The sequence below is a fragment of the Corynebacterium sp. HMSC074C11 genome, from assembly GCF_001809455.1.
GTDB lineage: Bacteria > Actinomycetota > Actinomycetes > Mycobacteriales > Mycobacteriaceae > Corynebacterium > Corynebacterium amycolatum.
This window is the reverse complement of record NZ_KV797740.1, coordinates 495338-546413: the sequence shown is the minus strand read 5'-3', so window position 1 is coordinate 546413 and position 51076 is coordinate 495338. Positions and strand designations below refer to the sequence as shown.

At 58.8% G+C, this 51076-nt stretch carries 43 protein-coding genes and 2 tRNA genes (1 of these 45 only partly in view); 10 read left to right on the top strand and 35 right to left on the bottom strand.

Translation table 11 applies throughout. The features are described from left to right. Nucleotides 1-318: 318 nt before the first annotated feature. Complete coding sequence (locus tag HMPREF2614_RS10755; protein WP_070560981.1) at nt 319-1704, bottom strand: phosphoribosyltransferase-like protein; 1386 nt, start codon at nt 1702-1704, stop codon at nt 319-321. Between the two features lie 13 nt (nt 1705-1717). Next, entirely contained in the window at nt 1718-3565 is a 1848-nt protein-coding gene (lepA, locus tag HMPREF2614_RS10750) for a translation elongation factor 4 (protein ID WP_070560979.1), read from the bottom strand. Nucleotides 3566-3727: 162 nt separating this feature from the next. Between lepA and HMPREF2614_RS10745 the strand changes: the two genes are divergently transcribed. The 3 genes from HMPREF2614_RS10745 (at nt 3728) to HMPREF2614_RS10735 (ending at nt 5730) form a co-directional block, all read left to right on the top strand. Next, on the top strand, nt 3728-4342 hold the full coding sequence (locus HMPREF2614_RS10745; RefSeq protein ID WP_070560977.1) for a type II toxin-antitoxin system PemK/MazF family toxin: 615 nt from the start codon (nt 3728-3730) through the stop codon (nt 4340-4342). A 256-nt stretch (nt 4343-4598) separates the two neighbouring features. Further along, nucleotides 4599-4865 carry a 30S ribosomal protein S20 gene (gene rpsT / locus HMPREF2614_RS10740; RefSeq protein ID WP_070560975.1) on the top strand — a complete coding sequence of 89 codons (267 nt, stop codon included), beginning with the start codon at nt 4599-4601 and terminating at the stop codon, nt 4863-4865. A 430-nt stretch (nt 4866-5295) separates the two neighbouring features. After that, a complete protein-coding gene (locus HMPREF2614_RS10735) occupies nt 5296-5730 on the top strand; it encodes an OsmC family protein (RefSeq protein ID WP_038628140.1) in 435 nt (144 codons plus the stop codon). Between the two features lie 80 nt (nt 5731-5810). On the opposite strand, the gene holA is transcribed toward HMPREF2614_RS10735, so the two are convergent. The 20 genes from holA to HMPREF2614_RS10640 all read right to left on the bottom strand — a co-directional run bounded on the left by holA (nt 5811) and on the right by HMPREF2614_RS10640 (nt 31074). Further along, complete coding sequence (holA, locus tag HMPREF2614_RS10730; RefSeq protein ID WP_224786602.1) at nt 5811-6800, bottom strand: DNA polymerase III subunit delta; 990 nt, start codon at nt 6798-6800, stop codon at nt 5811-5813. Between the two features lie 65 nt (nt 6801-6865). Continuing rightward, nucleotides 6866-8866, bottom strand: a complete 2001-nt coding sequence (locus HMPREF2614_RS10725) for a ComEC/Rec2 family competence protein (protein ID WP_070560972.1) — start codon at nt 8864-8866, stop codon at nt 6866-6868. Then, nucleotides 8850-9620 (bottom strand): ComEA family DNA-binding protein, encoded by a 771-nt coding sequence (locus tag HMPREF2614_RS10720; RefSeq protein ID WP_224792254.1) that lies wholly within the window; start codon nt 9618-9620, stop codon nt 8850-8852. The genes HMPREF2614_RS10725 and HMPREF2614_RS10720 overlap by 17 nt, the downstream gene beginning before the upstream one ends. A 126-nt stretch (nt 9621-9746) precedes the next feature. Further along, on the bottom strand, nt 9747-11108 hold the full coding sequence (locus HMPREF2614_RS10715) for a DegV family protein (RefSeq protein WP_070560968.1): 1362 nt from the start codon (nt 11106-11108) through the stop codon (nt 9747-9749). Then, nucleotides 11098-11805 (bottom strand): histidine phosphatase family protein, encoded by a 708-nt coding sequence (locus HMPREF2614_RS10710; protein WP_070560966.1) that lies wholly within the window; start codon nt 11803-11805, stop codon nt 11098-11100. The genes HMPREF2614_RS10715 and HMPREF2614_RS10710 overlap by 11 nt, the downstream gene beginning before the upstream one ends. Nucleotides 11806-11807: 2 nt before the next feature. Continuing rightward, nucleotides 11808-12266 (bottom strand): ribosome silencing factor, encoded by a 459-nt coding sequence (gene rsfS, locus HMPREF2614_RS10705; protein WP_070560964.1) that lies wholly within the window; start codon nt 12264-12266, stop codon nt 11808-11810. Between the two features lie 89 nt (nt 12267-12355). Next, entirely contained in the window at nt 12356-13126 is a 771-nt protein-coding gene (gene nadD, locus HMPREF2614_RS10700; RefSeq protein WP_070560962.1) for a nicotinate-nucleotide adenylyltransferase, read from the bottom strand. 21 nt (nt 13127-13147) lie between these two features. After that, nucleotides 13148-14491 carry a glutamate-5-semialdehyde dehydrogenase gene (locus tag HMPREF2614_RS10695; protein ID WP_224792255.1) on the bottom strand — a complete coding sequence of 448 codons (1344 nt, stop codon included), beginning with the start codon at nt 14489-14491 and terminating at the stop codon, nt 13148-13150. Between the two features lie 14 nt (nt 14492-14505). Then, complete coding sequence (locus tag HMPREF2614_RS11150) at nt 14506-14658, bottom strand: hypothetical protein (protein ID WP_038628121.1); 153 nt, start codon at nt 14656-14658, stop codon at nt 14506-14508. After that, nucleotides 14659-15372: a class E sortase gene (locus tag HMPREF2614_RS10690; protein ID WP_038628118.1), complete on the bottom strand. Its 714-nt coding sequence runs from the start codon at nt 15370-15372 to the stop codon at nt 14659-14661. 160 nt (nt 15373-15532) lie between these two features. Next, nucleotides 15533-16882 carry a glutamate 5-kinase gene (gene proB / locus HMPREF2614_RS10685; protein ID WP_070560958.1) on the bottom strand — a complete coding sequence of 450 codons (1350 nt, stop codon included), beginning with the start codon at nt 16880-16882 and terminating at the stop codon, nt 15533-15535. A 98-nt stretch (nt 16883-16980) separates the two neighbouring features. After that, nucleotides 16981-18495: a GTPase ObgE gene (obgE, locus tag HMPREF2614_RS10680; RefSeq protein ID WP_070560956.1), complete on the bottom strand. Its 1515-nt coding sequence runs from the start codon at nt 18493-18495 to the stop codon at nt 16981-16983. A 257-nt stretch (nt 18496-18752) separates the two neighbouring features. After that, complete coding sequence (gene rpmA / locus HMPREF2614_RS10675; protein ID WP_016422312.1) at nt 18753-19010, bottom strand: 50S ribosomal protein L27; 258 nt, start codon at nt 19008-19010, stop codon at nt 18753-18755. Between the two features lie 40 nt (nt 19011-19050). Further along, on the bottom strand, nt 19051-19359 hold the full coding sequence (rplU, locus tag HMPREF2614_RS10670; RefSeq protein WP_038628111.1) for a 50S ribosomal protein L21: 309 nt from the start codon (nt 19357-19359) through the stop codon (nt 19051-19053). A gap of 383 nt (nt 19360-19742) precedes the next feature. Beyond that, entirely contained in the window at nt 19743-23816 is a 4074-nt protein-coding gene (locus HMPREF2614_RS10665) for a translation initiation factor IF-2 N-terminal domain-containing protein (protein WP_070560954.1), read from the bottom strand. A 570-nt stretch (nt 23817-24386) separates the two neighbouring features. After that, entirely contained in the window at nt 24387-24797 is a 411-nt protein-coding gene (gene ndk / locus HMPREF2614_RS10660) for a nucleoside-diphosphate kinase (protein ID WP_038629458.1), read from the bottom strand. A 99-nt stretch (nt 24798-24896) separates the two neighbouring features. Next, complete coding sequence (locus HMPREF2614_RS10655; RefSeq protein ID WP_016422309.1) at nt 24897-25412, bottom strand: DUF4233 domain-containing protein; 516 nt, start codon at nt 25410-25412, stop codon at nt 24897-24899. After that, the gene (locus HMPREF2614_RS10650; RefSeq protein ID WP_187402728.1) at nt 25409-26914 is read right to left on the bottom strand and encodes a bifunctional tetrahydrofolate synthase/dihydrofolate synthase; all 1506 of its coding nucleotides are present in this window, start codon (nt 26912-26914) and stop codon (nt 25409-25411) included. The genes HMPREF2614_RS10655 and HMPREF2614_RS10650 overlap by 4 nt, the downstream gene beginning before the upstream one ends. 224 nt (nt 26915-27138) lie before the next feature. Further along, nucleotides 27139-29874 carry a valine--tRNA ligase gene (locus HMPREF2614_RS10645; RefSeq protein WP_070560950.1) on the bottom strand — a complete coding sequence of 912 codons (2736 nt, stop codon included), beginning with the start codon at nt 29872-29874 and terminating at the stop codon, nt 27139-27141. A gap of 216 nt (nt 29875-30090) precedes the next feature. Next, nucleotides 30091-31074 (bottom strand): malate dehydrogenase, encoded by a 984-nt coding sequence (locus HMPREF2614_RS10640; RefSeq protein WP_038628100.1) that lies wholly within the window; start codon nt 31072-31074, stop codon nt 30091-30093. 230 nt (nt 31075-31304) lie between these two features. Between HMPREF2614_RS10640 and HMPREF2614_RS10635 the strand changes: the two genes are divergently transcribed. After that, nucleotides 31305-32090: a TetR/AcrR family transcriptional regulator gene (locus HMPREF2614_RS10635; protein WP_038628098.1), complete on the top strand. Its 786-nt coding sequence runs from the start codon at nt 31305-31307 to the stop codon at nt 32088-32090. A gap of 62 nt (nt 32091-32152) precedes the next feature. On the opposite strand, the gene clpX is transcribed toward HMPREF2614_RS10635, so the two are convergent. The 5 genes from clpX to HMPREF2614_RS10610 all read right to left on the bottom strand — a co-directional run bounded on the left by clpX (nt 32153) and on the right by HMPREF2614_RS10610 (nt 36484). Then, the gene (gene clpX, locus HMPREF2614_RS10630) at nt 32153-33415 is read right to left on the bottom strand and encodes an ATP-dependent Clp protease ATP-binding subunit ClpX (RefSeq protein WP_038628096.1); all 1263 of its coding nucleotides are present in this window, start codon (nt 33413-33415) and stop codon (nt 32153-32155) included. A gap of 173 nt (nt 33416-33588) precedes the next feature. Beyond that, nucleotides 33589-34212, bottom strand: a complete 624-nt coding sequence (locus HMPREF2614_RS10625) for an ATP-dependent Clp protease proteolytic subunit (protein ID WP_369707172.1) — start codon at nt 34210-34212, stop codon at nt 33589-33591. A gap of 46 nt (nt 34213-34258) precedes the next feature. After that, a complete protein-coding gene (locus HMPREF2614_RS10620) occupies nt 34259-34831 on the bottom strand; it encodes an ATP-dependent Clp protease proteolytic subunit (protein WP_016422302.1) in 573 nt (190 codons plus the stop codon). A 140-nt stretch (nt 34832-34971) separates the two neighbouring features. Next, a complete protein-coding gene (gene tig, locus HMPREF2614_RS10615) occupies nt 34972-36435 on the bottom strand; it encodes a trigger factor (RefSeq protein ID WP_141737472.1) in 1464 nt (487 codons plus the stop codon). Then, nucleotides 36408-36484 (bottom strand) — tRNA-Pro (locus HMPREF2614_RS10610). Before HMPREF2614_RS10610 ends, tig begins: the two co-directional genes overlap by 28 nt. Before the next feature lie 562 nt (nt 36485-37046). Here HMPREF2614_RS10610 and HMPREF2614_RS10605 point away from each other — a divergent pair. From HMPREF2614_RS10605 to HMPREF2614_RS10595, 3 genes are all read left to right on the top strand, one after another. Further along, nucleotides 37047-37121, top strand: a tRNA-Gly gene (locus HMPREF2614_RS10605). A gap of 110 nt (nt 37122-37231) precedes the next feature. Then, nucleotides 37232-37465, top strand: a complete 234-nt coding sequence (locus tag HMPREF2614_RS10600; protein WP_038628093.1) for a hypothetical protein — start codon at nt 37232-37234, stop codon at nt 37463-37465. Nucleotides 37466-37612: 147 nt separating this feature from the next. Continuing rightward, on the top strand, nt 37613-38479 hold the full coding sequence (locus tag HMPREF2614_RS10595; RefSeq protein ID WP_038628090.1) for a hypothetical protein: 867 nt from the start codon (nt 37613-37615) through the stop codon (nt 38477-38479). A gap of 16 nt (nt 38480-38495) precedes the next feature. Here the strand turns inward: HMPREF2614_RS10595 and HMPREF2614_RS10590 are convergent, their stop codons facing one another. Both HMPREF2614_RS10590 and HMPREF2614_RS10585 read right to left on the bottom strand, forming a co-directional pair. Then, complete coding sequence (locus tag HMPREF2614_RS10590) at nt 38496-39113, bottom strand: DJ-1/PfpI family protein (protein ID WP_038628087.1); 618 nt, start codon at nt 39111-39113, stop codon at nt 38496-38498. 102 nt (nt 39114-39215) lie between these two features. Beyond that, nucleotides 39216-39689, bottom strand: coding sequence for a ribose-5-phosphate isomerase (locus HMPREF2614_RS10585; protein WP_005511109.1), 474 nt, complete (start codon nt 39687-39689; stop codon nt 39216-39218). Between the two features lie 228 nt (nt 39690-39917). Here HMPREF2614_RS10585 and HMPREF2614_RS10580 point away from each other — a divergent pair, with 228 nt between their 5' ends. After that, nucleotides 39918-41123 (top strand): TIGR04053 family radical SAM/SPASM domain-containing protein, encoded by a 1206-nt coding sequence (locus HMPREF2614_RS10580; RefSeq protein WP_038628085.1) that lies wholly within the window; start codon nt 39918-39920, stop codon nt 41121-41123. Nucleotides 41124-41150: 27 nt separating this feature from the next. On the opposite strand, the gene HMPREF2614_RS10575 is transcribed toward HMPREF2614_RS10580, so the two are convergent. Then, the gene (locus tag HMPREF2614_RS10575) at nt 41151-41795 is read right to left on the bottom strand and encodes a mycothiol-dependent nitroreductase Rv2466c family protein (RefSeq protein ID WP_038628082.1); all 645 of its coding nucleotides are present in this window, start codon (nt 41793-41795) and stop codon (nt 41151-41153) included. A gap of 129 nt (nt 41796-41924) precedes the next feature. Between HMPREF2614_RS10575 and pepN the strand changes: the two genes are divergently transcribed. Both pepN and HMPREF2614_RS10565 read left to right on the top strand, forming a co-directional pair. Then, a complete protein-coding gene (gene pepN, locus HMPREF2614_RS10570) occupies nt 41925-44627 on the top strand; it encodes an aminopeptidase N (RefSeq protein WP_038628079.1) in 2703 nt (900 codons plus the stop codon). A gap of 67 nt (nt 44628-44694) precedes the next feature. Beyond that, on the top strand, nt 44695-45093 hold the full coding sequence (locus HMPREF2614_RS10565) for a globin (protein ID WP_038628076.1): 399 nt from the start codon (nt 44695-44697) through the stop codon (nt 45091-45093). A gap of 19 nt (nt 45094-45112) precedes the next feature. On the opposite strand, the gene HMPREF2614_RS10560 is transcribed toward HMPREF2614_RS10565, so the two are convergent. The 5 genes from HMPREF2614_RS10560 to HMPREF2614_RS10540 form a co-directional block, all read right to left on the bottom strand. Continuing rightward, nucleotides 45113-45919, bottom strand: coding sequence for a DUF8185 domain-containing protein (locus HMPREF2614_RS10560; protein WP_038628073.1), 807 nt, complete (start codon nt 45917-45919; stop codon nt 45113-45115). Between the two features lie 6 nt (nt 45920-45925). Then, nucleotides 45926-46369, bottom strand: coding sequence for an acyl-CoA thioesterase (locus HMPREF2614_RS10555; protein WP_016422286.1), 444 nt, complete (start codon nt 46367-46369; stop codon nt 45926-45928). 136 nt (nt 46370-46505) lie between these two features. Beyond that, nucleotides 46506-48176, bottom strand: a complete 1671-nt coding sequence (gene ettA, locus HMPREF2614_RS10550; protein ID WP_070560948.1) for an energy-dependent translational throttle protein EttA — start codon at nt 48174-48176, stop codon at nt 46506-46508. 303 nt (nt 48177-48479) lie between these two features. Continuing rightward, nucleotides 48480-49019, bottom strand: coding sequence for a single-stranded DNA-binding protein (locus HMPREF2614_RS10545; protein WP_038628068.1), 540 nt, complete (start codon nt 49017-49019; stop codon nt 48480-48482). A gap of 233 nt (nt 49020-49252) precedes the next feature. Next, on the bottom strand, nt 49253-51076 hold the 3' portion of the coding sequence (locus HMPREF2614_RS10540; RefSeq protein WP_038628066.1) for a bifunctional copper resistance protein CopD/cytochrome c oxidase assembly protein. 324 nt of this gene lie beyond the right edge of the window; only the last 1824 of its 2148 coding nucleotides appear in the window; the start codon falls outside the window, past its right edge — the gene reads right to left on this strand; its stop codon occupies nt 49253-49255.

The window sequence follows — 51076 nt, the reverse complement described above, 5'->3', positions numbered from 1 at the left end:
AGATCAACGCACTCTAAAAACGGAAGAGCCCCTTATTCCAAATCGCAAGAATCCTGTCTACTTCAGACTTCATGTCATCAGGGAACGCCTTAACTCGCGGGGTTGCGTATACGCGTTTCCGTAATTCTTGAGCACTCCAGCCTAAGACTGCTGAAAGATTTTTCAAGTTAGCTAACAGGATAGAACCACCTCAAACAGGCTACTATTTGGCCGTTAAGGCCTTGCGAAGCGAGAGCCAATAAGTGTTTACGCATATTATACGGAAACTGGACCTAACCATTAGATTAGAATTGCGCTCAGCGCCCGATAGAGATTACTCTACCACTCTAACCCGCTTGAGGTGGGATGCCAGTTTAACACACGTTCAACATACTCACAAACCTGTTCTGAAACGTGGTCTTGATTGGGGATACCTTCCAGGAGAAAGCACACCCGATGAAAGAATATCTTCCCCTGCGCATTCAACGTAAATCTTCCATTTTTAACCGCAAGCACACCGCATTCTTGCAGGTTGCCTAACTGCCGTGCCAAGTAGGGAAAACCAAAACCCGTAACCCCCCACAGATAAGTAAATGAACGCCAATATCGCAAGAGAGCTAATAAATATAAAGTATTGCTTAAACCGCTAGTATTCAATATTTTTCGCGCATGCTTATCCGCATACATGCCAGCAAAGAACGGTCGATTATAAAAAACTTCTCCCTCACAGTCTTTCAGCCTAGAAATTAACGCCTCCGCCGACCGTGCGGAGGCGATATGTTTAGCAGAAGGAAGGCTAGGGTGTCGATACACTAACGGCAAATTATTCGGCACGGAAAATGTTGATAAATAAAAGACCCCCGATTTTTTCCAACCGAGCATATCCCTCTTTTTAATTTGCTTTACATCTTTAGATTCGGGAAATGGATTCTCCAAAACCTTACGAAATTTTGCTTGAATTTCCCGATTGAACCACGATGAATTATAGGACGAAACCATTCTGCGGAAATAAAACTCTACACCTAAACTATCGTCCGCCCCTCGCTTAACCCCTACTGCATCCTCATCGGCCGCACTATCAATCCCATACCTATCTCGCAGTATTTTGTTTAATTTAAATTTATATTTATTCCGCAGTGAAATAAACGCCATTTCGGAAATCGCATGGATGTATACTTTGATTTTAAGTTTTTTCTCTTGGAACCTTTTCTTTACTATTTTGTTTCTAAAGAAATTATCGATTAACTTAGATAACTGAGAACCCGTTGCGCTAAAATCACATACGATAACAATGATTTTAAGTTGCGGGGGCACCTCCTCCCTTTTTCCTAGCGATTGCCTCTTACTCGACGCATCGTATCCCCTCGACCAGTTCCTAATCATCGAGTAAATAGCGAGTTCACTTCCAGATTCCGGAGACATCACCCATGCCGGATCGTACGAAATAAAGGGGGTCGGCCCTTCAATCTCCCCCGCTTCTCCTGTACCCCCTATTCCGCTTTTCGATTTTTGTATATCACTCAAATCAAATACAGGATATATGCGGACTGAATCCTTTTTCCATTCATCATCCTGAATACTTTTTAAGAAATCAGTTGCACCTTTAGATAAGGTGTCTCGAGTCTCAATTGATAAAAAATCAATTAGATATTTCGCAACTTGCTTATGCTCGTCACTAAATTCGTCAACCCAATCTTGCCGTGTACCAGAATCAACAATCTTCAACTGCTTATTCCCCCTACTTACCGCCCTCGTCAGTGGACAGCGCAGCCACGAATGCCTCCTGTGGCACTGAGACCGAACCGATATTCTTCATACGCTTCTTACCGGCCTTCTGCTTCTCCAGCAGCTTGCGCTTACGGGAAATGTCACCGCCGTAGCACTTGGCAAGGACGTCCTTGCGCAGTGCACGAATGTTTTCACGGGCGATAATCTTCGAACCGATTGCAGCCTGAACCGGGACCTCGAACTGCTGGCGAGGAATCAGCTCGCGCAGCTTCTTGGTCATCTTGTTGCCGTACCACTGGGCGTTGTCGCGGTGGACGATAGCGGAGAAAGCATCGACGGCCTCTCCCTGCAGCAGGATGTCAACCTTGACCAGATCCGCAAGCTGCTCACCGGCATCTTCGTAGTTCAGCGAGGCATAACCCCTGGTACGGGACTTCAGCATGTCGAAGAAATCAAAGATAATCTCGCCCAGCGGCATCTTGTAACGCAGCTCCACGCGGTCTTCCGACAGGTAGTCCATACCGCCCATCTCGCCGCGCTTCTGCTGGCACAGCTCCATGGTGGGACCAACGAATTCACTCGGCACAACGATGGTGCACTTGACCATCGGCTCGTAAATCTCGCGGAGCTTGCCCTCCGGCCAGTCACTCGGATTGTGAACGGTGACCTCGGTGCCGTCCTCAGTGACAACGCGGTAGACAACGTTCGGGGCCGTCGAAATCAGATCCAGGTCAAACTCGCGCTCCAGTCGGGCGCGGGTGATCTCCATGTGCAGCAGCCCCAGGAAACCACCGCGGAAACCAAACCCGAGAGCCACCGAGGTCTCCGGTTCGAATGTCAACGAAGCGTCGTTAAGCTGGAGCTTTTCCAACGCATCGCGCAGGTCAGGATAGTCGGCCTGAGAAATTGGGAACAGCCCGGAGTAGACCATTGGCTTGGGCTCTTCGTAGCCTTCCAGCGGCTCCTCAGCCGGTGTGGCGTTCAGCGTGACGGTGTCACCGACCTTGGACTGACGGACATCCTTCACACCGGTGATGAGGTAACCGACCTCGCCGACGCCAAGACCCTTACACTTCTTCGGCTGCGGTGAGACGACGCCGATTTCCAACAGCTCGTGTTTGGTGCCGGTGGACATCATCTGAATGACTTCACGCGGCTTGAGCTGACCATCAACAACACGGATGTAGGTGACCACACCGCGGTAGGTGTCGTAGACGGAGTCAAAAATCAGCGCACGGGCAGGTGCCTCCGGGTCGCCGACCGGTGCCGGGACGAGCTCACAGACTCGGTCGAGCATCTCCTCAACGCCCTCACCAGTCTTACCCGAAACACGCATGACATCCTTCGGCTCACAGCCGATGATGTGCGCAATTTCCTCCGCGTATTTATCCGGATCCGCGGCTGGAAGGTCAATCTTGTTCAGTACCGGGATGATTTCCAGGTCATTTTCCATGGCCAGGTACAGGTTGGCCAGTGTCTGCGCTTCGATGCCCTGAGCAGCGTCGACAAGCAGAATCGCGCCTTCACACGCCTCTAGCGCACGCGAGACCTCGTAGGTGAAGTCAACGTGACCAGGCGTATCAATCAGGTGCAGGACGATTTCTTCGCCTGCGTGCTTACCTGTGCTCGGAACCCACGGCAGGCGCACGTTCTGAGCCTTAATGGTGATGCCTCGTTCGCGCTCAATATCCATGTTGTCGAGGTACTGATCGCGCATGTCGCGCGCCTCCACAACACCCGAGAGCTGCAGGATTCGGTCCGCCAGGGTGGACTTACCGTGGTCAATGTGCGCAATGATGCAGAAATTTCGAATCCGTGAAGGGTCCGTAAAAGTCTGCTCCGCAAAATTCTTGGTCACGTTGGGTCTACTCCGAAAAATAAAGACGTTATGGGCATTGGGGCGCGGCGTTGGCCGACCCATATGCGCCGGCCTCGAAAACCGACCAGCCGGGCTTAAATACAATCACGCACAATCTTACCTATCGATTCCCTCCGCACTAAACCTCTAGACTTAGATTCCATGAGCTCCACTTCGTCCACCGATCAAAATGAACGCGAAAGCTGGCCGCGGCGCCTGCGTAATCGCATCAGCGCGCGTCTTTTCGCCGGTACCGAGTGGTTCCGCGGCCCCGACACACTCGATGAGGCGCTGTTTAAGCTCAACACGCAACTTGGGCTCGCTCAGGACACCTCGCTTTCCGACGAGTCCAAGGAGGCCCTACTTCGCCTGCGAGACCCGGTGACCATCGCGCGTCCAACCGCGGAACTAGCCCGCACGATCGTGTACAGCCCCGACATGGATGGCCAAGCCGACCCCGGCGAAGTGGTGTGGATTCCATTGCAACTCGAAGGCGAAGACGCCGCCTTGCGGGAGCGCGCAGTTGTCGTGGTTGGCCGCCATGACCAGTACCTTCTGGGCATGCTGATTTCCACTCGCACCGAGCACAGCGAGCAACCGGAGTGGCTCTCTATCGGCAGTGGGTTCTGGAATGAGGACCCCAAGCCGTCGTGGGTGCGGATGGACCGTATCTTGCTCATTCCGGAATCCGGGATTCGCCGCGCAGGTGCGATGATGCCCCGCAGGCGCTTCGAGCTCATCGCCGCCCGACTGCGCGGGGACTACGGCTGGAATTAGGTAGTGGCTGGTATTAGGCAGCGCTGTTTGCTAAGATTCTGCAAGTTGTTTACCGTTGTGTTCCTTTACGGCGAGCGCGGGCAGGACCTTGGGTTCGCGTTTTCATCGTCGTACAAGCGCAGTGCGCGGTGTGATCTCGCTGGTTGATTAGTTTGACCGGCGATGATTGTACAGCACGATATGCACTGTGATCAGGACTTTTCTTGGTGGCGGGCGGTAACAATTCCAACTACTACGGATACAAGAGGTATTCACGATGGCAAATATCAAGTCCCAGATCAAGCGCAACAAGACCAACGAGAAGGCTCGCCTGCGTAACCAGGCAATCCGCTCTGCAGTCCGCACTGAGATCCGCAAGTTCAAGGCTGCTGTTGAGACTGGCGACAAGGCTGCTGCTGAGGCTCAGCTGCGCGTTGCATCCCGCAAGCTGGACAAGGCTGTCACCAAGGGCGTCTTCCACCGCAACACTGCGGCTAACAAGAAGTCCGGTATGGCTAAGGCTTTCAACAAGCTGGAGGGCTAATTCCCTTTTGGCGCTGTGAGCTGTGCTGTTGCAGCGGCTGTTTCAGCGCTGCGCTTGCGTCGTGCAAGCACTGCTTTTACGCCGCGCTTGCACCGTGAAAGTTAACCGCTTTCTGCTATTTTCCGATTTTCAATTCGGAATGTGGCGGGAGGCGGTTTTTCTTATTTAATCCCAATGCGAGTTACTGACTGCGTTTATGTTTGGCGACGGCGGGCCGATGCGAGTTACTGACTGCGTTTATGACAAAAATGGCCTGAAAAATGGCTTGAAAGTGCTATAAACTTACACAGTTTCACATTTGCAGCCCGTTGGGCTGGCCGTGGACCCCGCCTCCCACACTGTTGGTTGTTGATTTCCATCGCTTCGGTTCCAGCACACCAACCTGCGGCCAGCACATGCGGACAGCACAATTTCTACAGGAAGGAAACTCATGCCGAAGACAACTTTCACGACCGTTGCGCACGCCCCTACCAACCTCGAAACCACGGTGACCTCTCGCGACATGAGCTTCACCCTGGACGAGCCGACTGACCTCGGGGGAACCAACAAGGGCATGAACCCGGTCGAGGCGCTGCTCGGAGCCCTCGGCGCCTGCAAGTGCATCGTCGTCCGCTCATTCGCCGCTGCCCAGGGCATCAAGCTCAACGATGTCAAGGTTGAATGCTCTGGTGTGCTCGACCCAGACGGATTCATGGGGAAGACCCCGGAGGCAAAGATTGGTTTCTCCGAGATCCACACCCGCTTCCACATTGATGCCGACAACACGAGGGAAGAACTAGTTGCACTCCTCGACTTTGTCGAATCCCACTGCCCGGTTCAGGACACGCTATCTAACCCGGCTGCATCTTCCTTCGAGCTCGCATAGCGAAGAATCAACGTGACGTAAATGCGGCTAAGTATCGAGGCAAGTCACTGAACTGAAGCTCCCACGGGGACCCGAACTATTTAACGCCGATGGGACGAATACGCCAGCTCCGCGATACGAAGCACCGACTGTTCCAGCGACAGCTCCGGTGTCGACGAGGCTCCCTTCGTGTCCGCATCCAGCTGTGCCGCGACAACCACAGCGCGAGCAACCGCAGGGGTTGACCAGGCTGAAGCTAACCGCTGTGTTTTCTCCAACTTCCACGGCGGCATGCCATAGCGGTGGGCATCTCTACGCGCATTGACACCACGCGCGCCGTGGAGCCGAGCTACATCACCGACCATTCCCGTGATTGCAGCCGACAGCAGTGCCGGTGCCATGCCCAGCTGCAAGGCACGACGCATCTTGGCCAACGCTTCCCCACCGCGACCGCGCAGTGCTAGCTCGGCAATCTCAAAGCCCGAGACCTCCGCCGACGCGCCGTAGTAGGTGCGAACTGCTTCCGAGGTGACCTTGCCCGCAGTATCTGCACAGAGCTGGGAAATGGCAGTGGCCAACTCGCGGAGGTCCGAACCGACCGCATCCAGGACGGTATCAATGACGTCGCGACGCACCTTAACCCCGTGTGCAGCAAACTCTTCGCCGACGAAACCGGGCAAGTCGTTTCTCTTGAGCGGTTGTGCTTCGAAAAAGCGGATGCCTAGCTTACGCAGGTCAGCCACCATCTTCTTCTGACGTCCCTCACCGGTGTGAAGGAGAATCAACGTGATGCCCGGCGCGGGATCCTTTACAGAATCCATCAGCAGCGCCGCTGGTTCCTTGCCCGCATCCTGGCAGTCGGTGACAACCACAATGCGGTCATCCCCAAACAACGAAGGGCTGAAAAGCTCCACTGCGTCGACAGTGGTCATATCCCCTGCACGGATGGTGGTCACAGGCACCGAGCGTCCGCCTGGATCAGACTCCGTTGCCGCCTGCGCGCGGACGGCGGCGACAATGGCGAGGCGGGCGCGGTCTTTCAGGAGCTCTTCTTTGCCCACAATCAAATTCACGGGTGCGACGGCGCTCAATCCCGACCTCTTTTCCGCGTTGATTCCTGCGACTGTTGTTTCTAGCCTACGGGACAGCCCGGATTTCACCTCCCTCGCCAGACATCACCATTCGAATAGAGAGCTTGTGGCCCATCTCGCTGTGGGCAGACCACGGGAATGTGCTCGGGTGTCATTACTGTTTTTCGCACACGTGGCCCACACTCGCGGGCGATAAACCACTGGGGTGAGTGGTGTGCTGGGGGAGCTCTGCCGCTCACTGCTTCAGCAATATATGACGGGGATTCCACCACCACGGTTTCTATCGTGGGATTATCAGCGGCAGCATCAAACGCCTGGGAATACCACGTCTTTTCCTCGGTGAGCCCCAGGGCAATTCGGCACTGCCGGCTGAGCGGAGTCGGTGCAGAGTGGATCTCCGGATCTCGCGCAGAGCGGTCAGCAGAAGCAGCATTGTTACCAGTTTCTCCGACAACACCCGCGTGAATAAGAACGATCTGATTCTTCTCAGCGCAGGCCGCAAGATTCCACCCCTTTGGGGCACGCGCAATGTCGAGGCCGAACACCCAAATAACGGCATAGCTACCGACTGCCAGGACAACGGCACAGGCCCCAGCGCGGAGCGCAAAACGGGGCCAGCCCCAGAGCGTCGTAAAGCATGCAACTGTGAGCGTGCAGGAGACGAGCAACGTGACCGGCCCATCTGCGGGTGCGATGATGCCTGCAGTGAGGTGTGCGACCTGATGAATCCACCACGCGCACGGCGCGGCGCACCATAGCAGAGCGCTGACCAGCCAACTGAGATTCAGCGCGGCGGCAACGGCAGCGAGCGAACCGGCGATAGTAACGGGTGCGACGGCGGGCGCGGCGAGCAGATTCGCCAACAGTGAGATATGGCTGATTTCGCCGATGAGAAGCGCCAATACGGGCATGGTGACCACGTGTGCGGCAATCGATACGGCGATGGCGCGGACTACTGGGGCAGGCCAAGTCCCCATAACGGTGGTGGCGGACAGACGTCTGGCAAGGGGCTCGGCAAGAAGGACTAGCCCGGCGGTGGCCGCGACCGAGAGGGCGAAACCCACTGATACCGATAGGTCTGGTGCCAGGAGAATCAACCCAATAATGCCAGCCGATAGCGCCGCGATCGCTTGGCCAGCTCGTCCTACGAGAATAGCCAACAGCCCAATGCAGCCGGTGACCACTGCGCGTAGCACTGAGGGTTCTGTGCCCACGATTGCTACAAACCCATACAGGGCAACCGCGGCGACTGCGACTCGCACTCGCGGCCCAGCCCAGGAGAAGACCGCCACGACAGCCCCGACAACAAGTGCAACGTTGGCTCCAGAGACGGCCGACAGATGCGAAAGTCCGGAGGCGGTCATCATGTCGCCGTCGGTGAGGCTAAAGCCACGCTCATCGCCGATGGCCATGGCGGGAATGAGGCGGTCGGGGCCAAAGGGGAGATTCTGCGCCGAGTCAAAGAGCTGCTGCCTCACGTCAGCGGCAAGCCCCTGTGGTGGCGCAATGACCTCAACATCTCCGCGTAGGTTCAGCTGGATTCCGCTGATGCAGGGTTTGCTGGCCGCACGTATACCGGCTGTGGATTCAACTACGGTGTCTCTCGTGACCGACAACAGGGACTCGTCGCCAAAAACCGTCACCTGCCCAGGAAGGCCCTCGATGCGCGCCTTCGCACTGGCCCCGAATTCGGTTGCTTTCGGCTCCGTGACCAGGCGCAACTGCACTTTCGCCATCCTGCCAATGTCGTGATGGAGCTCGTGGGCTCGGGCTCGCGCTATGCGGATTCGCGTGGCTACCGCAACGCTGGCCACCGACACAGCTGGCACCAGGATAGTGGCGATCGCTCGCCAGCCGGATGTCACCGCGCCTCTTCCCCATCGCCACGACCAACGCTGCCACGCCCACGGCAACACCACCGCAGTCACGATTGCGCACGGTGCCACAACTATCGCCCATTCTGGGCGCATGATCACTGCCACCGCAGTCGCCCACGCCAACACCGCTGCTGGCACTAGCCGCACATCGAGCCCAGCACGAGCGCGCAGGTCAGACGGTGGCGACATCGCGCAGAGCCTCTACCTTCGCCGGGCCAATTCCCGGAACCTCCTCAAGTGCGTCGATACTCGCAAAAGGCCCGTTCTTTTCCCGAAAGTCGATGATTTTGGTCGCCGTTGCGGGTCCGATTCCGGGCAATTCCTCCAACTGAGTAGCAGTAGCGGTGTTGATGTTGATCTGTCCGTCCGAGCCGCCCGGGCCAGCCCCGCCTGCAGCATCGGTGCCAGAACCGCCAGAAACATCGGCCCCGCCCTCCGCCGTCCCTGCTGGCAGCGCCTCTGCCCCGACCACAATCTGTTGGCCATCAACCAACGGCGTCGCCAGGTTCACACTGGCAGGATTAGCCTCCGGCAAAAGCCCACCCGCACGCTCAATTGCCTCCACCACCCGCGCGCCCGCTGGCACCTCCACCACGCCTGGATTCACGACCAACCCCACCACCGACACAATCAACGGCCCCGCCTGTGCCTGAGCGTTAGTCTCCTTCCCCGGACCGCCCGGTGTCTCCGCTGAGGTTTCGGTCGTCTCCGGTGTCGTCCCCGCGACAGCCGCGTCTTGCACCGCAGGCATCTCTACCTGGGGCGACGACGGCCATACCACCGCCGCAATTGCTCCCAGGGCCAACACCGCAATCACAATGCACGCAGCCATTGCCACCCGCGGCGTCACCACCGCCCGGCGCACGGAAAAGTCCACCGCCATGCGCTTGTCTTGATCAATCGGTTCCAGGTAGTCCGCCAGCCGATTCCGCAAATTCGTCACGATGCGCACACTAGCGCCCCGCCCCACACCGCACTCCCGCGAAAGCACCTGTCGAAGCGTCATCTGTGGATAAAAAATGACCTGTGGAGGTTATCCACAGGTCACATCATCTGCTCAGTTCAGCCGCTATTTCTTCTTCTCATCGCCGTCATCATCACGCTTGTCGCTTGACGACGACTCCTGCGATTTCTCCCCTTCGGTGCCAAATACAGCTCCCTCGGGATCGGACTTATCGCGCAGCGCCAAATCAGAGATAGCCTTCGCCAGACGCTCAGCTTTATCCAGGGCTGCTTGGCGGTTCTCACTCCACGTTGGCAACTTAGAAACCGCCGTGGTGAAAAGCGGAATTCCCTGTTCATTAGTCACGACTGTGCGGTGGATACGCTTATTGCGGTTGCGACTAGCAGCCGGATTCTCAACTACCTTCACCGCAGCCTGATCGGTGATTGGTTCATCCGAGTCAGTGGCGTGAGCGGTTTCAGCTGAACCAACGGAGCCATCCGCCCCTTCCATGTCAGCAGAGTCACCGGGATTGCCTATGTTCCCGGAGTCATCTTCCACTGCGTCGGGGACCTCAGCTTCAACAGCAGCCGCGTCACTCTCCTCCACACTGTGGAGCAGCGCAGTTACTCCCATCTCTGCTTCAAAATCCATGGCATCCGACTCAATCGAACCACCGGAAACCATGCCAACTGCATAGGCTCCCTGCCCGACATGAGCAGCAAGCGACTCCGGCAAATCCAGGATTCTAAACCGGGTATCGTCGGGTAGCTCTTCGGCAAGCATGGCCTGGAGCTCGTGGACGTCGTCAAGCGCGTCGGAATGATGCAGCAATACTGCAGGCGGACGGTTCGCCGATGACGCAGACCGCACCATCTTGGTGGCAAAATCCACCATGCGCTGCTTGACCTTCGCTTCTGTGCGGCACTTGGCGACGAGTGCCAGTGAGCCATCTTTGATGCCGACGATGGGCTTGATAGCGAGAGCCGTAGAGAGCATCGCTTGGCCCGCGGAGATGCGACCACCACGGCGCAGCGAATCAAGCTTTGGTACAAACAACCAGAGTCGATAGCGCTGCAGCACATCACGGGCTACATCGGCCACCTCATCACGACTGGCCCCGGCCCTCGCTGCCTTAGCTGCCGCGATGGCAGCGGCACCGACTCCAGCCCCTACGGTGTCGGTGTCGATAACGGTCACGCGGTCCAGTGCACCAGCAGCGGTGACAGCGTTAGACCAGGTCGCGGACATTCCTTTGCCAAGATGCAGGGCAACAACGCCAGCGTCAGAACCATCCTTGTTGGAGCGTTCCAGCGCACGCGCATATGCGGCGCACAGCTTCAGCGGACTGACTGCCGACGTGGTGACGGCGTCTTCATTGATGTCATGGCCGATGGGAACCACGGTGATATCGAGCTTGCGGGCAACCTCGGGCATCAGGCACGCGGTGTCATCCACAACAATGCGAACGCGACCGTCACCGGGCATGGCGGCCTCCTGCGAAATCAGAAACCTGCGCCTCCCGCTCACGGACCTTTGCGTTAAAAGCATTCAGGTACCAGGAGGTCTCACCATTGACGCGCGTGCGTTGCTCCATTTCAACCCACGCAGTGTTGCCCAGGCCGTTGAACGTGCTGAAGTAGTCGCGCGGCATCTGCAGCAGGGCTGCGGTAGCGGCAGCAATGGCACCACCGTGGGACACGAGCACAAAGGTGTCCGACTCCCAATCGGGGTTAGCTGCTAGCTCAGCAATGACTGCCAGCATTCGGTTGGAGACCTCAAAGCGGGTCTCGCCGCCCTTGGGTGCCCAGTTGAGGTTATGACGCCAGTGGTCACGCATACCGGGAAACGCGGAGTCAATCTCGTCATAGGTGCGCTCTTGCCATTCACCGAGGTTGGTCTCACGCAGGCGCTTATCAAAACTCAACTCTGCGCCGGTGGCCTCAGCTAGCGCGCGGGCGGTGTCAGCTGCCCGGGTCAGGTCGGAGGACACGATTTTTGTGATTCGCGGTTCAGCCTCCGCCAGGTACTGCGCCGCAGTACGGGCTTGCTCGCGGCCAACGTCGGAAAGCTGCGTGTCCAGCTGTCCCTGAATGCGACCGGTAGCGTTATACGACGTCTGCCCGTGCCGCAGCATAATCAGGCGACGTCGAGCGGCAACATGTGCCTCGCGTGAGCCCGCCACAGTTAAAACTCGTCCGTGTCCGGGTTTTCGGCAGCCAGCGGAATCTCGTCGATGGAACGAGCATGGCGGGCGAAATCTTCGCCGTCCTCGTTGCTCGGCTGCTCGACGCCTTCGACCTCGATGCGCGGGCAATCGCGCCACAGTCGATCCAGGCCGTAGAAGTCGCGTTCTTCACTGCGGAAGACATGCACGACAATGTCGCCGTAATCCAGCAGCGCCCAACGTCCCTCACGGACACCTTCGCGGCGAACCGGCTTTGCGCCGAGGTCACGCAGATCGTCCTCAACTTCGTCGACGATTGCGGCAACCAGACGCTCATTGTCAGCACTGACCAGGACGAATGCGTCCGTAATCACCACTGGGCCAGAGACATCGAGAACAACGACGTCCTCACCCTTTTTGCTATCGGCGGCCTTAGCCGCGGCGGTCGCCAGCTCAATGGCGCGTGGTTGTGCAGTCACGAAAGACTTCAGCTCCTTGTGATTAAAAAAATCGTGAAAAACAGCGTTTGTACTTGTAACTTACCGTCTCAGCGGGATTTTGCTAACTTTCAGTCATCGGTATCGGACTTCGCATCCACCGATGCCGCATCCACCGGCGCCGTGTCCTCGGAGGTCGAGTTCACCGATGCGGGGCCCACAGAACCAACTGTGCCCTCAGCAGACTGGTACAGACCACGCTTAGCGATGTACTGGACCACGCCATCCGGCACCAAGTACCACACAGGGCGTCCTGCCTCCGCCCGCTTTCGGCAGTCGGTGGAAGAAATAGCCATCGCGGGAATCTCGATGAGGTGTAACCGTGAGGCGTCAATCCCCTCCAGGTCCTCTGCACGCAGGTGAACTCCTGGGCGAGTGACGCCGACGAACGTTGCTGCGTCGAACATCTCCTCCCAGTCCCGCCACGTCATAATCTTCTGCAGCGCATCGGCACCGGTAATGAAGAACAGATCCGCATTGGGATAGATGACCTTCAAATCCCGCAGCGTATCGACGGTATAGGTCGCACCCGGCCGGTCAATATCAACCCGCGAGACCGAAAACTGCGGGTTCGACGCAGTGGCAATGACCGTCATCAGGTAGCGATCTTCGCTGTGAGAGACCTTTCGGCCGCGCTTTTGCCACGGTTCACCCGTAGGCACGAAAAGCACAAAGTCCAGGTCAAAACGGTCTGCCACCTCACTGGCGGCAACCAAGTGACCATTGTGGATGGGATCAAAAGTGCCACCCATCACGCCAATGCGCTGCTGCGGCGCTTCCGCCGACTTTGCTGTCAACGCGGCATGTACTCGCGACCGCACACTTTTCTTGCGCTTAATCATGACTGGCACTTTACCTGGGCACTACGGACGAGTCTGTCCACGACCAGACAGAACCCACTTGCTGCTGGTCAACTCCGGCAGCCCCATCGGGCCACGGGCGTGCAGCTTCTGAGTGGAAATACCAATCTCTGCGCCGAAACCATACTGCTCACCATCGGTGAACGCAGTGGAGGCATTGACGCTGACGGCGGCGGCATCAACGCGGTCGACGAACTCCTGGCACACTCCCCAGTCACGTGCAGAGATAGCTTCCGTGTGTCCCGAGGAGTACTCAGTGATGTGATCCGTCGCGGCCACCACACCGTCGACAATGCGCGCGGCAATGTCTAGCGAGAGGTACTCATCCGACCAGTCTTCCGCCGTCGCAGGAATAACCTCACCAGTCCACCCAGAGGCCGCCAGATTATCGACATCGCCGTGGACCGCAACCCCCGCGTCGGCAAGCGCGTCCAAAATGCGGACCTGATCCTGCGTGGACAACGCCGAGTCAATGAGAACCGTTTCAGTAGCGTTACAGACGCTCGGACGGCGGGTCTTGCCGTTAATCATCAGCGCAATCGCCTCGTCAATGTCGGCGGAGGCATCGATGTAGATGTGGCAGTTACCGGTACCGGTCTCGATGGTCGGCACCGTTGCCTTCGTCACAACGGCCTCAATCAAACCGGCACCGCCGCGCGGAATCACCACGTCAACCAGGCCGCGAGCTGTGATGAGATCCTGCACTGAATCGTGGGTCTCACACGGCAGCAGCTGGACAAGGTCCTCCGGCGCATCGTGGTTGGCCAGCACCTCACGCAAAACCGCGACCAGCTGCGTGTTGGAATGGACAGCGGACTTGGAGCCGCGCAGCAAGGCCACGTTGCCCGACTTCAGCGCCAGACCAAACGCATCGACAGTAACGTTCGGGCGAGCCTCGTAGACCATGCCCATCACACCCAGCGGGACGCTGACCTGGGAGAGCTTAATGCCGTTGGGAAGAGTGCTTCCGCGCAGCACCTCGCCTACCGGATCCGGCAGAGCCGCAACCTGACGAAGCCCACCGGCAATACCCTCAACACGATCGGCGTCAAGACGCAGGCGATCCAGCAGGGAGTCACTAAAACCACGGGTCTTACCGGCCTCGATGTCCTTGGCATTGGCCACCAGAATCTCTTCAGTACGGGCAACCAGCGCGTCTGCTGCGGCCAGCAGGAGCTCGTTCTTGCGTGCCGACGTAAAGCGCGACAGCTCTCCCGCGACAGCCTTGGCACGCTGTGCCTTATCTAAAACCTCGGCGCGCTCAGCAGCACGCTCCGGGCTAAGAGCCGAATCCTCGGCAATGCCCTGTTGATTGGTGTTAGCAGTTTCGTTCGTTTGAGCAGTCATGCCTACCAGCATAACTAGAGTGAGACATCATTTGAGGGAATTAGCTCAGCAGCCCAAGGAAAGATGTAATTCATCAACAGCAGGAACACGATGACGGCAATCACGATGGTGATGATCGCTTTCACCCACCACGGCCCTGGCAGGGATCGCCAAAAAGCTGCGTACATCTAGTTGACCTCCTTGGTCTCAACACCGGCGAGAACCGCGTGAATAATGAGCCGATGAGTGTTGTCCCACTGCGGATGGCAGGTAGTCAGCGTAAGTAGAGTGGCGTCACCGACCGGATTGAGGACATCGGCCCGGTCCGGAGTGACAATGTGCTGGCCGGGAATCTCGGGGACGTTAGTTCCTTCTGGCACGCAGTCGAAGCTTTCCCCTGCGCCAGCCATACCGTCGACCGGCAATACCTTGTAGCGGTAAATAGCATCACGCGTCTCTACGGTGATGTCATCGCACGTCTGCAGGCGGTCAATGTTGTCAAAGGGAGCTCCGTGGCCATCACGGTGAGCGGCGTAAGAGCTGTTGCCCACCTGCCCCGGCAGGGCTGTGCCCGGATAATGGCCGGGGCCACTGCGCAAAACTTCCTGGGAGACACCTTCAAATACGACAAAATCGCTAAAACCGGCCTTCGGAGCGGAAATCAACGCCACCGCGGAGCCAGGCATCCAGGAGCCCTCAACAGCTGGCTCCGTGCCTTCTGGCGCCGGAGCTGGAGCCGACGCCGGTGTGGACCATGCCTGCTGCAGCTCATCACGAGCCTGCTGCTGAGCTTTCCCGGTCTCAAGACCAGACCAGTACAGCAGATAAAAGGCGAAGAGCGCCACCAGCACTCCAGCTGTCAAGAGCAACTCGCCGATGACGCCAATAATCTTCGATAACACACTTAGGATTATGCCCGAAAGTTCCTCACCCAGGCAGTCTGCACTCAGCCAGTCCTCCCCCCAGCCAGTCCGCACTCGGCCAGTCTTTGCCGAGGCACCTCTATCCGGGCGCGCCGAGGTATGCGTCTTTAAGCGCTGCAGCTCTCAGCGCAACACCCTCCTAAGCGCGGGAAGCGAAATCCGACAGGTAGTCGGCATGGACGACAGGCTTCTGCATGTCATTCGGCAATTCTTCGGTGTGGTAGCCGATCATGCCCAGCAGTTCCTCGGAGTCATAATTGACCTCGCCGCGACCGATGACCTCACCACCAGGACCGATTAGATCGACGATGTCACCAGCGGAGAACTCGCCGTCAACCGAGGTAATACCGACCGGGAGCAGCGACTTACGCATGCGGGTTACGGCGTCGACCGCACCGGCGTCCAGGCGAAGCAGCCCCGAGCTGTCCGCTGCGTAGAGCATCCAGAACTTCCAGGCGCTCAGGCGGTTGTCCTTCGCGGCGAAAGCGGTTCCCACATCTGCTTGGTCCAGTGCTCGCTCAATGTTGGACGCCGAAGTCAGCAACACCGGCACACCCGCACGCGAAGCCAGACGTGCGGCAGAGACCTTCGAGGCCATACCACCGGTGCCCAGCGCACCGCCGTCACCAGCGATAACACCACGCAAGTCGTTACCGCTGCGCACCTCCGGCACAAAGGTTGCACCTGGATCGGCCGGGTTGCGGTCGTAGAGGCCGTCGACGTCGGAAAGCAGAATCAATGCATCGCAGTACGCCAGGTGACTGACCAGCGCGGCGAGGCGGTCGTTGTCGCCGAAGCGGAACTCCGAGGTCGCGACCGTGTCGTTTTCGTTGACAATTGGCACCGCGCCCAGCTGGCGCAGGCGGTCGATAGTGCGCTGGGCGTTGCGAGCACGCGAACGCACACCTGCATCGTCCGAGGTCAAAAGCACCTGTGCAGAAGTGCGACCATAGCGTAGGAAGGAGCGTCCCCACTCCTGTGCCAGGCGCACTTGCCCCACAGCTGCAGCCGCCTGCTTGGTCGCCAAATCAGTGGGACGCGAAGTCAGCCCCAGTGGCCCCATTCCGGATGCCACCGCGCCGGAGGACACAACGATGACATCGCTAATGCCCATACGCTTCTCCAAAGCATCGGCGATGAAGTCGATGCGCTCCGGATCGGTACGACCGTCAGATCCAGTCAACGAGGAAGAACCAATCTTCACCACGACACGCTTCGCGGTCCGAATTGCCTCACGAGTCTCGGAATCGAAACCGCCTTTGGTTCCCGGAGATAAATTCTCAGTCGCCTTTTCAATCTCAGCGATGGTGGACTCGGGATTGTCGTGAAGCAGCTCGTCGACCCCCTCACGGGAAATCGGCGCGTCCGATTCAGACTTCGGCGCGGTAGCTACCGGGGCATCTAATGCATCTGCTCCAGTGACGTCAACATCGTTGGCAACGGTGTCGGAAGGGATAACTGACTCACTCATTTCACTGATGGAAAACATGACGGTCTCATTTAATTCTGACCATATAATTGTTTAAACAATCAATGGCAAAATGCAAGTTTGAAGTCTTCGCTTGCCGACGACGCTGGCGCCCGCGCCTATGAATACCGGTCGCGAATAGCCTCTTCGCCATCCCCGAAATCGTACTCGTCAATCAGACCACGGCGGGCCTGTGATGCACGCTTACGCTGCTCGGCGCTGGTGCGTTCGTTGACATAGAGACGATCGTCGGTACCACGGCCACTCGGCACGAAGTCATCGGTGCCCGCGACCTGCTGCGGGTACCACTCGAAGGTGAGATAGGAAATCGTCACCGGGCAGCCAACTGTTGCCCCAGCCTTTGCCAGGGCATCTTCAACACCAAGCTTGGCCAGGCGGTCAGCCAAGTAGCCGACTGCCTCGTCGTTTTCGAAGTCCGTCTGGTTAATCCAGCGCTCCGGCTTACGCCCACGCACAATGAACCCGTCTGGGGTATTCGGATCGCGTTCGATGGTGAAGTCCGCGCCTTCGCGCTTTTTGCCACGCACCCCTTCCGGACGGATGACCGCACGGGGCTCCTGCTCTGTCGGCAACGGATGCGCCTTGCGGTAGGCGGCGATCTGATCCTTCAGGCCGTAGGTCAGCTCCTTGAGCCCCTCGTGCGTCACCGTGGAGATCTCAAAAATTGGCCAGCCGAACTTCTCCAGTTCCTCGCGCTGCATGTCAATCATTTCGCGAGCATCGGGCAGGTCAATCTTGTTCAGCACGATGACGCGGGGACGCTCTGCGAGATCCCCAAGCCCCACGTCGGCCTTCAGCACCGACTGGTAGTTGGCGAGTTCCGTCTCCAACGCCTTGATGTCAGAGACCGGATCGCGGTCGCCCTCCAGAGCAGCAGCGTCAACCACATGCACGAGAACAGCACAGCGCTCAATGTGACGCAGGAAGTCCAACCCAAGTCCACGGCCTTCAGAAGCCCCCGGGATAAGACCCGGCACATCTGCGATGGTGAAGGACTCGTAGTCAACGTTGACTACACCCAGGTTCGGCTGCAGCGTGGTAAATGGGTAGTCACCAATCTTCGGCTTAGCAGCGCTCAAGGTGCTGACCAGCGACGACTTTCCGGCCGACGGGAAGCCCACCAGTCCAACGTCTGCCATGGATTTGAGCTCCAAGACAAGATCCTTGGCCTCACCTGGCTCACCGAGGAGAGCAAATCCCGGCGCACGGCGGTTCTTGTTTGCCAGCGCTGCGTTGCCCAGGCCACCGTAACCGCCCTCAGCGGCAATGAAGCGGGCGCCCTTACCGGTCATGTCCGCCAGCACTTCCCCATCCTCGGTCATCACAACCGTGCCCTCCGGCACTCCGAGAACCAGATCCTCACCACGAGCGCCGTTGCGGTGATCGCCAGCGCCCGGCTTACCGTTGGCAGCCTTGATATGGGGGTGGAAGTGAAAGTCCATCAGAGTATGGATCTGGGGGTCTACCACAAGCACAATGTCGCCACCGTGGCCACCGTTACCGCCGTCGGGGCCACCCAGTGGCTTGAACTTTTCACGCAGCACCGAGTTACAGCCGTGACCGCCGTCGCCGGCCTGCAAATGCAGCACGACACGATCTACAAAACGAGACATAAAATCACACACACTTCCGAGCGGAGAGCCATCTTCTAGTGCCTGGAGTAATGCCCTAATTTAAGCGAGCCGACGGGCAGAAGTCTAGGCGGTAACAAAACGCTGCCTCGCAACCTAACGGCGCGAAACAGGACATAAACAACAAAAGAGCCGATTACCTTTCGCAGTGGGAAAGGAATCGGCTCTTCTGCAAGGCAGTTAAACCTGCCTCAAATTCAACGTTGCAGTAATCCTATGTGGACAACCGAAGGTTGTTCTTAGGAGTTGTTCTCAACGATGCTGACAATGCGGCGGTTGCGGCGGGTACCGAACTCGACTGCGCCTGCCTTCAGAGCGAAGAGAGTGTCGTCGCCGCCACGGCCAACGTTCTCACCCGGGTGGAACGAGGTACCGCGCTGACGAACGAGAATCTCGCCTGCCTTAACCTGCTGGCCGCCGAAGCGCTTCACGCCGAGGCGCTTAGCTTCGGAGTCGCGGCCGTTGCTGGTGCTGGATGCACCCTTCTTAGTAGCCATGATTTTCTCCTAGGGAAAAGCTAATTGGAATTTCGGCGGTTTACTTGGAGACGCCGGTGATCTTCAGAACAGTGAGCGGCTGACGGTGGCCGTAGCGGCGCTTGTAGCCAGTCTTGTTCTTGTAGTGCATGCCGCGGATCTTCGGGCCCTTAACGGCCTCGACGATCTCTGCGTTAACGGTAACGTTGGCAAGCTTGTCGGCATCCGCAATGACATCTGCGCCATCGACGAGCAGAACCGGGGTGAGAGCCACGGACGAACCCGGCTCACCCTCGATCTTCTCGACCTTGACGAGGTCACCTTCGGCAACCTTGTACTGCTTGCCGCCGGTCTTGACGATCGCGTACATAGGAGGGCTACCCCTTTATCTGAGAAACTCGACTCAAGGAATCTTTGTAATTCCTTGACTGGACAATGGAATTGCGATTAGTTGCGTGTGCAGAACACTTCAGGGACATACCCGAAAGCCAAATCCGAGTAGATTTCCCCGCTCTGGCCGTTTCCTTACCGCCAGCGCCTCAAGCACCAGTGGGCATGACCAGATACGCCTACTAATCAGCGACTGGTCAAGAGTAGCGAAAAATCCCCCTAAATTACAAACTGCCCGAGTAGGACCCTGTCCCCCATTGGTTTTCACGGTCTTCTCGGGCAGTTTCCGAAGCCACTTTCCACCCCCTGCTTTAGGGAACGAAAAACAGCCTCCTATCTGGCCTTATTCCAAATTTTTAATACTTAGTTCCGGCCGCTTCGGCGCACCGCACGACGCACTCGGCGGCGACGATTGGCCGGTTTCTTCTGCGTCGCCGCAGCACCGCGATTAGCCTGCTTCTGCTCTGGCTTAGTGGCGCGGTTTGAAGTGCCCTGTCGCTGCTTCGGCGCAGTCGCTCCAGCATCGCTTTGCGACGAGACCCTGCGCACCGCCCGACGGCGATTACGGCGAGCTCCCGTGCCCTGGACCGCTACCACTTCAACCCGCGACTTGCCCGAGCGACGGCCACCGCCACTGCGGTTGGCGCTGCGGTTGCTGTCATCGTGGTTGTCTTTTGCACGATCTCCGCCCTTGCTGCCTTCAGCGTCCGCCTTTGGCTTAGTGGACTCGAAGTCCTCGCGACGCGGTGCGCGATCCGAGCGGGAGTTACCGCGAGTCGGACGACGACGACGTGGGGAACGCTCGAACGCCTCCTTGGCCTCCTCATAGGTCTGGGACTCCGTGGCCACAGCCTTGGCGGTCTTGTTAGCGTTGCCGCCCTTGTCATCCTCGGCTGGCTCCCGCACATCTGTGGTGGAAGCTGCCTGGGACTCGGCCTGAGGCGCAGTGGTCTCATTCACAGCCGTACGGCGAACAGCGCGACGACGGCGACGTCGAGCACTGGCGCTGCTGGAGCGTTCAGCGTCGCCACGGCCTCCACCGGTGCCACCGTTATCGGTACGCTCGGCACGCTCAGCACGAGTCGGGCGCTCCGAACGCTTGCGGCGATCGCCATGTTCTTCGTCGCGGTCATCAGCGTCGCGTGCAGCCGAATCAACGGCGACATGCTCCGCTACCCGGCGACGCGTAGCCCGACGGCGGCGGCGCTGTCCCTCCTGCGGCATGTAACGGTCATCCGATGGCTCTTCCGGATCCTTCGCACGGGCTTCCGCAACAGCTGCGGCAGCCAGAGCAGCCAGATCATTGGAGTTGTCCGATTGCTCATCACGCTCGCGGCGCTCCTGACGGCCATTGCCGTCCTGTCGCTGCTCATCGTTTCGGCCCTGGCTCTTACGAACCCGGCGACGACGCGGTGGCTTCGGCTCATCGTTCCCAGAAGAGACGATGACAGCTTCGACAGCAGCTGCAACTCGCTTGTCGGCTGCCTCCTTATCGCGCTGGTTGGTTTCCGTGTCGTCGTCAAGCGTTGTCTTGGAAGTGCCTGCCTGGTCGCCCTGATCGCGGTGCATGGCCAGCGCCGCCGGGTGGTTGGCCGGATTGTGCTCCGAGCTCGACTTGTTGCGGCGCTTGGACTTACCCTGCTCTTCGTTGCGGCGACCGTTCTTGTGACCACGGCTCTGATTGTCCTGCTCGACCGGGTCGATGTGGATAATCAGACCACGGCCATTACAGCAGCTACACGGCGTGGAGAAGGTCTCCAGCAGGCCTGTGCCCAGACGCTTGCGCGTCATCTGGACGAGGCCGAGCGAGGTGACCTCGGAGACCTCGTGACGCGAGCGGTCGCGGCCGAGCGCCTCCTTCAGACGGCGCAGCACCAAGTCCTGGTTCTCCGGCAGCACCATGTCGATGAAGTCGACGACAATCATGCCGCCCAGATCGCGCAGACGCATCTGGCGGACGATTTCCTCAGCGGCCTCCAGGTTGTTGCGAGTGACCGTCTCTTCCAGGTTTCCGCCAGCACCGGTGAACTTACCGGTGTTGACGTCGATGACCGTCATGGCCTCGGTGCGGTCGATGACCAGCGTGCCGCCCGAAGGCAGCCAGACCTTGCGGTCGAGTGCCTTGGCCAGCTGCTCATCGATGCGGAAGTGCTCGAAGACGTCAGCGTCGCCGTGCTCCTTGGCGAAGTAGCGCTGCAGACGCGGCTCCAGCTCCGGTGCCAGGTCGCCGATGTAGTCCGTCACTGTGTTCCACGGACGGTCGCCCTCCACCACAAGACGCGAGAAGTCCTCGTTGAAGACGTCGCGGACGACCTTGACCAGCATGTCCGGCTCTTCGTACAGCGCAATCGGCTTTGCCCCGCGCTTCGCCTTCGCCGCCTCGGAGGCTTCCCAGATTTCCTGCCACTGCGATTCCAGGCGCTTAATGTCGGCCTCGATGGCCTCCTTGGACACGCCCTCGGCCGCGGTGCGAATAATCGTGCCCGAGCCCTCCGGCGTAACCTCACTCAGAATCGACTTCAGGCGCTTGCGCTCCGGCTCCGGCAGCTTGCGGGAAATACCCGCGCTTCGGCCGCCCGGCACGTACACCAGGAATCGACCAGCCATCGAAATGTGAGTGGTCAGACGCGCGCCCTTGTGACCAATCGGATCCTTGGACACCTGGACCAGAATCTGGTCGCCGGCCTTCAGCGCGTGTTCAATCTTGCGCGAACGCGATTTCGTGCCCAGCAGCTTCCAGTTCAGGTCACCTACGTAAATGACACCGTTGCGGTCGGTTCCGATATCAATGAACGCCGCTTCCATGCTGGGTAGGACGTTCTGCACGCGACCGAGGTAGATATTGCCGATCTGCGTAGTCTGCGTGTCAGAGGTAACGAAGTGCTCGACCAACAGGTCATCTTCCAGCACACCCACCTCAGTGACAATGCCCGCGTGGTCATGGCGCTTGCGCTCACGCACCACCATCGTGCGCTCCACCGACTCACGGCGAGCCAGGAACTCAGCCTCCGAGATCACGTGGCGCTTGCGCGATTCCTCACGACGTTCGATACGGCGACGGCGCTGCGCCTCCAGGCGAGTCGAGCCCTTAATCGCCTGTGGCTCTTCGACCTCCTCGCGGGTTTCCGCCTCCTCGCGCTCTGCGTTTTCGGTGGTCTTCTCCGCCTGCTGAGCATCATCATTACGACGCCCACGTCCACGACGGCGACGGCGCGGCCGCGGCTGACGCTCCGTTTCGCTTGACGACGAGCCGTCCTGCCCCTCCCCCGCGTTGTCATCGGAATCCTGGTTGGAGGCACCGCTGTCAGCCGAAGCTGCATCCTCGGTGGCCGAATTCTTGGCCGTGGCCGGCACAGCCTGCGGAGCCAGGAAGATAGGCGCAAACGCGGTCTGCTCTTCCGCAACCGGCGGCTCCGGGACTATCGGCGGCTCGATGTCCTGCAGGGCTTCGCCCTGAGTTGCCTGTGTATCCTGCGGTCCTTGCGCTTCCTGAGTTTCCCGAGTCCCCTCTGCCACTGGAGCGCTGGTCGTGCGGACCGCACGGCGAACTCGGCGACCACGACGTGTGGTCACTGCAGCGCTCTTTGCAGCAGGTGCTTCGGCGGACGCTTTCTCAGCGGAAGTTTTCTCAGCGGTCTCGGCTACGGTGTCGGCAGTATTCTTATCTGCAGCCTTCTTCGATGACGACTGAACTACAGCCTCAACCGCTTCCTCGACGACCGAGTTCGAGTCCTTCTGCTCGTCCTTCGCTGCGGTTTCTTCCGGAGCTCCAGCGGTCTTCTTCACAGCCCGCTTACGCGTTGCCCGCTTCTTAGTCGTGCTCTTCTTCTCGTCGCTCTGCTTCTCTTCAGTCTGCTTCTCTGCGCTCTGCTTTGCCGAGGATTTTTTAGCCGAGGCCTTCTTGGCGTCCTTCTTCTCGGTCACTTCCTCAGCAGGCGCTGCGTCCGACTCCGCTTCGCTCTGAGCTGCCTTCTGGTCGGCCTTCTTTTCTGCCTTCGGCGCATCCTTCTGGTCGGCCTTCTTTGTGGCCTTCTTCGCAGCCGACTTCTTGCTGCTCTTCTTAGCAGCTGATTTCTTCTCGGACTTAGCTGCGGTTTGCTCGTCCGACTTCTCATCCGCCGCGTTCGGCTTACCTGCCGACTGTTTTTCCTTCGCGGCCGACTCTTCGCCGGTTTGCTTGGTCGCAGCGGATCCGTCGTTAAGCGAGGCACCCTCTGGATGATCGCCGATGAAATTCAGCACCGCGTCGAGCTGATTTTGATTAATGGTGGACGCAGCGGACTTTACAACAATCCCCGCGTGTCCCAGAGCTTCGATGGTTTCCTTCGAGGTCAACCCCAAGCTCTTGGCCAGGTGGTGGACTCGGGTTTTCAGAGCCGCCGACTCGCGATCAAATTCGCGTGCCTTAGCGACAACATCCTGGCTGAAATTTGCCACTGTATTTGTTTCTCCTTGACACCCCACCACGCAAAACCCGACAACAGGAAGCGCACTCTTTGTCATTCCATGTGCGCCTACATCCGTTGTGGCCTTGGGAACCAGGCGGAGCAACGATGTTGCGACAGCCACTTCATTTGCACCATACGCGCAGATAGAGGGCCGAAAACGATGAACAATTATGAAAGTCTTATTGGCAGGCCTTCCGGCTGACTCGGGGATTCAGCGATCACATGCGGAATATCTCATCCACCGGAGCGAACTCCCGGGCACAACTGCTGCTGTCCATTGTCGCACATATCGAGCAGGTGGCGCGCACCGACATTGGTGGCGGCGGGCCAATCCGAGTTACTGACTGCGTTTATGACAAAAATAGCTCGAAAAATGGCCGAAAGTGTCAGAAACTCGCACAGTTTCACATTTGCAGCCTGTGCCCGCATTCACACGTACAGCCCGCTGAAGGGCCACCCCACGGTCGTCGACAAGCAAAAAGCGCCGGACCGGCAAACAATTGCTTGCTCAGTTCGGCGCCAGTTCAACGCTTACGGGTCAATGCTGAACCGTCAACGTTTAGAGGTTCGGGAACCAAATACCAATCTCGCGCTCAGCGGACTCCGGGGAATCAGAACCGTGAACAACGTTGTTAGCAACCTCAAGTGCGAAGTCACCGCGGATGGAGCCCGGAGTTGCGGCCTCAACCGGGTTGGTGCCGCCAGCGAGCTGACGCCAAGCAGCGATTGCGTTCGGGCCCTCGATAACACCAGCGACCAGCGGTGCAGAGGTGATGAAATCAACCAGCTCACCAAAGAACGGCTTATCGACGTGCTCTGCGTAGTGCTCCTTCGCAGTTGCCTCGTCAGCAACACGGAGGTCAAGCGCGACCAGCTTCAGGCCCTTGCGCTCGATGCGGGAGATAACTTCGCCGACCAGACCGCGGGAAACGCCGTCCGGCTTGATCAGAATAAGAGTACGTTCAGTCATGGTGTGCATCATACTATGACAAACCCCGCTGCACCGGAGTGGTGGTGCAGCGGGGTGAAATGTGCAGCGTAACCCAGCGCGACTACGAGCGCGGGAGATCTACGAGTGCTGGGTGGTCAACAGACCGCGCTCCATACGCTGGATGAGGTTCTTCCGCAGGTGCAGAATGTAGGCCCACACTAGTGCGAAGAAGATACCCACCACGCCCATCGACACGTGTGTGAAAATAGCCAGCACACCAAAGACCTGCAGTACAATGTTGGCCTTCAGCGCCCAGGGCTGCTTCTGCAGGAAAGCCATCGCAATCAGAGCCAGGCCCAGGATGGTGATGTACGTAACCGAGAAGGTCTGGTTAATCTGACCGTCGGGAATGCGCGTGACCACAGTCAGACCAAGCAGCACCGAGATAGCCTGCATGATCAGCGTGCCGGACATAACACCGCGCAGACCCTTCAGCGGGTCCTTAGCCGGATCGTGTCCCGCACCGAGCGGACCATACTTGCCGCCCTCACTCAGGTCACGCCCCTCGCGGTAGGCGCGCAGGGCCTCGCGGTCGGCAGCGGTGTAATCCTCCGCGCCATTGCCCTGTGGCTGGCTCGCCTGAGATTCGCTCATTGCGGGTCCTTTCCAAATAGTGTCCGGGCCTCGCCCGCGGTAACAACAGATCCAGTGACAATCACGCCGGAACCAGAGACAATACCGTCACCGGTGTCGGTTTCCTCAGCCAGCGCGACAGCTAGCTCAACGGCGGACGGCAGAGTGGGCACGCGATGCACGCGCTCCTCGCCGAAAATCTCCTCCGCAAGGTCAGCCAGGTCGTCGTAGTGCAGCGCACGCGGCGAGGTGTTCTGGGTGATTACCACTTCTTCGAAGTACGGCTCCAGCTCCACCAGCAGCCCACGAGCGTCCTTCTCCCCCAACACCGACAGCACACCGATGACACGGCGGAAGTCGAACTCAGCGGAGAGCGCCGTGCGTAGCGCACGGGCACCGTGAGGATTGTGGGCGGCATCGATAAACACCGTCGGGGTCGAACGCACGCGCTCCAGGCGGCCGGGCGATGCGACCGTCGCAAAGCCTTCGCGAACCGCATCAATGTTGAGCGGACGTCCCGGACCTGCGCCGAAGAACGCCTCCACCGCGGCCAGCGCTGTGGCGGCGTTGCGCGCCTGATGCGGACCGTGCAGTGGCAGATGGATATCGTCATACTCGCCGGCCAGGCCCTTGAGCGTCAGGTTCTGCCCGCCGACCGCCAGCTGATGGCTGACGACGCCATACTCAACCCCAGCACGGGCGACCGAGGCATCCATTTCCACGGCACGGCGCAAAACGACGTCCATTGCTTCCGGTTCCTGCTCGCCAACAATGGCGACATTGTCCGGTGGCGTGAGCAGGTCGTCCTTGTTCCACCGCGACTTGATGATGCCGGCCTTCTCAGCAGCGATTTCAGCCAGGGTATCGCCGAGGTACTCCGTGTGATCGAGACCGATCGGGCAGATGACTGCCACGTCGGCCTCCACCACATTGGTCGCATCCCATGTGCCGCCCATGCCGACTTCCACCACGGCGACATCGACAGGAGCGTCGGCGAAGGCAGCGTAGGCCATGGCCGTGAGCACCTCGAACTTGCTCATCTGCGGGCCGCCCTTTTCGGCGGACTTGGCATCAACCATTTCCACGTAGGGCTGAATCTCGCGCCAGATGCGCACGTAGTCGCGTGGATGGATGGGCTGGCCATCAATGGCGATGCGCTCGGTAACCAGCTGCAGATGCGGACTGGTGGTGCGGCCAGTGCGCCGACCGAGAGCGCGCACCAGCGACTCAATCATGCGAACAGTGGAAGTCTTGCCATTAGTGCCGGCAACGTGAATCACCGGAGTGGCACGCTCGGGATGGCCAAGGATGTCCATCAGCATCTCGATCCGCTCGAGTGATGGGTCAATCTTGGTCTCCGGCCAACGCTGATCCAGCTCGGCTTCCACCTCTGCGAGCTCGCGCAGCTCCTCGGCGGTGGCCTCCAGCGGAGCCGGCTCATTGACTGGGCGGTCCACATCGACCGGCAGACTCAGGCCTTCCTCGGATACGGAGACCTCACCGAGGCGCATGTCATCGGGCATGCGGTCATCGGCCATCACACCGGCGATTTCGCGAGGCTCAAGGTCCTCGACAATCTGGGAGTCAGTCGGATCGAATTCGAACTCAGGCGCTGCGGTGGACTCTTCTCGCGCTGCAGTCTCATCTTGCGTCACCGATTCGTCTTCGCCGCCGAGATTCAAACGAATCTCCCCTGCAATCTCATCGTGTGATTCAGCACCCCGAGGTTCGATATCCCGTGGTTCGGTCATGCCTGCGGAAGTCCCTCCAAACGAGCCTTAATGCGGTCAATTTCCTCCAGTGCGAACTGGTGGCGAGTCTTGATCTTCTCCACGACCTGCTCCGGAGCCTTGGACAGGAAGGCCTCGTTGCCGAGCTTCTTCTCGGTGCCGGCCAGTTCCTTCTCGGCCTTGGCCAGGTCTTTTTCCAGGCGCTTGCGTTCAGCGGCCACATCGACGGTGCCGGAGGTATCCAGCTCTATCAGGACCGTGGCCTGAGACAGGCGCACCTCAATGGAAGCGGTAGCGGTGAATCCATCCTCCGGTGCCTCAGCACGAGCCAGCGAACGAATCATCTCTTCCTGAGCAGTCAGATCAGCATCCGCCAGGTTCATGCGTGCCGGCACGCGCTGCGACGGCTTCACACCCTGGTCATTGCGGAAACGACGCAGCTCGGTGACCAACTTCTGGGCATCGGCAATACGACGTGCGGCAACCTCGTCGACAGCAGCGCCGTCGGTGGTCATGGTGGCATCCGGCCAGGCGGAAATAACCAGAGAGTCCTCGAAGCCCTCCGCGCCGTCGGTAAGCGCCTTCCATAGCGTCTCCGTGACGAACGGCATGGACGGGTGCAGCAGACGCAGCAGCGTATCCAGCACGCGGCCGAGAACCAGACGAGTGGAGGCTGCGCGGGCGGCCTGCTCCTCGGTCATGGTCTCGCCGTCGTTCAGGCGCGGGAAGTCAACCTTGGTCATCTCCAGGTACCAGTCACAGACCTCGTCCCATGCGAAGTGGTAAAGGGCCTCGTTGGCCTTGGAGAACTCGTACTTATCCAGCGCAGCGTCAACCTCGGCGCGGACCTGTTCCAGGCGGTCCAGGATCCAGCGGTCGGTGTCGGTGAGCTGGTCGCGGTCCGGCAGCTCGCCCACGTGGGCCCCGTTCATCAGCGCAAAGCGGGTGGCGTTGAACAGCTTGGTAGCGAAGTTACGGGAGCTCTGAGCGGCGTCATTACCGACCGGCAGGTCAGAGCCCGGGTTAGCGCCACGCGCCAGCGTGAAGCGAAGTGCGTCCGCACCGTAGTCGCGGACCCAGTCCAGCGGGTCAATGCCATTGCCGAGAGACTTCGACATCTTGCGACCCTGCTCATCGCGGACCAGACCGTGCAGGAAGACATCCTTAAACGGCACCTGCGGACGACCGTCGCGCCCCTTACCCAGCGGTGAATCAGCCAGGGTGGCAGCAAAGGTCGAGAACATCATCATGCGCGCGACCCAGAAGAACAGAATGTCATAGCCGGTGACCAGTACAGATGTCGGGTAGAACTTCTCCAGCTCTGGGGTGGCTTCCGGCCAACCCATCGTGGAAAACGGCCACAGCGCAGACGAGAACCAGGTATCCAGCACGTCCGGATCCTGCGTCCAGCCCTCGCCCGTCGGAACCTCATCATCCGGGCCGACACAGACGACCTCGCCATTCGGGCCGTACCAAATCGGGATGCGGTGGCCCCACCACAGCTGGCGGGAAATACACCAGTCGTGCATGTCATCGACCCAATCGAACCAGCGCGGCTCCTGCGAAGCTGGGTGAATAACCGTGTCGCCCTCGCGAACAGCATCGCCAGACATCTTGGCCAGCTCATCGACCTTAACGAACCACTGCAGGCTCAGCAGCGGCTCAATCGGCTCACCCGAGCGCTCCGAGTGACCGACCGAGTGAACGTACGGGCGGACCTCCTTGACAATGCGCCCCTGCTCACGCAGCGCCTCCGTCAGCGCAGTACGGGCTTCCGCACGATCCATGCCGTCGAAACGCGTACCAGTGTTGAAGATACGGCCAGTGGTATCAATGACCTCCGGCATATCCAGGTCGTGGCGCTGGCCCATGGCGAAGTCATTTGGATCGTGTGCCGGCGTGATCTTCACCGCACCGGTACCGAACTCGCGGTCCACATAGTCATCGGCGATGACCTGAATCTTCAGGTCCTCGCGGAACGGGTGGTCCAAAACCTTGCCCACCAGGTGCGTGTAGCGCTCATCCTCCGAGTGCACGGCAATTGCCACGTCGCCCAGCATCGTCTCCACACGAGTCGTCGCCACAACAATGGAGTCTTCCCCATCGCCGTAGCGGAAGGAGACGAGCTCGCCTTCAGCGTCCTCGTACTTGACCTCAATATCCGAGATTGCGGTCTGCAGCACCGGAGACCAGTTGACCATACGCTTGGCGCGGTAGATTAGGCCGCGGTCAAACAGTTCCTTAAAAATCGTCTGAACCGCACGAGACAGCCCCTCGTCCAGAGTGAAGCGCTCACGGGACCAATCCAGGGAGTCACCAATCTGGCGCATCTGGTTGCCGATACGTCCGCCGTAATCGTGCTTCCACTCCCAGACCTTCTCCACGAACTCCTCACGGCCATAATCGAAGCGGTCCTTGCCTTCGGACTCCTTCAGCATCGCCTCGACCTTGGTCTGCGTTGCGATACCCGCGTGGTCCATACCCGGCAGCCACAGCACCTCGTAGCCCTGCATGCGCTTACGGCGCACCAGCGCATCCATCAAAGTGTGGTCCAGTGCGTGGCCCATGTGCAGCTGACCCGTCACATTCGGCGGGGGCAGCACAATAGAGTAAGCCGGCTTGGAGCTAGACGGATCAGCCTCGAAATAGCCAGCGTCTACCCAGCCCTGGTACAGGTCCGACTCCACGTCAGCCGGGTTCCACGACTTGGGCAACTTATCTGCTCTGTTTAGGTCCACGTTGTTCTCAGTCACGCGTCACATCTTAGCGCCTTGCCCGGATTTGTTTTTCCAGGGGCTTTACGACGACCCTTGCGCCCCAACCCATATCTGCTATCGGCGACTTACGCACCGCCGAATTCAAGCTTTACTCACTCCCCGAGCCCATCCGCGATTACCGCAGTAAATGAAAAGGTGCCCTCTTGCGAAACCATCACAAGAGGGCACCTTTAAACAGGCGTTAAGCGGCCCTTAGACCAGCAGATCCTTAACTGCGTCGCGCTCTTCGCGCAGTGCCTTGACGTTGCGCTCGATGCCAGCGCGCTGCACCTCGGAGAGATCCAGGCCCTCAACGCGAACCCACTCGCCGTCCTTGGCGTAGCACGGAACACCAGCGACCAAGCCCTCGTCGATGCCGTAGGAGCCGTCGGACGGAAGTGCGACAGAGACCCACTCGCCCTCTGGGGTACCCGTGACCCAGTCACGCATGTGGTCAACTGCGGCAGCTGCAGCGGAAGCTGCGGAGGAGGAACCGCGGACCTCGATGATTTCTGCGCCACGCTTGGCGACGCGCGGGATGAAGTCCTGCTCGACCCATGCAGCGTCAACCTTGTCGGAGACCTTCTCGCCTGCAATGGTGGCGTAGGTGATGTCCGGGAACTGGTCTGCGGAGTGGTTACCCCAGACGATCATGTTCTTAATCTCAGTGGTCGGAACACCAATCTTTTGCGACAGCTGGGACAGGGAACGGTTGTGGTCCAGGCGCATCATAGCGGTGAAGCGCTCTGCCGGGATGTCCTTAGCGTGGGAAGCGGCAATCATGGTGTTGGTGTTAGCCGGGTTGCCGACAACCAGAACCTTGATGTCGTCTGCTGCGTGATCGTTCAGTGCCGCGCCCTGCGGGCCGAAGATCTTGCCGTTGGCGCCCAGCAGTGCGGAGCGCTCCTCACCCTTGCCACGCGGCTTTGCACCGACCAGGAATGCGGCGTTGGCACCGTCGAATGCCTTTGCCGGATCATCGGTGATGTTGATGCCAGTCAAAAGTGGGAAGGCGGAGTCAAACAGCTCCATGGCGACGCCTTCGGTGGCGTGCAGCGCCGGAGTGATCTCCAGCAGGTTCAACTCAACCGGGGTCTCAGGGCCGAAAACCGAACCGCTGGCAATGCGGAAGAGCAGGGAGTAAGCGATCTGTCCGGCGGCGCCGGTAACTGCAACCTTTACGGGAGTCTTGTTCACTACAGGCCTTTCTCGAGAGAGAATCAATTCGCTGCCCACTCTAATGCGACTGCGGAATTGGCGCAGACGGGGGCGACGGGCTCAGTACAATTCTGAAAAACGGATAGCATTAGGCATGACTTACGGTCGTGTACTCATTTCACTAGAAAGAAGTCCGCGACTGACCAATTTCACCCCCGTTAGATAGCCAAAACCCCGTAGTCGCTCTCTAGTCCAAGCAAAGGATTTTCATGAAGTCTCCAGGCTCCTCTGATGCAATCCCCCATGCAGTCTTGGTGGCAGCACTTCAAGAATTCACCGCAAAGGGGTATGCAGATGCCCGTCTGGATGCCATTGCTGCCGCCTCTGGTGTCTCCAAGCGCATGCTTCACTACCACTGTGGTGACAAGATGGGACTCTACAGGGCGACGTGGGCACATGTGCTGGAGACCGTAAGGCCTGACGACGACGCCCTGCGTCCGCACTCCAATGTGCCGGTGGAAGCCCTGCAGCATGTAGTCGGCGTTATCTACGACTATTTCTCGGCGAACCCACTCGCCGTACGGTTCATCATCCAGGAAAACCTGCATCCGGTCCTCCCACTTGAAGGCGTGACTGGGCTTGGTGGTCAGAGCCCTATTGTTTTGGAGTTTGACCGCATCTTGTTGCTCGGCCGCGATTACGGTGCATTCCGCACTGACATTTCCGCACTTGATCTTTATATTCTCGTGCTGTCGCTGGCCACCTTCCCCACCCTGCACCAACGGACTTTTGAAAACCTCTACGGCATTGAAATGCAATCGACGGTGCTGTCGGACAAGCTGCGTGAGTTCGCACAGGACACCGTGACCAGCCTGTTGACATCCTCGCCTCGCAACGAACCGGGAAGCTCGTACACTTCCCTGCTGGCCTCCCATGGTGCGAACTCGTCCGCACTTGGCGCAGAGGTCTATGGCGATCAGCCCAACCCAGAGACTCAGGACTTGGCTGCTGATGATGCCCCGGATTACCGCGACATCTACGGCATGGACGACTAGGGCTCCATACAGACACCAAAACCCGGTTAGAGCAGGCGCTCTAACCGGGTTTTCAGCTACCTTTACGCAGTCTTCTTGTTCTCGCTACGTTCAACGAGTTCCGGCGCTGCACCGTCCGTGATGCACTCCTTGTGGACAATGACCTCCGCGACGTCGTCACGCTCTGGGACTTCGAACATCACGGGAACCAAGATTTCTTCCATGATGCCGCGCAGACCACGGGCGCCGGTATTACGGCTAATCGCCTTGGCAGCAATGGCGCGCAGTGCCTCGTCGTCGATGGTGAGGCGCACACCGTCCATGTCGAACAGGTGCTGGTACTGGCGGACCAGGGAGTTCTTGGGCTCAGTGAGTACGCGAACCAGCGCATCCTCATCGAGGTTGGTGACCGATGCGATGACGGGCAGGCGACCAATGAACTCAGGAATCAGGCCGAATCGAACGAGGTCCTCCGGCAGCACGTCGCGGAATGGATCCTTCATGTCCGCGTCGTTAGCCGAGGTGACATCTGCGCCGAAGCCCAGCCCCTTCTTGCCGACACGCTCCTGCACGACCTTCTCCAGACCGGCAAACGCACCGGCAACGATGAACAGGACATTGGAGGTGTCGAACTGAATGAACTCCTGGTTCGGCAGCTTGCGCCCACCCTGCGGGGGCACGGCGGCTACGGTTCCCTCGAGAATCTTCAGCAGCGCCTGCTGCACACCTTCACCGGAGACATCGCGGGTGATGGAGGTGTTTTCAGACTTGCGCGAGATCTTGTCAATCTCATCGACGTAAATGATGCCGCGCTGTGCCTTCTCGACGTCGAAATCAGTAGCTTGCAGCAGCTTCAGCAGGATGTTCTCCACATCCTCACCTACATAGCCGGCCTCGGTCAGGCTGGTGGCGTCAGCGATTGCGAACGGCACATCCAGCTTGCGAGCCAGCGTCTGTGCCAGGTAGGTCTTGCCACAGCCGGTCGGCCCAAGCAGGAGAATGTTCGACTTTTGCAGCTCGACGTCGTTGTCCGACTTGGTCTCCGCAGCACGAAGGCGCTTGTAGTGGTTGTAGACCGCGACGGCCAGCGTGCGCTTTGCCATGTCCTGGCCGATGACATACTCATCGAGGAAGTCGCGAATTTCCAGCGGACGCGGCAGGCGGTCGTCGTTGCCAGTTGCCTCGCCGCCGGTGTTAAGCTCCTCTTCAATAATCTCGTTGCAGAGCTCGATGCACTCATTACAGATGTACACACCAGGTCCGGCAATCAGCTTTTTGACCTGCTTCTGGCTCTTTCCACAGAAAGAGCACTTCAGCAAATCCGCACTTTCTTGCATACGCGCCATGAGGCTCCCGCCGCCGCCTTTCCGCATCGTTGCCAATAACTGCTTCAGACCAGCCTACCGTGAGTGTGCGCAAATACCGGCTTCCACGCCAAGGACGAGGCGAATTTCACGCGATCTCGCCCGGCGCTTTACGACGGCCAGTGCGCAGCACTCCAAAGAGACCATGTCCCCTTTTAGGCGTTGTGCTTGCGGTACTCGAAGACCTGGTCGATGATGCCGTACTCGACGGCCTCTTCAGCGGTTAGGATCTTGTCACGGTCGGTGTCCTTGCGGATCTGCTCTGCAGTGCGACCGGAGTGGCGAGCCAACGTCTCCTCCATCAGCTTGCGCATGCGCTCGATTTCGTTCGCCTGAATCTCCAGGTCGGAAACCTGACCCTGGATGCCCTGGGTAGCCGGCTGGTGAATGAGCACGCGCGCATTCGGCAGAGCTGCACGCTTACCCGGTGCACCTGCAGCGAGCAGCACAGCTGCCGCGGAGGCAGCCTGGCCCAGGCACACGGTCTGCACGTCGGGACGCACGTACTGCATCGTGTCGTAGATGGCCATCAGCGAGGTGAAGGAGCCGCCTGGGGAATTGATGTACATCGTGATGTCACGATCCGGGTCCAGGCCCTCAAGCACCAGCAACTGCGCCATGATGTCGTTAGCGGCGGTGTCATCGACCTGGGAGCCGAGGAAGATAATGCGCTCTTCGAAGAGCTTGTTGTATGGGTTGGATTCCTTAGCACCAAAGCTGGAGTGCTCCACGAAAGAAGGAAGCACGTAGCGCGACTGCGGCATCTGCATATTGTTCATCTCCATGTTGATTAAATCGCCTCTAATTATTCGCTACTGTCCGCTTTTAGCGTGCGGTGTCCTTGAGAGCAGTCACGACGTGGTCAACCAGGCCGTATTCCTTAGCCTCAGCTGCGGTAAACCAGCGGTCGCGGTCCGAGTCTTCCTCAATGCGCTCGACCGGCTGACCGGTGTGCTGCGCAATCAGACGAGCCATCTCCTTCTTGGTGGCAGCGAACTGCTCAGCCTGAATGGTGATGTCGGATGCGGTACCGCCAATACCTGCAGATGGCTGGTGCATCATAATGCGGGCGTGCGGCAGTGCGTAACGCTTGCCCTTAGCACCTGCGGCGAGCAGGAACTGGCCCATGGAAGCTGCCAAGCCCATGCCGTAGGTAGCCACGTCGCACGGAACAAACTGCATGGTGTCGTAAATGGCCATGCCGGCGGTGACGGAGCCACCCGGGGAGTTAATGTACAGCGAGATATCCGCCTCCGGGTCCTCAGCTGCCAGGAGCAGCATCTGACCGCACAGCTTGTTGGCAATCTCGTCGTCGACCTGCTCACCCAGCCAAATAATGCGCTCCTTGAGCAGCTTGTCGAAAACTGTGTTCGTCGACATCTGGGCGTTATCGCTCATCTGTGTACTCCTTCTTCGTACGTGTGCGAGTTTGTCGTTCACTAGAGGGTAACGAAAAGGGCCGTCCCTTTGTTTCAGGAACGGCCCTTGTTCGCTATAAGCGTTGCAGCATAAGGAATGCGTCGCGCTAACGGCGGGGCTTACTCAGCCGAGTTGTCCTCAGCCTTGTCGGACTCAGCCTTCTCAGCCTCAGCTTCGACCTCACCGAAGTACTCGTTCAGATCGATTTCGTTGCCCTCGGTGTCCTTGGCGGAAGCCTTCAGGATCGAGGTGGCCAGAGCCTTGCCGCGGCGAACGTCTGCAAACAGGTTGCCGAGCTGGCCGGACTGCTGAATCTGCTGGATGAACTGGTTCGGGTCCATGCCGTAGGACTGAGCAGTGAACAGGATGTGGTCGGTGAGCTCCTGCTGGGAAACATCCGGCTGGATCTCTTCAGCCAGTGCGTCCAGGAACAGCTGGGTGCGGACAGCTTCCTCAGCGGACTTCTTGGAGTCCTCGTCGAACTGCTCGCGGGTGGTGCCCTGAGCCTCCAGCATGGAGTTCAGAACCTTCTCGTCGCCACCGAACTGACCCAGCAGCTGCTGCAGCTGGCCCTCGACCTGCTCCTTGACAACACCCTCCGGCAGAGCGATGGTGGTCTGCTCCATAGCGGCAGCCAAAACCTTGTCGCGAACCTGCTGAGCCTGCTCACCCTTCTTGGTGTTCTCGACCTGGCGGGCCAGGTCTTCCTTCAGCTCCTCGATGGTGTCGAACTCGGAAGCCATCTGAGCGAAGTCGTCGTCAGCTTCCGGCAGCTCGCGGACCTTAACGGACTGAACGGTAACGGTGACCTGAGCGTCCTCGCCCTCGTGCTCGCCAGCAACCAGCTTGGTGGTGAACTCCTTGGACTCGCCCTGGGACAGGCCGACAACAGCCTCGTCCAGGCCGTCGATCAGGTCGTCGGAGCCAACCTGGTAGGACAACCCCTCAGTGGAAGCCTCTTCCAGCTCTTCGCCGTCGATGGTGGCGGACAGGTCGATGGAGACGAAGTCGTCCTTCTCGACTGCGCGCTCGACGCCGGTCAGGGTGCCGAAGCGAGCGAGCAGGTTCTGCAGCTCAGCCTCAACAGCTTCCTCGTCGGCGACCAGCGGGTCAACCTCAACTGCGATGTCCTCGAACTTCGGCAGCTCAATCTCCGGGCGAACGTCAACCTCAGCGGTGAACTCAACGAGCTCGCCATCTTCCAGCTTGGTGATGTCAACCTCAGGCTGACCGATAACCTTCAGGTCCTCCTCGCGAACGACCTCGTCGTAGCGGGACGGAACCATGTCGTTGAGCACCTGCTCCAGGATTGGGCCGCGGCCGAAGCGGGCCTCAATCAGCTTTGCCGGTGCCTTGCCCTTACGGAAGCCCGGAATCTGGACCTGCTGAGCCAGTGCCTTGTAGGCGTTGTCGAACTCTGGCTTCAGCTCATCAAACGGGACCTCGACGGTAATCTTCACTCGGGTCTCATTGAGCTTCTCAACGGAAGACTTCACTGGTGCACTCTCCTGCAACTCGATGATTAATTCATAGACCACGGGAGTGCCCGTGATACTGGTCGGGGTAGCGGGATTTGAACCCACGGCCTTCCGCTCCCAAAGCGGACGCGCTACCAAGCTGCGCCATACCCCGTATGCGTCATTCGAAACCTAGCAGAAACCCCTTTGGAGCATCTGCACCGGGGCCCTCATAGTCGCGAAATCGCGTTTCCACAACGGACCCGTATAGATTTACCTGACGATTAATGAAATCACAAAACCACGCGTTTAACCAGGCTAATGCTCTGTCTGAAAACGCTTTACGACGCCATCGAGAGCCAACCTGCCAACTACTACTGGTTTCATGAAATCCATGCATATCACCGGGCGTTTGCATCACCTCGGCACTGCTTTTGGCGGCCTCGTTTACTGCAAACACTCCATTCGTCGGCCGACTCCCCAAAGAAGCCTCTCAAACGACTGCCCCTTTGTTGAGTCGTGTGACAGTGTAATCAACGGCTATACGCCTGTTTCACATACCCCACGTTGCTTTAGCTTCATTTTCTGTTTTTCCCGGCCACAGCCACTTTTCTTTAAAGCCTTCGAGAAAAACCTGGCATCGATTTTTGTATGTGCGCTTTAACGGGTTAATATGCCTTGTACCGAGACACGGTCTGATGGAGACGATTGAGTTTCTAAGCCGGATTTCTGTCTATGGGGATGTCGTATAGTGGCTAATACCTCAGCCTTCCAAGCTGAAGACGCGGGTTCGATTCCCGTCATCCCCTCCACGTAACCGGGAGCTTTGCTCCCGGTTTTTGTTTTTTCCAAGCTGATGCTCGGGGCCAGAAATTCTTCTGCCCTCTGTTCAGGATCCAGTGCCACAGGTACTCTGGGCACCATGAAGCCCACCATTATCGATGCCGATACTGGACACGAACTATGGACCGCGGTCGAATGCGCTGCTTTTTCCGGCACTGCACGTGGCACTTTCACCAGCTACGCTGGCCGCAAAAAGGCTCCTGAGCCCGTCGCGAAGCTTCATGGGTTGACCCTGTGGGATTCCGAAGAAGTTCGCGAATGGCACGCCAACCGGAGGAGCCGCACCCAGCACAACGATTCCACCGAGTCATAAAACCTGCCCAAAAGCCCATTCATTTCCTGGTTCCCGAGCTGCCTCTGTCGCACAGAGATGTCAGCTCGGGAACTTTTTGCGCTCTACATGCGTTGTTTCAAGTAATTACTAGCAATACTCGCAATTTCCTTTTTGGAGGCCTAGCCCATGGGGGCGTTAATCCTGATTGCTATCACCGTCGGCGGCGCAATTATCATCGCGTCGATGGCTCAAAACCGTTCTAACAGGGCCTTTGATGCCCGCCAGAACAATCAATTGGAAGACGCCGTCGCAGACGCCCGCCGATGGATTGAGCGGCTGGGCTCACAGGTACTGAACCTGGCTGGCACCGATTTGGCTTCCACGCAGGCTCTTGCTGACGCATCCGAGCGCTACAACGCCGCTTCCTCGCAGATTTCTACTGCACGCACCCCGGCACAGGCCCGGATGGCGCGCGAATCGGCGCTGGAAGGTCTGCACTACATCAATGCGGCTCGCGAAATTATGGGCTTGCCAGCGGGACCGACACTGCCGCCGCTGGAGGGCCAGAAGGCCGCTGGTTCTGTGACCGAAACCCGCACCATTGAGCACGAAGGCCACTCGGTTACCGCCTCGCCATACGCCACCCCGGAAACCCCGAACTACTACCCCGGTGGCCGTGTCGCTGGCCGTCCGGTTCCAGCCGGTTGGTACTCCGAGCCCTGGTGGAAGTCCGCACTCCGCACCGGTGTCTGGACCGCAGGCTCAATGCTGCTATTCTCTACCCTCTTCCACGGTATGGCCGGCGTTGCCTACGGCGCTGATGAGTTCGCCAGCGGCATGGGCACCGGCGCCGATGACTTCGGCGGCACCGAGGACTTTGGCGCCGAAGACTTCGGTGGAGATGACTTTGGCGGCGACTTCGGTGGCGGCGGTGCAGATGCCGGTGACGCAGGCGACGGTGGAGGTTTCTTCGACGGCCTCTTCGGTGGTGGCGACGGTGGCAGTGACGGTGGCGGATTCTTCGACGGCGGATTCGACGGCTTCGATATTTAGAAAAAGCCCGGCGCCGCTATTTCGCTAAATCCGCAAAAGGATCTACAGTGCCGTCTGTCTGGGGCCGATACTCAATTTTTCTGGCGGCGAATCGACCAGCTTCCTTGCCAAGGATGCTGCTAATTAAAGCAACAGCCATATCCATACCTGCTGCGACTCCTGATGAGCTCCAGCGATCTCCGTCTTCAACCCATCGAGCCGCTTTCACCCACGTCACTTCGTTTCCGAACGAGGTAGCCCAATCAAAAGCCAACTTATTACTAGTTGCCCGCTTTCCTTCAAGAAGCCCAGCCGCAGCAAGCAGTGCGGAACCTGTGCAAACCGATGCCACTAACCGCGCCCGGGATCCGAGGTTGTTGAGCCAGTCCAAAAACTCTGCATCCTCAACTAGTGTTCTACTCCCGGCTCCGCCAGGAACTAGAAGAATATCGACCGTTTCGAGGTCAGCGGCACAACGTGTGGCGATAACCTGCGCCCCCTGAGCGCTGGTTATCGGACCAGCAATGTTGGCGACATATTCGACCTCAATCTCTGGGACATGGCCAAAAAGGCCAACCGGTCCAAATACATCCAAGAGCTCGAACCCGGGGAATAGCACAACAGTTACTCGACGATGCGCTTCTGAAATTGTCATACGACAATTCATACTCCGCCTATACATAAAAATGGTCTGGTTCCAGAGTTTTCTGGAACCAGACCATTTTATTCCTATCAACAGATAGCGAACAACAACCCTTTAAGCCTCCGGCAGCTCCGGGGCAACGCCAGTCTTCTCGTACTCTGCGAGGATGTCAATGCGACGCTGGTGGCGCTCCTCCTCGCTCCACGGCTGGGAGACGAAAGCATCGACGATGGCCAGGGCTTCTTCCTCAGAGTGCATACGACCGCCAAGGCCAATCAGCTGAGCGTTGTTGTGCTCGCGGGCGAGCTTTGCGGTCTCCACCGACCAAGCCAGCGCACAACGAGCGCCCTTGACCTTGTTAGCGGCGATCTGCTCGCCGTTGCCGGAACCGCCGAGCACGATACCCAGGCTGCCCGGATCGGCGACGGTACGGGAAGCCGCCTCGATGCAGAATGCTGGGTAGTCATCTGCAGGGTCGTAGGTGTGAGCGCCGCAGTCTACGACGTCGTGGCCAGCCTTTTCCAGGTGGGCCTTAATCAGGTTCTTCATCTCAAAACCGGCGTGGTCTGCACCAAGGTAAATACGCATGGCAGCAAGTCTAGCGGTTCCCGCGGATTAAACGGTGTCTGCACCCGTTTTAGGTATTGCTTGACGACGTCTCCTGCGCAGCCGAATAGGGTGAAAAGTGACTGTATTTGCGTCTCAGCATGTCTTCGAAACCGGAAATTGGGTGCTTTTACCGTGTCTCCTGCGCCGCAAGCTCACTTCCAAGTCGATCCGGAAGCTCATGGCTCCCATGGGCATCATCACGCACCGGTGGTGCGAACGGTTCGGCATGACATCAACAAGAAGCCATTTATCGTCATTTGGGAGGTCACGCGGGCTTGTGGCCTAGTCTGCAAGCACTGCCGCGCTGATGCGCAACATGAGCCGCATCCGCACCAGCTTTCGACCACCGAGGGCAAGATGCTGCTAGAGACCCTGGCGTCGTATAGCAAGCCGAAGCCTCTTGTGGTGCTCACCGGCGGCGATCCTTTTGAGCGTGATGACCTGGAAGAATTGGTGCGATTTGGCACTGAGCGCGGCCTGAACATGTCGCTGTCGCCATCGGTGACACCGCGGCTGACGCCGGAGCGGATCAAGTCGTTGCGAGAGGCCGGTGGTAAGGCGATGTCAATGTCGCTCGATGGCGCGACTGCTAAGACGCATGACAAGTTCCGTGGTTTTTCGGGAACTTTTGAAAAGACGCTGGAGATGGCTCCGCACATCAACGAGGCCGGTTACCGACTGCAGATCAACTCGACCCTGACCAAGGGAAATATCCATGAGGCACCAGCGCTGCTGAAGACCGTCATGGAGATGCAAGCCAAGATGTGGTACGTCTTTTTCCTCGTCCCCACTGGTCGCGGTGCGGATTTGGGCGCTTTGTCGCCGGAGGAACGCGAGGATGTTCTGCACTGGTTGTCGGATGTGTCCAACCGAATTGCCATCAAGACGACGGAGGCGCCGCAGTATCGGCGCGTCGTTATGCAGCAGGAGGAGGCGATAGAAAAGGGGCTGCCACCCTATGAAGGCGGCGAGCTCTACCGCTACTTGACCGAGGAAACGACAAAGCTGCTCGGCGCTGTGCCGGAAAAGCCGCGCCGACCGCGCTCCCCGATGGCCGTCAATTCTGGTTCCGGTTTTGCCTTCATTGACCATATCGGCGATGTCTACCCCAATGGTTTCCTGCCGTTGCACTGCGGCAATGTGAAGGCCACACCATTCCAGGAAATCTATTCGAACTCGCCGGCTTTTAAGGCTCTCCGCGACCCGGACAATTGGCACGGCAAGTGCAGCGTCTGTGAATACCACAGCGTCTGTGGCGGATCCCGCTCGACGGCCTACGCGTTGACCGGGGATTACACGGCATCCGACCCGACCTGTATCTACATTCCGCCGCGGTGGGCTGCGATGAGCGAAGAAGAACGGCAGGCTTCCACCGGGCAGAATGCTGAAGCTGGGGCGGGTCAGCTCTCTTAGCCGCACGCCCCAGCTGCTACAGGTTTCTTAGTCGAAGCGCGGATCCTCAGTGCGAGAGCGCTTAATTTCGAAGAAATACGGGTAGCTGGCGACGGCAACCGAGCCGTCGAAAATCTTGCCGGCTTCTTCGCCGCGTGGGATACGGGTAAGCACCGGACCGAAGAAGGCAACGTCGTTGAGCTTGACCACCGGAGTGCCGACGTCGTTGCCGACCTCCTTCATGGCCTCTGCGTGGTTTTCACGCATGAGCTCATCAAACTCTGTGGTCAGAGCCTGGGCCAGACGCTCTTCCGGCAGGCCAACCTCTGCGAGGGTTTCCTTAATCAGCTCGTCGAATGCGTGCTCCGGCTCGTCGACATGCGCATGACGATCGATGCGGTTTTCGTTGTGAATCTTCGTGCCCAGCGCGGTGTAGAGCTTGTCGACGGCCTCCTGACCATCCTGGGAGAACACTGCATTAAACAGGCGTGCCGGGGTCCAGTTGCACTGCATCATGAACTTGTACTCTTCCGGCAGTTCGTCGCGGCCTTCATTGAGTACTGACAGGCTCATCGGCTTCCACTCGACCTCGATGTCGCGGACCTTTTCGACTTCCTTAATCCAGCGGGATGTCACCCAGCAAAACGGGCAGGAAACGTCGAAGTAGAAAGTGACCTTGTCTCGATTGCTCATGTGAAAGTCCTCCTAAATCATTGATTGACTTATCAACGACTATAGGGCGGAATTTTTCGGCTTGCATTCATGTTTTCCGCGCTCACTCAGAATCCTTCTCAAATCCGGGGTCGTGGTTACACTTGTCGCATGACTTCCACGAACCTAACCAGGACCGAGGCTGCCGACCGTGCGGCCATGCTCGAGGTGTCCCACTACGACATCTCTCTCGATCTCACCACCGCACCTGTCGGTGGGCCGCACAGCGCACCAACATTCGCTTCCAAGACCACAATTTCTCTGACGGCGAAGCGCGCTGGTTCCACCTTTATTGATCTGCGTGATGCGGTTGTTAAGAGTGTGACCATCGACGGCGTCGATGCCACGGAGGCTGCTCACTATGCCAGCGAGACCGGCATTAACCTGGACCTGACCGACGGTGACCACACCATCGTTATCGACGCGGACTGCCGTTACACCAACAACGGCCAGGGAATTCACCGCTTCCAGGATCCTGCCGACGGCGAAACATACCTGTACTCGCAGTTTGAAACTGCCGACGCCAAGCGCGTGTTCGCCTGCTTTGACCAGCCGGATTTGAAGGCGACGTATTCAATCCACGTCGTGGCACCGAAGGGCTGGAAGGTTATTTCCAACTCGGTGGCCAAGACCGGCGCCACCACCGATGTCCACGGCAATGAGGCCGATACCTTCGACTTCTCGGTGGATGTTCCCCTGTCGACGTATCTCATCGCAGTCTGTGCGGGCCCATGGTACGAGGTCGCTGACTCGTGGACCGGCACTGTCGCACCGCACCCGGAAACCCCTGCCGAACACCAGCCGGAGGGCGAGCTGACCATTCCACTGGGGCTCTACTGCCGCCAGTCCATCGCCGAGTACCTCGACGCTGACACTCTGTTCAAGGAGACCAAGGAGGGCTTCGACTTCTACGCCAAACATTTCGGCGAGCCCTACCCGTTCGGTAAGTACGACCAGATCTTCTGCCCGGAGTACAACATGGGCGCGATGGAAAACGCCGGCTGTGTGACCATCCGCGACGAGTACGTCTTCCGCTCCAAGCCCACCCATTACCTCTACGAACGCCGCAACGACACCATCCTGCATGAGATGGCTCACATGTGGTTCGGCGATCTGGTCACCATGCAGTGGTGGGATGACCTCTGGCTCAATGAGTCCTTCGCCACCTGGTCGGCCGCCGCCGCTCAGGTCGAGGTTTCCGATTACAGCCACGCTTGGACCACTTTCGCCAACGTCGAAAAGGCCTGGGCCTACAAGCAAGATCAGCTACCGTCGACGCACCCGATTGCCGCCGACGCCAGCGACATTGACACCGTCGAGCAGAACTTCGACGGCATCACCTACGCCAAGGGCGCGTCCACCCTCAAGCAGCTGGCCGCCTACGTTGGTCAGGATGCTTTCCTCGCCGGTGCTCGTATGCACTTTGCCCGTCACCGCTTTGGCAATGCCACCTTCGCGGACCTGCTGGACGCGCTCTCCGAGGCTTCCGGTCGCGATCTGTCTGGCTGGGCCGATCAGTGGCTGACCACCACCGGTATCACCACCCTGGCACCGGACTTCCGCCAGTCGGCCGGTAAGTACACCTCCTTCGCAGTCACACAGGAAGGTGCCGAGCCGGGTGCCGGAGAACTCCGCGATCACCGAATCGCCGTGGGTATCTACAACCTGCGCGGCACCGGATCGGATGCCGTACTCGAGCGCACCAAGCGCGTGGAAATCGACGTCCGTGGTGCACGCACCGAAGTCCCAGAGCTGGTCGACACTCCAGTCGGCGATGTCGTGCTGGTTAACGACGACGACCTCACCTACAGCATGATCCGCTTGGACGAAGGCTCGCTTGCCACCGTCATCGACAACATCGGCGCCTTCACCGATTCAATGGCACGCACACTGTGCTGGTCCGCGACCTGGCAGATGGTTCGCGCAGGCCAGATGCGCGCTCGCGACTTCGTCAACCTGGTGCTCCGCGGCATCCCGGGCGAGGACAAGCTCTCCGTCTTGGAGCGCGTCATCGCTCAGGCGGTCAGCGCCGTCAACGTCTACGCCGATCCACAGTGGGCTGATTCCACCGGCCGCGACCTGCTGGCTCAAGGCCTGTTGGACAACGCGAAGAAGGAAACCGACGCCGACCGCGCCCTGGTTTTCGTTAACGCTTTGACCACCGTGGGCTCGTCGAATAGCGACGTCGTTGACGCACTGCGCGCCATCTACGCTGGTGACGCAGACAAGGCTGGTTTCCCAGCTGTCGCGGTAGACACCGACATGCAGTGGCGCGCCCTGAAGGCGCTGGTTTCCGCCGGTCTCGAGGGCGAGGAAGCCATCGCAAAGCTTGAAAAGACCGACAACTCGGCACTAGGTGCGCAGGCCGCCATCGCCTGCCGCGCCTCTGTGCCGACGCTCGCCAACAAGTCCCGCGTCTGGGCAGAGGCGACGGTCTCCGGCAACGATGCCCCGTCGAACCTTGTCATTCGCCACTTGCTGGCCGGCTTCAACGCGCCGGGCTCGGGTGAGGTGCTCGCACAGGCGCTTGACGACGACTCCCGCGCCACCATCAACGCGGAGCAGTCGGCGACTTCGCTGTCGGAGCACTTCTTCGCCGTTGCCAACATCTGGTGGAAGCAGTTCTCCTCCGAGACGGCCCAGACTCTGCTCGAGGGCTTCTACCCCACCTGGGAGATCAGCGAGTCGGCAATTGCGGCCGCTCAGTGCTTGCTCGACAGCGATGAGACTGCGTCGCCGGTCAAGCGCATCATCTCTGAGCAGCAGTTCCTGGTGAAGCTCGCTCTTCGTGCCCGCGAGTTCGACGCGAAGTAGCAAGTGATTTCGACCGGCACTTTGGCCGTTATCGTTTTCGTGGCATCAAGTCGATAGACTTGGTGCCATGACAACTTCTCAGACGCTCTTTGACTCCGTCGGCGGCGAGGATGTCTTCAATCGCATCGTCCATGGCTTTTACACGCGTATGCGTTCCGATGACCTCATCGGCCCGATGTACCCCAGCGATGACTGGGAGGGCGCCGAGGATCGACTCCGCATGTTCCTCGTCCAGTACTGGGGCGGGCCGCGTTCGTACAGCGAACAGCGTGGTCATCCGCGCCTGCGCATGCGCCACATGCCGTTTTCCATCGGCGAAGCCGAACGCGACCGCTGGCTGGAGATCATGAGCGCCTCACTCGCAGACATTTCCGATGAAGAGCTCCCCCGCCCTCAACGCGAAGCCATGTGGAATCACATGGTGCAGGTCGCTGACATGCTCATCAACCGCTTCGACGCGCAGTAGGAATTATGCTCCTACCCCGCTAGTTCAGCAGCGGCAGCACGCCAAAGGACTCGAGCGTAAAGATCGAGCCAAACCGCCCATCCAGCCGGTGCCACCGTCCCTTCGTGGACACGCGCACCGGCTCTTTTTCATCCGGTTGCTCCGGAATGAAGCCCATCGCACACAGCGCAAACACATCCCGCATGGTCACGTCCACCACGCTTTTCGACGTCTCCTGCGACTGCCCCTCCCCTGAGTCAACAGTGGCTTCACCGGCCTCGCCGCTGACAGTAAGAACCTTCTGATCTAGCAGAGATGGCGGCATACCCATGGGGCCGGAAGATTCCACCGCGACCGCGCGCCCCTGCTTCTCGAGAGTCCGGAAAGCAGTGGCCGGAACATAGTCGACAACCTGCCATCCTTCCGGAACTGGCAAGAATCCCGGCCAGGAGGACGCCGACTGCGCATGCACCCGGTACGGCAGCGCGGTGAGCGAAGCTTCCTTGTCCTCCGCATCGTCGGATGATTTTGCCTGCGCGAAGGCACGCACTGCGATGTCTTTAATCTCCGCGGCAGTGACGATGATGTCGTCGGGAAGCGCATGTAGCGCAATTGTGCGCATGGCGAGCGGGCCGATCGGGGTCTTCACCCATACCTGTGACATTGCTGGCGCAGCGGTGGGCTCGGGCGAGGAACTGATACCGGCGACGGTGGTGGTCTTTCGTGCGCGGATGCGAAGCAATGTGTTCTCGTCGAGGGCGTAGGCCTTATGGGCTAGGACGCCCAGATTCTTCAGGGCATCGGGAGTGCCGAAGGTCAGCTCGGCAGCGGGATGAGAAGTGGTCACGGCGAATTACTTGTCCTGGTCTTCCTTGTTGTCCTCGATTGCGGGAGCTGCAAAACGCTCCAGTTCACGGCGTGCAGACGGGGAGAGCTCGACTGCCTTCGCAGTCTTGAGATCAAACATCACCATCACGGTTTCAAGCACAGCCACGATGTGATCATGCTGGTCGGAGATAGTCTGGCGGAGTGTGAAAGAGGTGCGACCGAAGTTGATGATCTCGGTCTCAACCACAACTTCCTGGGTGTCCGGCAAGATAGCGCGGACGTAGTCGATCTCCAGGCGACGCACCACTGCCGCAGGCATCCCTGCCCCGCCGCCGAGACCGCGCATAACAAAGTCCAGACGAGCCTGCTGGGCGTATTCCAGGAATGCGGTGTTGTTAGCGTGGCCGTACTGATCGAAATCAGACCAGCGGATAGCAACGTTGGTACGAAATGGTGCTGATTCAGTCATACCCAGAACTATAGGCGTTTTCTGGAGCTACGAGCCTGCAAATAACGCGAAAGCCCGGGACCTGTGCACTGGTGCGAGCCAGTCCACACTGTTCCGGGCTTTGCCGTTGGCAAAAATCAGATTCGCGGGAAACAGATTAGCGGGTCAGGCGACGGTGAGTGACACGCGACGGGCGCGCAGCCTCCTCGCCGTAACGCTCAATCTTGTTCTTCTCGTAGCCCTCGAAGTTGCCCTCGAACCAGAACCACTTGCCCTCTTCGAAGTTGCCTTCCCATGCGAGGATGTGGGTACAGGTGCGGTCCAGGAACCAACGGTCGTGAGAAATGACCACGGCACAGCCCGGGAAGTTCTGCAGTGCGTTTTCCAGCGAAGACAGGGTTTCGACGTCAAGGTCGTTAGTCGGCTCATCCAGGAGGATAAGGTTTCCGCCCTGCTTGAGGGTCAGCGCGAGGTTCAGACGGTTGCGCTCACCACCGGAGAGAACCTTCGACGGCTTCTGCTGGTCCGCGCCCTTGAAACCAAAGGCAGACAGGTACGCACGAGACGGCATCTCGTTCTGGCCGACCACGATGTAGTCGAGACCATCAGAGACAACCTCCCAGACGGTCTTTTCCGGATCGATACTTTCACGGCCCTGGTCAACGTAGCTGAGCTGAACAGTCTGCCCGACCTTGACCTCACCGGAATCCGGCTGCTCCAGCCCCACGATGGTCTTAAACAGGGTGGACTTACCCACACCGTTCGGGCCAATCACACCGACGATGCCGTTACGCGGCAGGGTGAACGACAGGTCCTTAATCAGGACGCGGCCATCAAAGCCCTTCTCCAGGTCCTTGACCTCAACAACCTGGTTACCCAGGCGCGGCGGGGTCGGAATCTGAATTTCTTCGAAGTCGAGCTTCTTGTACTGCTCGGCTTCCTCCACCATCTGCTCGTAGCGCTCCAGACGGGCCTTGTTCTTGGCCTGGCGAGCCTTCTGCCCCGAGCGGACCCACGCCAGCTCATCCTTCAGGCGCTTCTGCAGCTTGGCGTCCTTCTTACCTGCAACCTCAAGGCGCTCAGCCTTCTTCTCCAAGTAAGTCGAGTAATTGCCCTCGTACGGGTAGAGCTTGCCGCGGTCGACCTCACAAATCCAGCCAGCGACGTGATCCAGGAAGTAACGGTCGTGAGTCACGGCCAGGACAGCGCCCGGGTACTTAGCCAGGTGCTGCTCGAGCCACAGCACGGACTCGGCGTCCAGGTGGTTAGTGGGCTCGTCGAGAAGCAGCAGATCCGGCTCGGAGAGCAGCAGCTTAGCCAGTGCTACACGACGACGCTCACCACCGGAGAGGTGAGTAACCGGCTCATCTGCCGGCGGGCAGCGAAGCGCATCCATTGCCTGCTCAATCTTGGAATCCAGCTCCCAAGCATCAGCAGTGTCGAGCTCCTCCTGGAGCTTGCCCATTTCTTCCATGAGCTCGTCGGTGTAATTGGTGGCCATCTCCTCGGCGATGGCTTCAAAACGAGCCTTCTTCTCGAAGATGTCGCCGAGGCCCTCCTCGACGTTGCCGCGAACGGTCTTCTCCTCGTTCAGCGGAGGCTCCTGCAGCAGGATGCCAACAGTGGCGCCCGGCTCCAGGAAAGCTTCACCGTTACTCGGCTGATCCAGGCCAGCCATAATCTTCAGAATCGACGACTTACCTGCGCCGTTCGGACCGACCACGCCGATCTTTGCGCCCGGGTAAAACGCCATGGTGACGTTGTCGAGAATAACCTTATCGCCGTGCGCCTTGCGCACGTTTTTCATCTGGTAGATGAACTCACCCATGATGGAATTTCGTCCCCTCGTAAAAAGGAAATAAGCAATCCCTGTAGAGGTTACGCATAGGAACCAAAAGGCACAATCTACATGGGCGTACCCGCAATCCTTTCCCACCAAAGTCTCTGCCAGGCTACTAGCAAAACTAGCTGCGAGATAACGCTGCCGAATCGTATGCGATCCCTCCCCCTTTCTCAGCAGCGTCACCTCACATGCAGCAAATACCCCTCCCCTCTTTTAGCGGCACCCCCTTAATCCGCTCTAGAACGGCCAACTAACTCCTTGCCTGGAACTGGCCAACTAACTCCGTCACTAAAACGGCGCACTAGCTCCTGCACCAGCCATTTCTTGCTGCTCAGCACGAGCTGCACTTGTGTTCCCAGCCTCACTAGCGTCGCCAGCACCAGCGCTGAATGTACGCACTGTCTCGGTAACCGAGGCGTCCGATTCCCCAGCAGAAGCCTCACCAAGACCCGTCGGCGACTCATGCGGCTTCTCAGTCATAGTCTTGACCGTCGCCAGGTGACGACGCAGATTCGGCCCCACCGCCTTAGCAATGATCTTCTGGCGCTGATGCTTCGTACCATCATCGCCCTCCCAACGATCCGTACGAACGTGACCGTGGACAATAACGGCTTGGCCCTTCCACACCGTGTTATTCACGTTCTCGGCTAGTTTGCCCCAGCATTCAACATCAAAATATGACGTCTCCGACTGCTCCCAACCATTCTCCCCCTTCCATGACTTGCTGGATGCCACAGAAAACTTGCAGACCTTTGCCCCAGAATTGGTATTTCGATTTTCCACATGATGGACCACATTGCCCACCACGGTAATAACTGCCTCAGACATCGGGCTCCTCCCCCAAAAGAAAGCGTTTACCTACTGCGGCCGAATAATCCGAAGATGTCTCATTCGTGCCGTGCCAACTACTTTTCCGGCTCCGGGAGGCAAGCGAAAGAGGCAAACAAAAAGCCTGTGGATAATTTCGTCTAAAATACAACTATCCACAGGCTTCATATGAAGGTGAGGGGCGAGGTCGCAGCAATCCTCGTCGTCAAGCGAACGAAATCTGCTTAACGACGCTACCTTCCGCGCCTCTTCGAGGCATCAATCGGATTGTCCATGTGCACCGGATGCTGCGCGTCAACCTCTGAGGTGTAGTAGTCGCGCTCATCTTCGCCACCGACACCGACCTGCTGGCTCATGCGAGCGAGCATTTCGTTGTATGCAGCCAACTCCTCATCGTTGTTGCGGTCTGCGACACGGTCGTAGCGTGCTGCATCCTTCTCATCGGAACGTCGCCACTGCACAAACAGCGCAACGGTAACGATGTAGAGCGGAACCTCACCGGCAGCCCACGCGACGGCACCGCCGACATTCTGATCTTCCAAGAGATTGACTGCCCACGGGAGATCAAGGCTGGCGTAGTAGGTCTCGGCGAGCACCTGCTGCGACTGCATTAGCGAAATACCGAACCAAGCGTGGAACGGTAGCGACCCCATCAGCGTGACCAGTTTGACCGACGGCGCAATCTGCTGCGGTGCGGCATCGACACCAATAATGACCCAGTAGAAGATGTAACCCGAGATCAGGAAGTGGATGTTCATGAACACGTGACCTGCGTGCTCATCGGCCAGGAAGTCGTAAATCGGTGTCATGTAGAGCAGGTAGAAACCTGCAACGAACTGCACCGTCGCCACCACCGGGTGCGTGAGGAAACGCGACACCGGGTTGTTGATGAAGACCACCAGCCACTCACGAATACCCGGCAGACCATCACGTCCAGCCGGCTTCAGCGCACGCAACGCCAGCGTGACCGGACCACCCAGCACCAGCATGACCGGAATGCCCATCGAGTAAAGCATGTGGGCAATCATGTGCACAGAGAACAGAGCCGGCATGTACACACCCAGTGCGCTGCACGAAGTAAACAGCAAAGTTGCGCAACCGCCGAGCCACCACAGAGTGTTGGACAGCGGCCAGGTACCGCCGCGCTTCTTCAGCAAGTAGAGCCAATACAGGTAAATCCATGCGGCGATAATCGCGGCAGAGCCGAAGAAAATGTCAAAGCGCCACTGCGTGAACATGGCCTCCCAGCCGAATGGGATCTCCAGGTTGTAGCCGAGCTTGACCTGCATCTGCGTAATGGACGGCAGGCCCTCACCACCGGCCTGCTCAGAGAAATTCGGTGGCGGCGGAGTACGGCCGAGGGCCACGGCAACGCCAATCGTGAGCGCCATAATGATGACCTCAACAATGGCCAGTCGCCAGAACGGGCGATTCGACTGGGCACGCTCAATCTCCGGGATGGTGATCTTGCGGTGCACATAGCCACACAGGCCCAGCAAGATGGTGAGCACCGCCTTGACCAGCACCATGATGCCGTAGTTATTGCTGACCAGGTCAGACCAGTCAATATTGATGGCTGCGTTAATGAAGCCAGAGGCAGACATTGCAATGAATGCAACCAACGCCACGAAGGAGTAGCGCTTCACGACCTCTGGCATCCACTCACCACGACGACGCGCGTGGCCAACCAACGCCATCAAACCGCCGACCCAAAACACAGTGAAAGTCAAGTGCCAGATGTAGGAGTTGGTGCCGTAGTCATGCGCACCACCGGAGGCGTTGTGGCTCACAACAGCCAGCGGCATCATCGACACCAAGCTGATGGCGAAGAACACCGGCTGCCAAATCCATTTACGAGTCAGCGATGAGCCGAGCGCCACAATGCCCGCAAAAATAGCTACCCACAGCCACGCCAAGCCCTCCTTGGTCTGCTCCAAAGACACAGCCCAGTTACTCAGCTGAATCGTCGTTGACAGCGGCTGGCCCGACACATCGGAGAGAACCAGCGGAATCTCCATCAGCGCCATGAGACCCCAGCCGAGCATGGCCCACATACC

Excerpts from the sequence above, each read along its gene's own strand:
- HMPREF2614_RS10585 (WP_005511109.1), bottom strand. The coding sequence starts at position 39,689 with ATGCGTATTTACCTTGGTGCAGACCACGCCGGTTTTGAGATGAAGAAC.
- HMPREF2614_RS10555 (WP_016422286.1), bottom strand. The coding sequence starts at position 46,369 with ATGACTGAATCAGCACCATTTCGTACCAACGTTGCTATCCGCTGGTCT.
- obgE (WP_070560956.1), bottom strand. The coding sequence starts at position 18,495 with ATGTCTCGTTTTGTAGATCGTGTCGTGCTGCATTTGCAGGCCGGCGAC.
- HMPREF2614_RS10725 (WP_070560972.1), bottom strand. The coding sequence starts at position 8,866 with ATGTCGCCACCGTCTGACCTGCGCGCTCGTGCTGGGCTCGATGTGCGG.
- HMPREF2614_RS10595 (WP_038628090.1), top strand. The coding sequence starts at position 37,613 with ATGGGGGCGTTAATCCTGATTGCTATCACCGTCGGCGGCGCAATTATC.
- proB (WP_070560958.1), bottom strand. The coding sequence starts at position 16,882 with ATGTTTTCCATCAGTGAAATGAGTGAGTCAGTTATCCCTTCCGACACC.
- clpX (WP_038628096.1), bottom strand. The coding sequence starts at position 33,415 with ATGGCGCGTATGCAAGAAAGTGCGGATTTGCTGAAGTGCTCTTTCTGT.
- HMPREF2614_RS10650 (WP_187402728.1), bottom strand. The coding sequence starts at position 26,914 with ATGCCCGATGACATGCGCCTCGGTGAGGTCTCCGTATCCGAGGAAGGC.
- nadD (WP_070560962.1), bottom strand. The coding sequence starts at position 13,126 with ATGATTAAGCGCAAGAAAAGTGTGCGGTCGCGAGTACATGCCGCGTTG.
- HMPREF2614_RS10655 (WP_016422309.1), bottom strand. The coding sequence starts at position 25,412 with ATGAGCGAATCTCAGGCGAGCCAGCCACAGGGCAATGGCGCGGAGGAT.
- HMPREF2614_RS10745 (WP_070560977.1), top strand. The coding sequence starts at position 3,728 with ATGAGCTCCACTTCGTCCACCGATCAAAATGAACGCGAAAGCTGGCCG.
- HMPREF2614_RS10695 (WP_224792255.1), bottom strand. The coding sequence starts at position 14,491 with ATGACTGCTCAAACGAACGAAACTGCTAACACCAATCAACAGGGCATT.
- ndk (WP_038629458.1), bottom strand. The coding sequence starts at position 24,797 with ATGACTGAACGTACTCTTATTCTGATCAAGCCGGACGGCGTTTCCCGC.
- HMPREF2614_RS10590 (WP_038628087.1), bottom strand. The coding sequence starts at position 39,113 with ATGACAATTTCAGAAGCGCATCGTCGAGTAACTGTTGTGCTATTCCCC.
- HMPREF2614_RS10620 (WP_016422302.1), bottom strand. The coding sequence starts at position 34,831 with ATGAGCGATAACGCCCAGATGTCGACGAACACAGTTTTCGACAAGCTG.
- HMPREF2614_RS10600 (WP_038628093.1), top strand. The coding sequence starts at position 37,232 with ATGAAGCCCACCATTATCGATGCCGATACTGGACACGAACTATGGACC.
- rpmA (WP_016422312.1), bottom strand. The coding sequence starts at position 19,010 with ATGGCTACTAAGAAGGGTGCATCCAGCACCAGCAACGGCCGCGACTCC.
- ettA (WP_070560948.1), bottom strand. The coding sequence starts at position 48,176 with ATGGGTGAGTTCATCTACCAGATGAAAAACGTGCGCAAGGCGCACGGC.
- HMPREF2614_RS10565 (WP_038628076.1), top strand. The coding sequence starts at position 44,695 with ATGACAACTTCTCAGACGCTCTTTGACTCCGTCGGCGGCGAGGATGTC.
- HMPREF2614_RS10635 (WP_038628098.1), top strand. The coding sequence starts at position 31,305 with ATGAAGTCTCCAGGCTCCTCTGATGCAATCCCCCATGCAGTCTTGGTG.
- HMPREF2614_RS10735 (WP_038628140.1), top strand. The coding sequence starts at position 5,296 with ATGCCGAAGACAACTTTCACGACCGTTGCGCACGCCCCTACCAACCTC.
- HMPREF2614_RS11150 (WP_038628121.1), bottom strand. The coding sequence starts at position 14,658 with ATGTACGCAGCTTTTTGGCGATCCCTGCCAGGGCCGTGGTGGGTGAAA.
- HMPREF2614_RS10625 (WP_369707172.1), bottom strand. The coding sequence starts at position 34,212 with ATGAACAATATGCAGATGCCGCAGTCGCGCTACGTGCTTCCTTCTTTC.
- rpsT (WP_070560975.1), top strand. The coding sequence starts at position 4,599 with ATGGCAAATATCAAGTCCCAGATCAAGCGCAACAAGACCAACGAGAAG.
- HMPREF2614_RS10545 (WP_038628068.1), bottom strand. The coding sequence starts at position 49,019 with ATGTCTGAGGCAGTTATTACCGTGGTGGGCAATGTGGTCCATCATGTG.
- rplU (WP_038628111.1), bottom strand. The coding sequence starts at position 19,359 with ATGTACGCGATCGTCAAGACCGGCGGCAAGCAGTACAAGGTTGCCGAA.
- HMPREF2614_RS10575 (WP_038628082.1), bottom strand. The coding sequence starts at position 41,795 with ATGAGCAATCGAGACAAGGTCACTTTCTACTTCGACGTTTCCTGCCCG.
- pepN (WP_038628079.1), top strand. The coding sequence starts at position 41,925 with ATGACTTCCACGAACCTAACCAGGACCGAGGCTGCCGACCGTGCGGCC.
- HMPREF2614_RS10715 (WP_070560968.1), bottom strand. The coding sequence starts at position 11,108 with ATGCCCGGTGACGGTCGCGTTCGCATTGTTGTGGATGACACCGCGTGC.